At 58.5% G+C, this 57,167-nt stretch carries 52 protein-coding genes and 1 tRNA gene (1 of these 53 only partly in view); 25 read left to right on the top strand and 28 right to left on the bottom strand.

Annotated elements, in window-relative coordinates; all coding sequences use genetic code 11:
* Window positions 1-294 precede the first annotated feature (294 nt).
* The 5 genes from DT594_RS09425 (at window position 295) to DT594_RS09405 (ending at window position 5,164) form a co-directional block, all read left to right on the top strand.
* On the top strand, window positions 295-1,311 hold the full coding sequence (locus tag DT594_RS09425) for a hypothetical protein (protein ID WP_149332436.1): 1,017 nt from the start codon (window positions 295-297) through the stop codon (window positions 1,309-1,311).
* Window positions 1,312-1,365: 54 nt separating this feature from the next.
* The gene (locus DT594_RS09420) at window positions 1,366-1,974 is read left to right on the top strand and encodes a hypothetical protein (RefSeq protein WP_149332435.1); all 609 of its coding nucleotides are present in this window, start codon (window positions 1,366-1,368) and stop codon (window positions 1,972-1,974) included.
* 102 nt (window positions 1,975-2,076) lie between these two features.
* Window positions 2,077-2,871: an HNH endonuclease gene (locus tag DT594_RS09415; protein WP_149332434.1), complete on the top strand. Its 795-nt coding sequence runs from the start codon at window positions 2,077-2,079 to the stop codon at window positions 2,869-2,871.
* Between the two features lie 68 nt (window positions 2,872-2,939).
* Window positions 2,940-3,239, top strand: coding sequence for a hypothetical protein (locus DT594_RS09410; protein WP_149332433.1), 300 nt, complete (start codon window positions 2,940-2,942; stop codon window positions 3,237-3,239).
* Window positions 3,240-3,781: 542 nt separating this feature from the next.
* Complete coding sequence (locus DT594_RS09405) at window positions 3,782-5,164, top strand: C13 family peptidase (RefSeq protein WP_149332432.1); 1,383 nt, start codon at window positions 3,782-3,784, stop codon at window positions 5,162-5,164.
* A gap of 5 nt (window positions 5,165-5,169) precedes the next feature.
* Here DT594_RS09405 and DT594_RS09400 read toward each other — a convergent pair whose 3' ends face one another.
* Window positions 5,170-6,348, bottom strand: coding sequence for a magnesium transporter (locus tag DT594_RS09400; RefSeq protein ID WP_218574497.1), 1,179 nt, complete (start codon window positions 6,346-6,348; stop codon window positions 5,170-5,172).
* A gap of 243 nt (window positions 6,349-6,591) precedes the next feature.
* On the opposite strand from DT594_RS09400, the gene DT594_RS09395 reads away from it, so the two are divergent.
* The 6 genes from DT594_RS09395 to DT594_RS09370 all read left to right on the top strand — a co-directional run bounded on the left by DT594_RS09395 (window position 6,592) and on the right by DT594_RS09370 (window position 13,593).
* The gene (locus DT594_RS09395) at window positions 6,592-7,620 is read left to right on the top strand and encodes an ABC transporter substrate-binding protein (protein WP_149332430.1); all 1,029 of its coding nucleotides are present in this window, start codon (window positions 6,592-6,594) and stop codon (window positions 7,618-7,620) included.
* A complete protein-coding gene (locus DT594_RS09390) occupies window positions 7,617-9,521 on the top strand; it encodes a sensor histidine kinase (protein WP_149332429.1) in 1,905 nt (634 codons plus the stop codon). The genes DT594_RS09395 and DT594_RS09390 overlap by 4 nt, the downstream gene beginning before the upstream one ends.
* Before the next feature lie 26 nt (window positions 9,522-9,547).
* A complete protein-coding gene (locus DT594_RS09385; RefSeq protein ID WP_149332428.1) occupies window positions 9,548-9,958 on the top strand; it encodes a response regulator in 411 nt (136 codons plus the stop codon).
* A gap of 47 nt (window positions 9,959-10,005) precedes the next feature.
* Complete coding sequence (locus DT594_RS09380; RefSeq protein WP_178091491.1) at window positions 10,006-11,673, top strand: diguanylate cyclase domain-containing protein; 1,668 nt, start codon at window positions 10,006-10,008, stop codon at window positions 11,671-11,673.
* A 126-nt stretch (window positions 11,674-11,799) separates the two neighbouring features.
* Window positions 11,800-12,765 (top strand): zinc-binding metallopeptidase family protein, encoded by a 966-nt coding sequence (locus DT594_RS09375; protein ID WP_149332426.1) that lies wholly within the window; start codon window positions 11,800-11,802, stop codon window positions 12,763-12,765.
* A 168-nt stretch (window positions 12,766-12,933) separates the two neighbouring features.
* The gene (locus tag DT594_RS09370; protein WP_149332425.1) at window positions 12,934-13,593 is read left to right on the top strand and encodes a 7-cyano-7-deazaguanine/7-aminomethyl-7-deazaguanine transporter; all 660 of its coding nucleotides are present in this window, start codon (window positions 12,934-12,936) and stop codon (window positions 13,591-13,593) included.
* Between the two features lie 58 nt (window positions 13,594-13,651).
* Here DT594_RS09370 and DT594_RS09365 read toward each other — a convergent pair whose 3' ends face one another.
* Window positions 13,652-14,833 carry an acetyl-CoA C-acyltransferase gene (locus DT594_RS09365; protein ID WP_096345262.1) on the bottom strand — a complete coding sequence of 394 codons (1,182 nt, stop codon included), beginning with the start codon at window positions 14,831-14,833 and terminating at the stop codon, window positions 13,652-13,654.
* Window positions 14,834-15,047: 214 nt separating this feature from the next.
* On the opposite strand from DT594_RS09365, the gene DT594_RS09360 reads away from it, so the two are divergent.
* The 7 genes from DT594_RS09360 to DT594_RS09330 all read left to right on the top strand — a co-directional run bounded on the left by DT594_RS09360 (window position 15,048) and on the right by DT594_RS09330 (window position 25,627).
* Window positions 15,048-16,730 carry a fatty acid--CoA ligase gene (locus tag DT594_RS09360; RefSeq protein ID WP_149332424.1) on the top strand — a complete coding sequence of 561 codons (1,683 nt, stop codon included), beginning with the start codon at window positions 15,048-15,050 and terminating at the stop codon, window positions 16,728-16,730.
* Between the two features lie 344 nt (window positions 16,731-17,074).
* Window positions 17,075-18,394: a DUF1329 domain-containing protein gene (locus tag DT594_RS09355; protein ID WP_425460541.1), complete on the top strand. Its 1,320-nt coding sequence runs from the start codon at window positions 17,075-17,077 to the stop codon at window positions 18,392-18,394.
* 106 nt (window positions 18,395-18,500) lie between these two features.
* A complete protein-coding gene (locus DT594_RS09350) occupies window positions 18,501-21,236 on the top strand; it encodes a winged helix-turn-helix domain-containing protein (protein ID WP_178091490.1) in 2,736 nt (911 codons plus the stop codon).
* A gap of 80 nt (window positions 21,237-21,316) precedes the next feature.
* Window positions 21,317-22,867, top strand: coding sequence for an MFS transporter (locus tag DT594_RS09345; RefSeq protein ID WP_149332421.1), 1,551 nt, complete (start codon window positions 21,317-21,319; stop codon window positions 22,865-22,867).
* Window positions 22,868-22,943: 76 nt separating this feature from the next.
* Window positions 22,944-24,182, top strand: a complete 1,239-nt coding sequence (locus DT594_RS09340; protein ID WP_149332420.1) for a dicarboxylate/amino acid:cation symporter — start codon at window positions 22,944-22,946, stop codon at window positions 24,180-24,182.
* A gap of 31 nt (window positions 24,183-24,213) precedes the next feature.
* Window positions 24,214-24,855 (top strand): MBL fold metallo-hydrolase, encoded by a 642-nt coding sequence (locus DT594_RS09335; RefSeq protein WP_149332419.1) that lies wholly within the window; start codon window positions 24,214-24,216, stop codon window positions 24,853-24,855.
* 103 nt (window positions 24,856-24,958) lie between these two features.
* Window positions 24,959-25,627: a YiaD family glycine zipper/OmpA-like lipoprotein gene (locus DT594_RS09330; RefSeq protein WP_149332418.1), complete on the top strand. Its 669-nt coding sequence runs from the start codon at window positions 24,959-24,961 to the stop codon at window positions 25,625-25,627.
* A gap of 63 nt (window positions 25,628-25,690) precedes the next feature.
* Here DT594_RS09330 and DT594_RS09325 read toward each other — a convergent pair whose 3' ends face one another.
* Genes DT594_RS09325 through DT594_RS09315 form a run of 3 tightly spaced genes read right to left on the bottom strand, consistent with a single transcriptional unit; the run spans window position 25,691 to window position 29,987 of the window.
* Entirely contained in the window at window positions 25,691-26,596 is a 906-nt protein-coding gene (locus DT594_RS09325; RefSeq protein ID WP_149332417.1) for an acyltransferase, read from the bottom strand.
* 45 nt (window positions 26,597-26,641) lie between these two features.
* Window positions 26,642-28,774: a phosphate acetyltransferase gene (pta, locus tag DT594_RS09320; RefSeq protein WP_149332416.1), complete on the bottom strand. Its 2,133-nt coding sequence runs from the start codon at window positions 28,772-28,774 to the stop codon at window positions 26,642-26,644.
* A 25-nt stretch (window positions 28,775-28,799) separates the two neighbouring features.
* The gene (locus DT594_RS09315) at window positions 28,800-29,987 is read right to left on the bottom strand and encodes an acetate/propionate family kinase (protein ID WP_149332415.1); all 1,188 of its coding nucleotides are present in this window, start codon (window positions 29,985-29,987) and stop codon (window positions 28,800-28,802) included.
* A gap of 151 nt (window positions 29,988-30,138) precedes the next feature.
* Between DT594_RS09315 and DT594_RS09310 the strand changes: the two genes are divergently transcribed.
* From DT594_RS09310 to DT594_RS09300, 3 genes are all read left to right on the top strand, one after another.
* Window positions 30,139-30,624 carry an FKBP-type peptidyl-prolyl cis-trans isomerase gene (locus DT594_RS09310; protein WP_149332414.1) on the top strand — a complete coding sequence of 162 codons (486 nt, stop codon included), beginning with the start codon at window positions 30,139-30,141 and terminating at the stop codon, window positions 30,622-30,624.
* Window positions 30,625-30,774: 150 nt separating this feature from the next.
* On the top strand, window positions 30,775-31,386 hold the full coding sequence (locus DT594_RS09305; protein ID WP_425460532.1) for a TetR/AcrR family transcriptional regulator: 612 nt from the start codon (window positions 30,775-30,777) through the stop codon (window positions 31,384-31,386).
* A 75-nt stretch (window positions 31,387-31,461) separates the two neighbouring features.
* Entirely contained in the window at window positions 31,462-32,571 is a 1,110-nt protein-coding gene (locus tag DT594_RS09300; protein WP_149332413.1) for an NADH:flavin oxidoreductase, read from the top strand.
* Window positions 32,572-32,608: 37 nt separating this feature from the next.
* Here DT594_RS09300 and DT594_RS09295 read toward each other — a convergent pair whose 3' ends face one another.
* Window positions 32,609-33,811: a glycosyltransferase family 4 protein gene (locus DT594_RS09295; RefSeq protein ID WP_149332412.1), complete on the bottom strand. Its 1,203-nt coding sequence runs from the start codon at window positions 33,809-33,811 to the stop codon at window positions 32,609-32,611.
* Between the two features lie 53 nt (window positions 33,812-33,864).
* Window positions 33,865-34,608, bottom strand: a complete 744-nt coding sequence (cysZ, locus tag DT594_RS09290) for a sulfate transporter CysZ (protein ID WP_149332411.1) — start codon at window positions 34,606-34,608, stop codon at window positions 33,865-33,867.
* Between the two features lie 267 nt (window positions 34,609-34,875).
* Here cysZ and trxB point away from each other — a divergent pair, with 267 nt between their 5' ends.
* Window positions 34,876-35,823, top strand: a complete 948-nt coding sequence (gene trxB, locus DT594_RS09285; protein WP_149332410.1) for a thioredoxin-disulfide reductase — start codon at window positions 34,876-34,878, stop codon at window positions 35,821-35,823.
* Window positions 35,824-35,884: 61 nt separating this feature from the next.
* Here trxB and DT594_RS09280 read toward each other — a convergent pair whose 3' ends face one another.
* The 20 genes from DT594_RS09280 to DT594_RS09185 are packed head-to-tail and all read right to left on the bottom strand — an operon-like array spanning window position 35,885 to window position 53,236.
* Complete coding sequence (locus DT594_RS09280) at window positions 35,885-36,535, bottom strand: 4'-phosphopantetheinyl transferase family protein (protein WP_149332409.1); 651 nt, start codon at window positions 36,533-36,535, stop codon at window positions 35,885-35,887.
* Window positions 36,516-36,971 carry an excinuclease ATPase subunit gene (locus DT594_RS09275; protein WP_246164599.1) on the bottom strand — a complete coding sequence of 152 codons (456 nt, stop codon included), beginning with the start codon at window positions 36,969-36,971 and terminating at the stop codon, window positions 36,516-36,518. The genes DT594_RS09280 and DT594_RS09275 overlap by 20 nt, the downstream gene beginning before the upstream one ends.
* A gap of 42 nt (window positions 36,972-37,013) precedes the next feature.
* Entirely contained in the window at window positions 37,014-38,270 is a 1,257-nt protein-coding gene (locus tag DT594_RS09270; protein WP_149332408.1) for a beta-ketoacyl-ACP synthase, read from the bottom strand.
* A complete protein-coding gene (gene fabG, locus DT594_RS09265) occupies window positions 38,270-38,995 on the bottom strand; it encodes a 3-oxoacyl-ACP reductase FabG (RefSeq protein ID WP_149332407.1) in 726 nt (241 codons plus the stop codon). Before fabG ends, DT594_RS09270 begins: the two co-directional genes overlap by 1 nt.
* Entirely contained in the window at window positions 38,992-39,483 is a 492-nt protein-coding gene (locus DT594_RS09260) for a hotdog family protein (RefSeq protein ID WP_149332406.1), read from the bottom strand. Before DT594_RS09260 ends, fabG begins: the two co-directional genes overlap by 4 nt.
* On the bottom strand, window positions 39,480-40,670 hold the full coding sequence (locus DT594_RS09255; protein WP_149332405.1) for a beta-ketoacyl-[acyl-carrier-protein] synthase family protein: 1,191 nt from the start codon (window positions 40,668-40,670) through the stop codon (window positions 39,480-39,482). Before DT594_RS09255 ends, DT594_RS09260 begins: the two co-directional genes overlap by 4 nt.
* The gene (locus tag DT594_RS09250) at window positions 40,655-41,242 is read right to left on the bottom strand and encodes a DUF3261 domain-containing protein (RefSeq protein WP_149332404.1); all 588 of its coding nucleotides are present in this window, start codon (window positions 41,240-41,242) and stop codon (window positions 40,655-40,657) included. Before DT594_RS09250 ends, DT594_RS09255 begins: the two co-directional genes overlap by 16 nt.
* Entirely contained in the window at window positions 41,239-42,516 is a 1,278-nt protein-coding gene (locus tag DT594_RS09245) for an NAD(P)/FAD-dependent oxidoreductase (RefSeq protein WP_149332403.1), read from the bottom strand. Before DT594_RS09245 ends, DT594_RS09250 begins: the two co-directional genes overlap by 4 nt.
* A gap of 16 nt (window positions 42,517-42,532) precedes the next feature.
* A complete protein-coding gene (locus DT594_RS09240) occupies window positions 42,533-44,848 on the bottom strand; it encodes an MMPL family transporter (RefSeq protein ID WP_149332402.1) in 2,316 nt (771 codons plus the stop codon).
* Window positions 44,845-45,414 carry a LolA-related protein gene (locus tag DT594_RS09235; protein WP_149332401.1) on the bottom strand — a complete coding sequence of 190 codons (570 nt, stop codon included), beginning with the start codon at window positions 45,412-45,414 and terminating at the stop codon, window positions 44,845-44,847. The genes DT594_RS09240 and DT594_RS09235 overlap by 4 nt, the downstream gene beginning before the upstream one ends.
* On the bottom strand, window positions 45,411-45,851 hold the full coding sequence (locus DT594_RS09230) for an acyl-CoA thioesterase (protein ID WP_149332400.1): 441 nt from the start codon (window positions 45,849-45,851) through the stop codon (window positions 45,411-45,413). Before DT594_RS09230 ends, DT594_RS09235 begins: the two co-directional genes overlap by 4 nt.
* Entirely contained in the window at window positions 45,841-47,403 is a 1,563-nt protein-coding gene (locus DT594_RS09225; RefSeq protein WP_149332399.1) for an HAL/PAL/TAL family ammonia-lyase, read from the bottom strand. Before DT594_RS09225 ends, DT594_RS09230 begins: the two co-directional genes overlap by 11 nt.
* On the bottom strand, window positions 47,387-48,328 hold the full coding sequence (locus tag DT594_RS09220; RefSeq protein ID WP_149332398.1) for a lysophospholipid acyltransferase family protein: 942 nt from the start codon (window positions 48,326-48,328) through the stop codon (window positions 47,387-47,389). The genes DT594_RS09225 and DT594_RS09220 overlap by 17 nt, the downstream gene beginning before the upstream one ends.
* Window positions 48,325-49,071 carry a glycosyltransferase family 2 protein gene (locus tag DT594_RS09215; RefSeq protein WP_149332397.1) on the bottom strand — a complete coding sequence of 249 codons (747 nt, stop codon included), beginning with the start codon at window positions 49,069-49,071 and terminating at the stop codon, window positions 48,325-48,327. Before DT594_RS09215 ends, DT594_RS09220 begins: the two co-directional genes overlap by 4 nt.
* Window positions 49,068-50,750 carry an ApeI family dehydratase gene (locus DT594_RS09210; RefSeq protein WP_149332396.1) on the bottom strand — a complete coding sequence of 561 codons (1,683 nt, stop codon included), beginning with the start codon at window positions 50,748-50,750 and terminating at the stop codon, window positions 49,068-49,070. The genes DT594_RS09215 and DT594_RS09210 overlap by 4 nt, the downstream gene beginning before the upstream one ends.
* A complete protein-coding gene (locus tag DT594_RS09205) occupies window positions 50,747-51,283 on the bottom strand; it encodes a COG4648 family protein (RefSeq protein ID WP_178091489.1) in 537 nt (178 codons plus the stop codon). Before DT594_RS09205 ends, DT594_RS09210 begins: the two co-directional genes overlap by 4 nt.
* 2 nt (window positions 51,284-51,285) lie before the next feature.
* Window positions 51,286-51,549: an acyl carrier protein gene (locus DT594_RS09200; RefSeq protein WP_231703242.1), complete on the bottom strand. Its 264-nt coding sequence runs from the start codon at window positions 51,547-51,549 to the stop codon at window positions 51,286-51,288.
* On the bottom strand, window positions 51,539-51,808 hold the full coding sequence (locus DT594_RS09195; RefSeq protein WP_149332395.1) for a phosphopantetheine-binding protein: 270 nt from the start codon (window positions 51,806-51,808) through the stop codon (window positions 51,539-51,541). The genes DT594_RS09200 and DT594_RS09195 overlap by 11 nt, the downstream gene beginning before the upstream one ends.
* Window positions 51,744-52,568: a lysophospholipid acyltransferase family protein gene (locus DT594_RS09190; protein ID WP_149332394.1), complete on the bottom strand. Its 825-nt coding sequence runs from the start codon at window positions 52,566-52,568 to the stop codon at window positions 51,744-51,746. The genes DT594_RS09195 and DT594_RS09190 overlap by 65 nt, the downstream gene beginning before the upstream one ends.
* On the bottom strand, window positions 52,565-53,236 hold the full coding sequence (locus DT594_RS09185; protein ID WP_149332393.1) for a beta-ketoacyl synthase chain length factor: 672 nt from the start codon (window positions 53,234-53,236) through the stop codon (window positions 52,565-52,567). Before DT594_RS09185 ends, DT594_RS09190 begins: the two co-directional genes overlap by 4 nt.
* A gap of 360 nt (window positions 53,237-53,596) precedes the next feature.
* Between DT594_RS09185 and DT594_RS09180 the strand changes: the two genes are divergently transcribed.
* Window positions 53,597-53,917, top strand: coding sequence for a DUF2388 domain-containing protein (locus DT594_RS09180; RefSeq protein WP_149332392.1), 321 nt, complete (start codon window positions 53,597-53,599; stop codon window positions 53,915-53,917).
* Window positions 53,918-54,028: 111 nt separating this feature from the next.
* On the top strand, window positions 54,029-55,951 hold the full coding sequence (locus DT594_RS09175; protein WP_149332660.1) for a DUF7844 domain-containing protein: 1,923 nt from the start codon (window positions 54,029-54,031) through the stop codon (window positions 55,949-55,951).
* A gap of 99 nt (window positions 55,952-56,050) precedes the next feature.
* On the opposite strand, the gene DT594_RS09170 is transcribed toward DT594_RS09175, so the two are convergent.
* Window positions 56,051-56,137 (bottom strand) — tRNA-Leu (locus DT594_RS09170).
* 148 nt (window positions 56,138-56,285) lie between these two features.
* On the opposite strand from DT594_RS09170, the gene queA reads away from it, so the two are divergent.
* Window positions 56,286-57,167 carry the 5' portion of a tRNA preQ1(34) S-adenosylmethionine ribosyltransferase-isomerase QueA gene (gene queA, locus DT594_RS09165; protein ID WP_149332391.1) on the top strand. Its footprint extends 168 nt past the window's final position, so only the first 882 of its 1,050 coding nucleotides appear in the window; it begins with the start codon at window positions 56,286-56,288; its stop codon lies beyond the right edge, outside the window.

Below are 57,167 nucleotides of genomic sequence, written 5' to 3'. Positions count from 1 at the left end.
AACGACAGCGTGCAAGGGTGGGGCGGTAGCGTGCCAAAAGGGTCTCGCCTATGTTGGAGATGGAGTTTCAGCACGGCAGTGGTCGGAAAAGTGATCGCTGTAAACCATATCTGAGAGTGAGCCGATTCAAAGTCATTTTATTAAATAAAATCAAGTTGTTGGCGGAAGCCTGGAATATTTGGTTATGAGTCGTAGCGACCGTTTGGTCGATTGGGTTCAGAACGAATATCGATTGAAAAGTGCGGTCTCTAAAGGTGTTTTGCAGGATTTGAGTTTAGAGTTCGAAAATAAAAAATGATCACCGAAATATTGGACGGTGTGACTATTATAAAAATGTTATTCGGCAAGGGGAAGTTAGTGGATAAGCGGGAAGAGCGAGTAATCTTTGACATGATATACAGTGCTTCTCCTGAGCTGCAGGTTGAGGAGCTTGAGAGACCGGATTTTGTTGTATTCGGCCTGGATCGGTCAGTTGGAGTGGAAGTTACCGAGCTTTATCGTCATCCCGTAGACGCAAAGATGAGTAAAGTGCCTAATTATACTCTTGGCTTGCTCAATGAAACGCAAGCTATACACAGAAAAGATCGCGAATATATAAAAGTCGACCAAGTAGAATTAAAAGACGAAAATGGCCAAAGCCAGGGAAAGCCGATGGCCATCATTACGGAAATGCCTTCCATTAAGGAAAGGGTTGAGTTGCTAATGGAGGTAATTAAAAGTAAAGAGCAAAAGGCCAGAGGCTACAAAGAAAAATGTGACCTTGTAGACCTAGTGATTTTAGATGCGTCTTCACTATTTATGCATAATAGCTTCGACGAGTTCTTCAAGCCATTTTGGATTATGTGTGATAATGGTTTAATAAAGAATTCTTCTTTTCGAGAAATATTTTTGATTTCTAGTGAGTGCGATAATAGGTCGGTAGCTATACCATTGCGGGCAAACTTGTTTTTAGCGGACTGTTTTGCATTTGAGTCTTTTATTAACGACGCTAAATTAAAAGAAAAAGAAAGTCTCAAGCCGTTAGATGTACTCTTGGCATCGCTATATATGTCTGGCCACCAAGATATCCGCATTTCTGGAGGTACAGACAATTTCAGTCTACATTATGGTGCTTGGGAGCTCTTATACTCTGATGAAGGGAAGTGTATCCGGGATAGGACGTTAGTTTCTGAAGATTTTGAGTTCGAGTTGTTGAGAGAAATATATGGAAGGTTTTCAAATGAGGTCGTTTCTGAAGCCGAAAATTTCTTGGGAAAGAGAAAAGGCGTATATGCAGCAATTTCTTTGTCCTTCCCAGTCAGGGCTAAATAACAAGGCAATGCACGCGACAAGCGCGTGATTGCAGCGTCAAAGTCAGGAGCATTCATGAAGAAGGCTGATATTTTCATATTATGTGTGGAAAATGATTCCGTTCCAGAGGAGGCCCTTGCACAGTTCGAAGATGAGATAAGCGTTGACGGGCTTAGTGTTGTTATTGAAAAACGAAAACCCCTTGGGCCGATGGCGTGCTTGGAGTGGTTTGTTGTCCCCGCAGTGCTTGTGTATATAGCCAAAAGTTACTTAGATGGGTTTTTAGGTGAAATGGGGAGGGAGCATTTCCAGTCTCTTAAAAAAAGTCTGTCGGAACTTTCTAGCTCAGTAATGAAATCACCAAGAATTGAGCCAACCCTTATAGGGTCAGAAGGAAAATTAACCGGAAATAACCCATACTCTATTGCGTTTTCGATAATGGCCGACGCTGAAAGCGGCTATAAATTCAAACTGCTAGTTCCGAAAGCAACAAGTGAGTCTGGTTGCAAATTGATCACGAATAGATTTATGGAGTTTCTTGCTGATTACGGCTCAGGACTGCAGGATCTAGAGTCTATTGGCTGTGCTTGGCCTGGAACACACCCTCCAAGCAAAACCATTTTTGTGCATTACAACGTCGATAAAGATGCTATTGAGTGGTTAGATGATAGAAAATTTCGTTGACCCGCATTATAACAATCGGCTGTTGTCGCCCCTTCGGGGCCGCGACGACTTTTCCGCTGCTTCGCGGCTACAAGTCCGCCCCTAAGCCGGGCGTTAGAACTTATGTCGGAGTTCTGCTATCTCTGCGGAAAACCAATGGGGGACTCGCGTGCGAGCGGGGATCATGTGGTCCCGGTTGCGCTTATTGCTCGCAATCAACCTAAGGCGCGTGGCTTTGATTACGCCGGGAAGCTTCCGACGCACGAAGAGTGCAACAACCGATTCGGTCCAGAGACGTATATGGTTAATGCCCTAGAACTGCTCGAGTTTTTGGCGGGTAACAACGGCCACTCAACGTACCAGCACAGGACTCGCCCAGAGATACTGATCCAAGCTTGGGACGCGTCAAAGCTGCCGAACTTCACTGAGAGGGTCCTTTCGTTCTTCAAACTTATAGACGTTCGCGAGTCTGATGCTGCAGCGTGGTCAGAGCCTGAGTTCTTTCGCGATAAATCAAGAACCAACCCGACACGTGACGCGCTGCATGTCGCACTTTCCGTGCTGACAAAAAGTGCAGCGGCGCTGTTGATAAAACGCAAGATTCATACTGTCCCGCCCACTTGGCAGGTCTATGCCATACCCTACTCTGGAGCGACGGACGCCCTAGACTTCGACCATTTGCTGGGCGATACAAAGCCATTTGAGGCTGGGGTCAAGGTTTGGCTCCATCAATTAGACGGCGGACCTGACTGGCTGGTGCTCTATAGGGCTAAGTCTGTTCTTGTATACTTGATTTTCGTCTTTGGACATCACAATGCGCTCGCGACTCTCAAGGAGCATTTCCCTGAGGCGGACATCCACGAGTTCGTCGGCACTGCAATCAATGACCTTTTGACAGTTGGCTGGCATAAGGTCTGACAAACCATTCTAGCCGAAACCGCTTCACGATTCGGTTTAATTCAGGCGTTAGTCAGTCACGGAGTCTCATGAAAATTCCTAAATCGAAGAAGGCCAGAGTTCGCGAGCTAATCTCTACATGTAAAAAGTATCAAGGGGAATATCTGCCAAACACCCACGGCTCTGGCAGTTGGGCAACAACTTATTCGCGAGAGTTCATCTGTGCAGCCGCTGAGCTTTATTTGATACTCGAAAAATCAAGCTCACCATGGCCGATAGATGATCTATCGCAGCTATTTATGGAAAGCAAAATTCCATCATGCCGTGGCGCACAAATGACGCGGGTGAACGTCGAGTATCTCTACAAGCACCACTTAAAGTATGAGTAGAAAAGCTACTAACAGTCGGCTGTTGTCGCCCCTGCGGGGCTTGGACGGCCTCTCCTTTGCTTCGCGGCTACAAGCCCGCCCCCAAGCCGGGCGTTAACTGTACGGAGGCAGCGTGTAGGTAATTGGGGTCAGATGAACATTAATCCGATGAGCGTTATTTCGTCTGATTTTTTGCTGGTCGTCCTGGTTTTCCTGCACTGACCGATTGCCCACACAGTGCTTCTATTTCACGCTTGAACTTGTTGTTACCCAGGACTGAACCACTGAGGGTGGTGGCGCGAATCGAATCGACCAGCTCGTCTTGCAAAATTTCCTTGAATAATGCGCGATAGGCTGATTGGCGTTCCGCTGGGGTGCTACCTAGTTGTTGGTAAAAAGCATGGGACGACACCAGTCGTGAAGCTTTGCCAAAGGCGTTGGTTCGGTAGCTGCTCCATCGGTACTCGCCGGGGGCGGTTACCTGTCCTGTAGATAGTCCCCCACTGGCCCAAGAACGCCATACCCGCTAACCTCCCTGCACCAGCCCCGATCAAGATCACCATATGACGCTTACTCTGCTGCGCCCCCTACGACTAACCCTGTCATTGACTGCCGTCCTGCTGCTTGCTGCCTGCAACCCGGCGGAGATGTTGGCGCCGGATGCGCGGCTGCCGGACGGCAGTACCTATTCCGGGGAGATTCGCGACGGCCTTTTTCATGGTGACGGCGTTCAGCAATTTGCCAGTGGCATGATTTACCGCGGTCAATTCCATGAGGGTTACTGGCATGGTGAGGGTGTGCTGGAGTCGGCCATGGGTTGGCGTTACGAAGGCGAGTTCCAGAAGGGCCTGATGTCGGGGCAGGCCGTGCTGGACAATGACGGCACCCGCTATGAAGGTGCCTTTGTCAAAGGCAAGTTCAATGGTCCTGGCCGCTATGAAGTGGGTGATAGCGTCTATGTGGCCGAATTTGCCGAGGGTTTGCCGGTACGGGGTGAGCACATAACCGAATACGGCACCTATGCGGGGGAGTTTCTCGACTGGCAATACCACGGGGAGGGTACCTACACCCCGGCCAACGCCCCAGCGGATATGAAAAGCCTGAGCGGAACCTGGGAATACGGCATGCTGGCTGAGGGTAATGGTTATGCACAGCAGGAGCCCTCAGCCCGGCCGGCACCACTCACCGAGCAAATTCTGGTCGAGGATCGCGAGCGCCTGAACAGGCAGATTGAGGCCCTGGAGGCGGAGCGCCCTGGTGTGACGGATGTGTATTTTCTCGCGGTAGGGGGCGACGGTACGGAATCTGTTTTCATGCGAGACATTGAGGTCGCCAGAGCGGGCCTGCAGACGCAGTTTGATCTGGAGCGTCGCGCGATCATGCTGCTCAACCACCGGGACTACGAGACCTTGCCTCTGGCTACTCGCCCTTCCATCGCCACGGCGCTAAAGGCACTGGACGAGCAGATGAATCCGGAGGAAGACCTGCTGGTGGTGCACCTGGTCAGCCATGGTGGTGAAGACGGCGAGCTGTTGCTGAGCCAGCCAGGGGTAGAATTGCCCAACCTGTCACCCCAGGCCTTTGCGGACATGCTCGAACCGCTGAGCGCGCGTCGAAAAGTGCTGGTGGTCTCTGCGTGTTATTCCGGCCAGTGGCTAGACGAATTGGCGGACAGTGACACCTTGATCCTGACCTCCGCCCGTGCGGATCGCACGTCCTTTGGCTGTGGTGATGACTCGGAAATGACCTGGTTCAGCAAGGCGCTTTACAAGAGCGTGGGCCTGTCGCTGACTGAACCCGACGCCATGTTCGAGCAGGTCACCGAGCAGATACGCTTGTGGGAGGAAGAGATCGGGATGGAGGAAGAAAGCTGGTCATACCCCCAATTCCATCTCGGCGACAACCTGCGGCAGTGGTTGGAGCAGGACGCGTTCAGCAAGCAGTAAGGCGTTTACAGCACCAGTGAGGTAGCCAGAAACAGCATCAGCCCCATACCGATAATATCGGTAAAGGTAGTCAGGAATATGCTGCTCGCGGTGGCGGGGTCGGCGCCGAAGCGTTTGAGTAGCAATGGTACCGCGACACCGAAGATACCGCTGGTCATGCAGGCGCCGATCATCGCGATAAAAATAACGAAACCGAGCATGGCCGGGTTGGCGGAGTCTGTGAATAACGCATAAGCGAACATCGCCACCCCAGCAATCACGCCCACCGCAGCGCCATTGAGCGCCCCCAACAGGATTTCCTTGCGCAGCAGTTGACTGATTGGGTAGTCCTGAATTTTGCCCAAAGTTATACCGCGAAGGGTAATCGCCATTGCCTGACAGCCGGTGTTACCGCTCTGGCCGGCGAGCACGGGCAGGAAGGCGGCGAGGGCGACTATTTGCGCGATGGTGCCCTCGAACATGCCGACAACGAAGGCGGCAGCAAAGGCGGTGATCAGGTTCACCTGCAGCCACGGATGGCGCATGCGGAAGGCCGTCAGCACGGGCGTATTGATCTGCTCTTCCTTGTCCACGCCATACTGGGAGCCTGCCTGGGCGCTAAGCTCCGAGACGATGCGCTCATATAGCTTCCAGCCGCGCACCTCGCCCACCACACGCTGCTGATCATCCACTACCGGGTATATGCGGTAATGCCGATACAGCACTTCACTGACTGCGCTCTTGATCGATGTGTCCTCATGAAAGGCGAACGGTTCCAGCACCATGATGCTGGCCAGAACTTCGGAAGGCTTGGCTAGAATCAGGTCGCGCATGCCCACCAGCCCGACCAGGCGATCTTCCTCGGTGATAAAAATGTAGCTGATCTCGGAGACGTCAGCGCTCTTCACCATGAACGTCAAGGCCTCGGCGACGGTGTAGCTGGAGGGCAGGGTGGCCGTGGCGGGCGTCATCAATTCGCCGATGGTCTCCTCCATGCCGGACAACACTACGCGGGTGGCAGCCTCGCCCGGCGCTGCCGCTTCGCCGAGGTGAGAGGCTATCACCAGAGCCTGTTCGGCAGGCAGGCGCGAAAGAATAAACTGGATGTCATCCGCGGGCAGCCGGACCAGTTCCTCGGCAGCGTCCAGGGCGGTCAGTTTGCGGATATGCTCAATGCGCTCGGTCAATCCCATACTGTGTGACATTTCTCGGCCTGCCATAGCGGTCTGTTTCCAGACTATAACAGGCGGGCTATGGTGCGGCGACTCGTCCTCGTGGCTTTGCCGACAACGCAATGCTAGCCAACATCAGAGGTTAGATGGCATGGTACGCATGTCACCACACAAATCGATGTAACCACTCGTTAATACAGGATCTTTATCGCCTGACCGCCTCTATTTAAGCTTCCGGTATCTTGTTTTGTCGGTTGCCTGGAGCCTTAGCTAACAATGAATAACAAATATAAGTTAGGCGGCGTCGTACTGGTTTTCGCTGCCATAGCATGCACCGTTGCCGTGATGTTTTGGCCTTCGCCACCATCAACTGACCCACAACACCCTCCAATGCGCATTGGTGCCTATTATTGGCCGGGTACATATTGGATCGATATCGCGCATAGCAAGGGCTGGTTTGTTGAGGCCGGCCTGAATGTTGAAATCATTGATGCCAACCAGGACTACTACGGGGCGGTGACCGACATCCACGAAGGTAACCTGGATACGCTTACGGTTTGGCTGTTTGACGTGGTAAAGCGCCGTCAAATGGGCGAGAAGCTGGTGATGGTCCTGGCCACCGACGAATCTGTCGGGTCAGAAGCCCTGATTGGTGCGGGCTCCGTTGATTCTGTTGAGCAGCTCAAAGGCGGCCGAATTGGCGTCCCCTTTGAATCGGCCATGGTCTATGCGCTTGACGAAATACTCTCCCATTTTGGTATGACGCTGGATGACGTGGTTCTGGTCGATATGGTCCCTGAAACGGCTAGCGAGGTATTGGCTGCAGGCGAAGTCGATGCAGTCATGACATGGGAGCCTTATGCCACTCGGACGGAGAGGACAGGCGGAAACCGGCTTTACGACAGCTCACAAATGCCAGGGCTCATCATGGCGGGGATGATCTTTCGGGACGATTTTATTCAGGGTCGCCACGATGAAATCCTGCGCATGCTTCGGGTATGGCATCGGGCAACCCAGTACCTTCAATCACATCAGAAGGAAGCGTATCGCATCGTTGCTGAAGTGAACGGGGCGACCACCCAAGAGGTAGCCGACTTTGCGAAACACAGTCATATCATGAATCTTCAGGACAACGTCCAGGCCTTCACCTATGCCTCGGGCGTGGAGTCGCTCTTTGGTTCGGCGCGTAAAATCAACCGCTATCTGATCAGGAAGGACAGTGCGGTGGCTCCTCTGATTGAAGAAACGGATCTGGTGAAGGGCCGGTTCGTGAGGGCGCTGGTACGAGAGGAGGAGGACCTTTGAAACAGCAAAGATTCGCTCACAAGTTAGTGCTGGTTACCGGGTTGGCAAGTGCCCTGGTCTTGCTGCTGGTTGGCGGAATGGCTTTTTATGTGGGTGAGCAGAACATCAGAGATCAGTTGGCCGAGTATCAGGCCGACAGTGCGTTGACCAGGATGCAGGGCGTGGATCGTACCCTGTTCACCGCGTACCAGGGTATCAAGGTGTTGGCCAAGGACAGACGGCTGATTGATCTAGTGGGCGGTGATCTCGGGACCCTGGGCAACAGTCGAGAGAATGAGGTCTCCGACTATCTTGAGGAGATTAGCCTGTTAACCGGTCCATGGCGCGTGGTCAGCTTGCTGGATACTGAAGGCAATCTGCTGGTGTCGAACATGCCGAATGAAACCGGGGATTTAATTGGCGCGCATCCCGAGTATGAGTCGGCATTTCAGGCCGCCATGGAAAAAAGGCTCTACAGCTCGGATTTGCGCATGATCGGTGAGGAGAAAAATCGATCGATGATTTTCGCGGCGCCAATACACGATGGTGGCCTTGAAGGGGCACAAGTCGTTGGCGTCGTGATGGCGAGCTACGCATGGCCAGTGGTCGTTCAACTACTTGATGCCGTGTCACCGGAGGTTAACGTAACGCTGTTGCGCGATGACGGAACGGTTATCGGCACGAGCTCCGCGCAGAGCGATCGGGTTGGCTCCGAATACCTTAACTGGGAATCCGTGCAGTCGGGCATCTCCGGTTCGCGCAGCAGAGCTGTGGGTGACATTACAGACGAAGACGGCACCAATAGCTTGATCGTAGCGGCTCGCCAATCAGGGTACCTGGGGTATGCCGGGCATGGGTGGACGCTGGTGATGGAGGTGCCTTACAAGGTGCTGCTCGCGCCGATGTATACACTGGCTTGGCGAGTGGGTGTGACGGGCCTGGTCGGCGTCCTGTTGCTCTGCCTCGTACTCTATATCACCGGCATGTATCTGGCCCGCCCCATTACCCGTATGAGCCAGACTGTCAGGACGTTCTCCCGCGGGGACATGACCTCTCGGGTAGAGATCGCACCCGGAGGCAACGACGAAATCGCTGAGCTTGGCCGAGCCTTTAATGCGATGGCAGAAGACATTGATTTTTATGTTGAACAGGTCAAAGAGAACAGCAAAGAGGTTCAGGCTTTTGCCTATATTGTCTCTCATGATCTGCGCGCGCCTTTAGTCAATCTCAAGGGATTTTCAACTGAAATCGGTTATTCCATGGACGAGCTCAAGGCGCTGTTGGGCCCGGCCATTGCAACAATGAATCAACAACAGCAAGCTGAGGTCCTGGCAATACTGGATGAAGATATTCCCGAAGCGCTGCAGTTTATCGGCTCTTCGGTGGAAAGGATGGATGGCCAGATTCAGGCGGTGTTGAAGCTCTCTCGCTTGGGTCGCAAGGAACTTACCTGGGAGCAAGTTGATAGCGCTTTGGTTGTGAAACAGGTGCTTTCCTCGTTAAAACATCAGTTGGAAGACAAGCAGTTCGTGGTGAAAGTCAGAGATCTTCCCTCGGTGGAAGCGGACGCCTTCGCGCTGGAACAGATCTTTGGCAATTTGCTGGATAACGCCGTTAAGTACCAGGCGGACACACCAGGTCAACTCGAGATCTGGAGCACGGAAGCTCTGCAGGAGATCACATTTCACATCCGTGACAACGGACCGGGAATTGATGAAGCCAATATCCACAAGGTGTTCGAGCTCTTCCGACGGGTCGGTCGTGCCAACATCCCGGGCGAGGGTATGGGCCTTGCCTATGTAAAAACCTTGGTGCGTCGCCATGGCGGCCGTATCTGGTGTGAGTCGGTGCTGGGGAAGGGCAGTACCTTCAGTTTCAGTCTGGCGCAAAAGCCCAGTGCCCAGCCTCGTGAGCTAGCCTAAATCATACATATCAACAGGAGCACTATATGGAGCCTGTGACCATTGCGATCGTCGAGGACGATGACGGCCATGCGCATCTGATCCAGAAAAATCTGCGCCGCGGCAATATCAACAATCCCATTAGCCGCTTTGCCAACGGTCGGATCTTTCTGGATTACCTTTATTCGGAGGAGAGCAAAAAGAAACAGCACCTGGTGTTACTGGATCTGAATATGCCTGAGCTGGATGGCTATGAAGTGCTCAAGCGTATGAAAGAGGATGATCGCTATCGGCGCATCCCGGTTATTGTTCTGACCACCACGGATGATACGCGCGAGATCGAGCGCTGTTATGACGCTGGGTGCAACGTTTACATCACCAAGCCGGTGGAGTATCTCAAATTCTCGGAAGCGATCAGAGAACTCGGTCTTTTGCTGAATGTCATGGCTGTGCCCTGAGAAACAGCAACAGCAACTCACCAGTTCCGATCTATTTGGGGCAGATGATGAATAATTCGAAGACTCGCATTCTATGCATAGAAGATGACGCGGGCTTGGCGCGATTGTTGGAGAGACGCCTGAAGCGACATGGGTATGAGCTTGAATGGGCTGCCGATGGCATCGCCGGCCTGGAACGCATGGCGCAAGCATCCTTTGATGTCGTGGCAATAGATTATGAAATGCCAGGGCTTGATGGCCTGACAGTGCTTGAAAGGATGAAATCCCTGAATGGAGCGCCGCCTGCGATCATGATTTCCGGCGCCGGGGATATGGATACCGCTATTGCCGCCTTGAAGGCCGGTGCGGCTGACTACGTGGTAAAAACCGTTGATGGCAATTATATCGATCTGCTGCCCCGAACCATTGAACGGATACTGGAAACGGAGCGCCTGCAGGCCCTGACTTACGCGGCGCAATTGGCGCTTGAAGAAAAAACGAAGTTGCTTTCACTGACGCTGAGCAGCATTAGTCAGGGGCTGACCGTTTTTAACAACGACCTGCATCTGGTCACCTGGAATGAACTGTGGCTCAGCCTACTCGATGTTCCGCGTGATTTTGCGCAGGTAGGTGCGCCTCTGGATTCCTTTGAGCAGCTCCACGCTCATCTCGGCGACGGCTGTGAAGAAGCGCGTATGGTGCAGTCTATCCGGAAGGTGCGCGACAACGGTCCTCAGGTGGGGGAGTACCGCCTGCATACCGGTATTACTCTGGAGGTTCGCTCCAGTCCGATGCCCGATGGCGGTGTCGTCACCGTTTACACGGACATCACCGATCGCAAGCTTGCTGAAGAAGATCAGCGAGTAGCCGCGGCGGTCTTTCAGACAACTGCGGAGCCCATGCTGATTACCGATGCAAAGGTGCTAACGGAGCGTTGCAATCCTGCCTTCGAAACATTATTAGGCTATTCCGAAGAAGAGCTGGTAGGTCGTAACCCCGGATTTTTGGCCTCGGACAATCACGATCCTGCCTTCTTCAAAGAGCTTTGGAGGTGTCTGCACGCTGATGGGCATTGGCGCGGCACAATCTGGAATTGCCATAAGGACGGCCGATTGCTGGCACAACAGGTGACTATTTCGGCCATCGACAATGGGCGTAAGCAGATTGGGCACTACGTGGCGGTCTACTCGGACGTAACTGAGCAGGTCCGCCGTGAGATGGAAGTGCGTCATCAGGCCCATCACGACGCTCTCACCGGCTTGCCCAATCGTAGTCTGTTAATGGATCGCATTGACCAGGCGGCGGAGGCAGCGAAACGCGACCAAAAGGGTTTCGCATTGCTTTTTCTGGATCTCGATGGCTTTAAGCCGATCAACGATGACTTTGGCCACCATGCCGGTGACCGGTTGCTCAAGGAAATTGCTCGCCGATTGGTCGCGCGCTGCCGGGACAGTGACACAGTGGCACGTTACGGCGGTGATGAATTTGTCATCCTACTGCGCAATGCCGACGACATGAGTGCGGTGAGCGCGGTGGCCGAGTCATTGATTGAGCAGATCGGGTCACCGGTCACCATTGATGACGTCTTGCATAAAGTAGGGGCAAGCATAGGCATAGCGCTGTATCCGCAGCATGGGAATTCCACCAGCACGCTCCTGAAGAACGCGGATGAGGCGATGTATCAAGCCAAAGCAGCAGGCAGAAGTCGGCATAAAATTTATACCGCTTTGGCGTGAAAGGGCTAGATTCAACTGGATATTCCTGGCTTTACAGCTGCGATATCAATTTGAATTTGCCCATTAGCTTGTAGCTGCCGGAGTGGGGGTCCATGCTGGTCCCTCATGTTTTCTGGGTATTGCTTAATGCGTGTTTTCTCCAATCCGGTGGGTGCCGGCTCCCTCTGGTTCGACAATCTTGCAACAGCGCAGGGGATACCCGTTGCCTACGACCCTCAGGCGCGGGCATTCATACCGACGCCACCCTTCTGTGCAAACCGGGACGTGATCGGCTGTAACTGGATAGCGCCGGCTGAAGGTGAGTTTTGCCGGTCGTGCAGCATGACCGGTTTGGCGCCGGACACCTCCATTGCCAACGCTATTCCCAACTGGGCGAAAACCGAGGCTGCCAAACGCTGGGCCCTGGATAACCTCGGGCGCTGGCACTGGTTTCGGCCAGAGGATCCGGGCGCGCGGCCGGTATTTCATTTGCTCGCCGAGGGCGCAACGCCCGTGCCTATGGGGCACGCCGGCGGCGTCGTGACCATCAGTGTGGCCGAAGTCGATCCCGTGTTGGTGACCACCCGGCGTGAAGCGCTGGAAGAGCCCTATCGCACCATGATTGGCCATATGCGCCACGAGGTCGCCCATATGCTCTGGTGGCGGCTAAGTTTGCGCGAGGACTTTCTTGAAGCCTTTGAGGCCATGTTTGGTGATGTGATGATTGATTACCCCGGGGCACTGCAGCATCACTATGCCAACGGCCCGCCGGAGAACTGGAAAGAGCATTACCTGACCAGTTACGCCTCCTCACACCCGCATGAGGACTGGGCGGAGACGGCCGCCCATCTGCTGCATCTGACTGATATCGCGGACAGCTTCGTGGCCACAGGTCTCTCATCCCCGCAGATACCCGACGCCGGCTGGGATCCATACTCTGAGCCAGACGCCGAGCGGCTGATTCATATTGCCGCAACGCTCACCGTGGGTGTCAATCACGTCAATCGCGCTATGGGCCTGTCCGATATCTACCCCTTCGTGCTATCCGACCACGCGCGGCAAAAACTCGCGTTTGTGCATGGCTGGCTGCGCCGAGGTGCTTTGGGGCTCTGAGCGGTAGCCATTTCCGAATCCAGGCGGTTATCCGTGCTCTTGCCGATATCCGCCTGTCTGCCCAGGTACCTTTCTTCGCCACAAAACGCTAGAATGCCGGCCGCGCGCAGCCATGTCGGTTGCGGCAATGGGTTCCCTAACCCCATTTCACCCTAAAAAGGACATCACATGCCGTTGATATCTTCTTCGGTCAGCCGCTCTGTTGTAGCCGGCCTGATCGCGTTTCACATTCTTATCATTATCGTCAGCAACTATCTGGTGCAGCTGCCGATCACCTTGTTTGGCTGGCACACGACCTGGGGTGCGTTCAGTTTCCCGTTCATTTTTCTGGCTACCGATCTTACCGTGCGGCTGATGGGCAAGGGCGCGGCGCGGCGGGTGATTGCGCGGGTGATGCTGCCGGCGTTGGTGGCGTCCTACGTGGTCTCAGTACTCTTCCACGAGGCGCGCTTCGGTGGTCTGGCGGTCCTGGGTGAATTCAACCTGTTTGTGTTTCGCATCGCGGTGGCGAGCTTTCTGGCTTATGCGCTCGGGCAGTTGCTGGATGTGCAGGTGTTTGATCGCTTGCGGCAGATGCGCCAGTGGTGGATAGCGCCTGCGGCCTCGACAGTGCTGGGTAATCTGCTGGATACCTACCTGTTTTTCTCGGTGGCATTCTGGCGCAGTGATGATCCGTTTATGGCGGCCAACTGGGTGGAAATCGCGACGGTCGATTACCTGATAAAACTGGTGATCAGTCTGGTGCTGTTTGTGCCGCTGTACGGCATGCTGTTGAGCTGGCTGGTGAGGTTTTTTCAACCGCGCCCGCTTAGTAGCGGTTCGGTCTAAGGCGCTGTTGAGGGAATACAAAAAGGCAGGTTAGCGATAGCCTGCCTTTTTTATGCGCTTAGATCAGTTCGATAGCTACGGCTGTCGCTTCGCCGCCACCAATGCACAATGACGCCACACCGCGCTTGCCGCCGGTTTTCTGCAGGGCGTTGATCAGCGTAACGATAATCCGTGAGCCGGTGGAGCCGACCGGGTGGCCCTGGGCGCAGGCGCCGCCGTAGATGTTGACCTTGGCGTGGTCCAGGCCGTGTTCGCGCATGGCCAGCATGGTGACCATGGCAAAGGCTTCGTTGATTTCAAACAGATCGACGTCGTCCTTGTTCCAGCCGGTCTTGTTGAACAGGTTGGTCATGGCGCCGATGGGCGCGATGGTGAACTCGCTCGGATCCTGGCTCTGGGTCGCGTGGCCGACGATACGGGCCAGCGGCTTGAGGCCGCGCTTTTCGGCTTCAGCGGCGGTCATCAGTACCAGCGCGCTGGCGCCGTCGGAGATTGAACTGGCGTTAGCGGCGGTGATGCTGCCGTCTTTTCTGAACGCCGGCTTCAGGCCGGGGATCTTTTCCAGGTTGGCGTTGTGCGGCTGTTCGTCGTCCTTGACCAGAGTTTCGCCCTTGCGGGTGGTCACGGTGACCGGGACGATCTCGCTATCCAGCGCGCCACTTTCAATGGCTTTCTTTGCCCGGGTTAGCGACTCGATGGCGTAGGCGTCCATGTCCTCACGGTTGATGCCGTACTTGTCTGCGGTTTCCTGGGCGAAGGAGCCCATCAGCCGGCCGGTGCGGGCGTCTTCCAGGCCGTCAAGGAACATGTGGTCCTTGATCTCGCCATGGCCCATGCGCAGGCCGCTACGGGCTTTTTCCATCAGGTAAGGCGCGTTGGACATGCTCTCCATGCCGCCGGCGACCATCACCTGGTTGGTGCCGGCCTTGAGCAGGTCGTGAGCCAGCATCACGGCTTTCATGCCGGAGCCGCACAGCTTGTTGATCGTGGTGCAACCGGTCGCGGCGGGCAGGCCGGCGTTCAGGCTGGCCTGGCGGGCTGGGCCCTGCTTCAGGCCGGCGGGTAGTACGCAGCCCATGATCACTTCCTGCACATCTTCGGCGGCGATGCCGGCACGCTTGACCGCTTCGGCAATCGCCAGCGCGCCCAGATCCACAGCGGGTACGCTGGACAGGCTGCCCTGAAATCCGCCCATGGGCGTGCGTGCTCCGCTAACGATTACAATGCTGTTGTCGGACATGTTTGCTCCTGAAAATGACTGATGTTGGTTTGATGGTCATATAGCGACATTTTGCGCAATTATACGCTTAAAAAAGCGCTGCATCCCGAGTGTGATCCGGTTCATACTTTGGAGTGATAGGTCGCCCGACCCCTGCTTGGCTATAGTGCAGCGCAACGATAGGCCTTGATGCCTGCGACCAGACCATACAAGCCCAACAAACAGGTCATACATTATGCTCAATACCCGCGTGATCAAACCGACGCCCGGTGCTCATTCGACACCGCTGCTGATCAAGAACATCCTGCTCTCAGGCCAGCGCTATGAGCGCAGCCAGGAAATCGTCTACCGCGACATCAGCCGCTACGACTACGCTACCTTCAATCAGCGTATCTGCCGCCTGGCCAATGCCCTGAGCGCCGCCGGCGTGAAAGCCGGTGACACCGTGGCGGTGATGGACTGGGACAGCCATCGCTATCTCGAATGCATGTTCGCCATCCCGATGCTCGGCGCGGTACTGCACACCATCAACATTCGCCTGTCGCCCGATCAGATCCTCTACACCATGAACCACGCCGAAGATATCTTCGTGCTGGTCAATGCCGAGTTTGTGCCGATCTACAAGGCCATCGAGAACGATCTCACCACCGTCACCAATACCATTTTGCTGACCGATGGCGACGAGAAGACCGCCGATCTGCCGGGTCTGGTAGGTGAGTACGAAGAGCTGCTCGCCGCCGCCGAGCCGACCTATGAGTTCGCCGATTTTGACGAGAACTCGGTAGCCACCACCTTCTACACCACTGGTACCACTGGCAACCCCAAGGGCGTGTACTTCACCCATCGCCAACTGGTGCTGCACACCATGACCCAGGCGGCGCTGATGGGCGGTCTGGACAGCATGCGCCTGTTCGGCAACCGCGATGTGTATATGCCGATCACGCCGATGTTCCACGTGCATGCCTGGGGCATTCCTTATACCGCGACACTGCTGGGCACCAAGCAGGTCTACCCGGGTCGTTATGAGCCGGAAATGCTGTGCAAACTGATCAAGCAGGAGAAGGTCACCTTCTCCCACTGCGTACCCACCATTCTGCAAATGGTGCTCAATGCTGAGGGCGCGCAGGATTACGACTTCGGCGGCATGAAAATCATCATCGGCGGTAGCGCGTTGAACCGCAGCCTCTACGATGCAGCCAAGGCCAAGGGCATGAAACTGTCTGCCGCTTATGGCATGTCCGAGACCTGTCCGTTGATCTCCAGTGGTTACATCAACCTGGAAGTGGAGCAGGGCAGTGAAGACGAGCAGGCCGCTTACAGCATCAAGGCCGGTGTGCCGGTGCCACTCGCGGAAGCGCGCTTGATGGATCCCGAAGGCAACTTCCTAGAGCATGACGGCAAGACCCAGGGTGAACTGGTGCTGCGCTCACCCTGGCTGACCCAGGGTTACTACAAGGAGCCTGAAAAGAGCGACGAGCTCTGGGCCCACGGCTGGATGCATACCGGTGATGTGGCTTCCATCGATGAGATGGGCTTTATCGATATCCGCGACCGGATCAAGGACGTGATCAAGACCGGCGGTGAGTGGATTTCGTCGCTGGAGCTGGAGGATCTGATCAGCAAGTGCGCCGCCGTGAAGGAAGTCGCCGTGGTCGGTGTGCCTGACCCGCAGTGGGGCGAGCGTCCCTTCGCGCTGATCGTGCCGCATGCCGGCAAGGACATGGATGCGCGTATTCTGCGTGACCATCTCAAGCAATATGCCGACGAAGGGCGCATCAACAAGTGGGCCATCCCCACGCAGATCGCCTGTGTTACCGAAATACCCAAAACCAGCGTTGGCAAGCTGAACAAGAAGGTCATCCGCGGCGACATCGCACAATGGCAGGAGGCAGAAGCACCTTTCCTTTCAACGCTTTAATGCGCTTCAGCGGCAATTTGGCGCGGTAACACTTAGCGTCAAGCCGCTGGCGGGCTCAGTCGAGGGATGGCAATTCATGCCATCCCTCTGACTTTTCGGGCCTCCTTGTTGGTGTTTTTCCCCATTCCTGCGTGAGACAAAATCATACTTTGGACGGATCACCCCCGGGTGGCGCTTGGCTATAGTGCGCGGCTGTTCGTGGACGTGTGCTTAACTGTATTGTCATATGCAGGTTTTCTCGGCCCGAACGACCGATCACTGTGTCGGCATTTATTGCCGGCCTCAGCCAGTAGAGAAAGATTATGAAACTGAATTTGGTCTATAGCGCCCTGGTAGCTTCTGCCATGGCCTTCAGCGCCTCCAGCGTGGCCGCCACTGCAGAGCAGGCCGCCGAGCTGGGCAATAGCCTCACGCCCATTGGCGCCGAGAAAGCCGGCAATGCGTCCGGCACCATTCCCGAGTGGACCGGCGGTTTGGCCACTGACGCCGCGGCCATTGATGCCAAGGGCTTCAGCGCAAATCCTTACGCCGACGACAAGCCGTTGTTCGAGATCACCGCGGCCAACTACGAAGAGTATCAGGACAATCTGGCCCCCGGTCAGATCGCCATGTTCAAGCGCTATCCTGAAACCTTCAAGATGCCGGTCTACGAAAGCCGCCGCAGTGTTGCGCTACCGGACGCCATCTACGAAGCCGCCAAGCGCAACGCCACCAACTCCAAGCTGGTTCAGGGTGGTAACGGTGTGACCGGTTACGATAAGGCCATTGCCTTTCCGATCCCGTCCAACGGCCTGGAAGTGATCTGGAACCACATCACCCGCTACCGTGGTGACTCTTTGCAGCGCATCGTCACTCAGGCGACGCCGCAAACCAATGGTAACTACACCATCGTCCGTTTCGTTGAAGAATACGTGCTGCCCCAGGGGCTGACCGATTACAACGCCGACACCATGGGTAATATCCTCTACTACTTCAAGCAGCAGGTAACTGATCCAGGCCGTCTGGCTGGGAACGTACTGCTGGTGCACGAAACAGTTGACCAGGTTGCCACCCCGCGTATGGCGTGGATTTACAACGCCGGCCAACGCCGCGTACGTCGCGCTCCGCAAGTGTCCTATGACGGCCCGGGCACCGCAGCTGACGGCATGCGTACTTCCGATAACCTGGACATGTACAACGGCGCACCTGATCGTTACGACTGGGAACTGGTTGGCAAGAAAGAGCAGTACATTGCCTACAACAGCTATCGCATGGGTTCGCCCGACGTGAAGTACGATGACCTGATCCAGCCCGGCCACCTCAACCCCGAGCTGGCGCGCTATGAACTGCATCGCACCTGGGAAGTGGTTGCCACCGTCAAGGAAGGCGAGCGTCACATTTACGCCAAGCGTCACTTCTTCATTGACGAGGATTCCTGGCAGGCTGGCCACATCGATCATTACGATGGCCGTGGCGAGCTCTGGCGTGTAGCCGAGGCTCACGCTCTGCATCGCTACAAGGCGCAGGTTCCTGGCTTCGCCGCCGAGACCCTGTATGACCTGGTTGCCGGCCGTTACCTGGCCATGGGTATGAACAACGAGGAGTCTGGCGACTACAACTACGAGCACAAAGCCAGCTCCACCGACTTCACTCCCGCAGCTCTGCGTCAGTCCGGCGTTCGCTAAGACTGCATACGGCTAATGCCGATTGACCCCAGCCAGCTTGATGCTGGTTGGGGTCTGTTACAAATCGACAAGACAGCCTGAGGACCATGCCGATACACTTGGCGGCATGGCTACCTCGATCGCACCCATCCCCGGCAAGATATTTCGTCCGCCGCTTCCACCGGACCATTTGTCACGTCCTGCACTGGTAGCCCTTCTACAGCAAGCCGCCCAACGTCGGCTGATTCTCGTCTGCGCCCCCGCCGGTTTTGGCAAAACGACTTTAGCCATTGAGTATTCCGAACAGCTATCTGCGCCCTGGCGCTCTATCTGGCTGTCTCTGGATCCCCAGGATGGCGAGCAGGGGCAGCTACTGCGTAGTTTGATTCAGGGGTTGCGCACGCTCTACCCCTCGTTGGGCGGCAAGGAGCTTGAGCTTCTCGGCCAGCAGCAGAGTCATCAGCCGCTGGGTAGCGAACAATTGGTCACCTCGCTTCTGCAGGATCTGCGCCGTGTGCATAACGCCGATACGCCAGTGCTGCTGGTGCTGGATGATTACCACCTGATCTGCGGGCCACAGACCGACCGGCTGTGTGCGCTGCTGCTTGAGCAACTGCCCCAGGGCTTTCAGTTGTTGATCACTGGCCGACGGCGGCCGGATTGGCATCTGGCCCGTTTGCGGCTGGGCAACCAACTGCTGGAAATCGGCGAAAAGCACTTGCGTCTGAGTCGCGAGGCGGCGGCCGCCTTTCTCGACAGTGCTGGCCTGGCTGGCGCCGAACCACAATGGTTGCGGCACATTCTGCAACGCAACGAAGGCTGGATTGCCGGGCTGCGGTTATTGGCGATGACCGCGCAACAGGCGGACCATGCGCGCGGCGGTCGACACCATTTGCGTGATGCAACGGATACTCAGCCCGAACAGTTGATCGGCGAATATCTGCTGGAAGAGGTCATTCTGCATCAGCCGCCGGCAGTGCAGCAGTTCCTGCAGCAAATAGCCTGGTTTGATCGTTTCACCATCGAACTGTGCGACCACGTGCGGCAGGCGCAGGACAGCCAGCAGATCATCCACTACCTGACCCAGCATCAGGTGTTTCTGGTGCCGCTGGATCGCGAAGGCAAGTGGTACCGCTTTCATCATCTGTTCTCCGATGTGCTGCGCGAGCGCGGCGCGAGCGAACATCCGCGCGAGCGATTGCAGATGCATCTGCGCGCCTGCGACTGGTTCCGCCAACAGGGGCGGATTGCCGATGCGGTAGAGCAGGCGCTTGCCGCTGAGCGTCCGGATGAAGCGGCCAGCCTGGTACAACACTTGTCGCTGGATCGGTTATTGGCCGAGCAACATGTCGGCACGCTGCTGCGCTGGAAGGCGGAGTTACCCGGGGTCTTGCAGGGCAGCTCCGCGCGGTTGGTGATGGTGCACGCCTGGACTCTGGCGCTGGCCTGCCAGTTGGAGGAGGCGCAAGCGATGCTGCAACGGTTGCAACATTTTTTGCCGCAGCCGGATGCCTATCAGCAGCGCTGCCTGCTGGGCCAGGCATTGGCCCTCAAGGCGTTTCTGGCACGCTCTGCCGGGCATTTGGAAGAGGCCATGCTCTGTGCTCATCAGGCCCTGGCCTGCCTGGATGATCGCGAAGCGGGCAGCCGGGTGATGGCGATGCTGACCTTGGCCGATAGCGAGCTGTGCGCGCAGCACATAGATGCCGCGCGGCATTGGGCACGCTCGGCGCTTGAGTTGGCGCAACGGGTGACTGATCCGTTGCTCGAAGCGCAGGCGGTGCTGATGCGCGCACGCCTGATGCAGGCGCGTGGCCAGGTCGCCAGGGCGTTGCAAGCGGTTGCCGGTCAACGCCGGTTGCTGGCCGGCATGGTCCATCCGCAGGGTTTGCCGGTGCGCGCGCGGTTAACCGTGTATCACGGTTATCTGCTTGGCCTCTTGGGTGACAACGACGAGGCCATGGAACTGCTGCGCCAGGGCATTGAGGAAGCACGGGATTGTCGTGATGTGCACGTGCTGCCGGGTTACTGTCTTCTGGCCGGCATGCAAGCGCAGATGCGCGGCGGAGATGGACTCGCGTTCGAAACCCTGACCGAGGCCGAACGGCTGATGCACCAGTGGGATATTCCGCCGGTGTATTACCTGGGTTGGGGTACCGCGCTGAAAAGCGATCTGTGGATTACCTCCGGCCGTCACGACCTGGCCGAACATTGGCTGCCGCGTCTGCGTCAGACTTATTGCCTGGAAAATCCCGCCGCGCCGCCGATGTTTTTTCATGCCCTGCCGGTGTTGATTGAACGTGTGTATGCGCGGCTGCTCTGGTCACGCGGCGAGCAGGTGGCGGCCGAAAGCGTATTGCGCGCACTGTTAAGCCAATTGCAGCACGGCGGGCAGCATCTGCAGGCGCTGTCGGTGATGGCGCTGCTGGTGCGCATGCTGTATCGCCTGCAGCGGCCGATGGAAGCGGAAAAGATCCTGTTAGCCGCACTCGCGCTGGCGGTCGAAGACAATATCAGCGGACCCTTTCTGCCCCTGCTGCATCAGGCACCACCTGGCCTGGTGGATTCGTTAGCGCGCGCACCGGCATCGCGTCTGCGTGACCGGCTGCTGGGTACGCTGCCGACCATCGACCGGCCGGACGGGCAGACTATCGCCGCCACGCTGCAGGACTCACTCAGCACCCGCGAGCTGGACGTGCTGCGCTGTATCGCTCAAGGCTATTCCAATCAGCAGATCAGCGAGGCGCTGTTCATTTCGCTGCACACAGTGAAAAGCCACGCGCGGCGTATCAATAACAAGTTGGGTGTGGAGCGGCGCACTCAAGCCGTGGCACAAGCCAAGGTGCTGGGTCTGCTCGAGTAGCGCCGCGCCATGATTGCGCAACCTGGCTGCAAGCGTTATAAAGCAGCGCCTGATTCTGATTGAAGGCGTCTAGACAAGTCATGTTGGCCACCCATCTCACCTCCGAAGTCGTTGCTCCCCGTTCCGCCGGTCGCCGCGAGTGGTGGGGCCTGGCCGTGCTGGTTCTACCCACACTGTTACTGGCGCTGGACATGACCGTGCTGCATCTGGCGGCGCCGCATCTGAGCGCCGATTTGCAGCCCACCAGCTCGCAACTGCTGTGGATTCTGGATACCTACGGCTTCATGATTGCCGGTTTTCTGATCACTATGGGCACACTGGGCGACCGCATCGGCCGGCGTAAACTGCTGCTGATGGGCGCCGCGGCGTTTGGCGTGGCTTCCGTACTAGCAGCCTTTTCCACCTCGGCCAATATGCTGATTCTGACCCGCGCTTTACTGGGTATCTCCGGCGCCACGCTGATGCCCTCGACGCTGTCGCTGATCCGCGAGCTGTTCGAGGTGCCGTCAGAGCGCACCTTCGCGATTACCGTGTGGATGACCGGCTTTCTGGTCGGCAGCGCGCTGGGACCACTGGTGGGTGGCGCCTTGCTGGAGTTCTTCTGGTGGGGTTCGGTGTTTCTGTTGGGCGTACCGGTCATGCTGCTGTTGCTGGTCGCCGGGCCATTGCTGCTGCCCGAATGCAAAGATAGAAAAGCCGGGCGGCTGGATATCACCAGTGCGCTGCTCTGTATCTCGACCTTCCTGTCTCTGGTGTATGGCATCAAGGAGCTGGCACGCGATGGCATCAGCCTGGTGGTGTGCGTCGCGGTGCTCGCCGGGGTGTTGATCGGCTGGGTATTCATCCGTCGTCAGCGCGCTCTGACGGAGCCGATGTTCGATCTGCGGCTGTTCGCCAATCGTGCTTTCAGCACCTCGGTGGTCGCCATGATGCTGACCATCCTGGCGTTGTCAGGGACCTGGCTGATGGTCTTTCAATACCTGCAGGGTGTACTTGGGTTGTCTCCCTTATGGGCAGGCGTGCTGATGGTGCCCTCGGCGGTTATCCAGGTGCTGTTGTCGCTACTGGTGCCGCGCATGGCGCGGCGGATCAAGCCGTCGCATCTGGTCAGCGGCGGTTTGCTGCTCGCGGTGCTTGGCTTCGTGTGCATGATGCTGGTCAATGACATGGCCACCGTCTGGTGGTTGGTGGCCGGCACCATCATCATGGGCGTGGGCATCATGCCGATGATGATCCTGGGTACTGATCTGGTAATAGGTTCGGCGCCAGCCGAGAAAGCCGGAGCGGCTTCGGCAACCTCGGAAACTGCCACGGAGCTGGGTATGGCCATGGGCATTGCGGTGATCGGCAGCATCGGCGCTGCGGTATACCGTCGACAGATGACCGACAGCATTCCTGCCAGCGTACCGGTGGATCAGGCTGAGATCGCCATTGATACCATCGGTGGTGCGTTGGGCGTGATTGCCCGATTGCCGGCCGAGTCGGCGGCGGATCTGCTGCTGGCTGTGCAACAGGCCTTTAGCGCCGCCCTGCACACCAATGCCATCATTGGGGCATTGATCATGTTCTTGACCGCTGTATTAACGGCGCGCTTTCTGCGTCACTTGCCGGTGCTGAGCGCAACGCATTAAGCCATGCAGGCCAATTGATGTATTCTTGAAATTCCTTTGAAATGAATAATTCGCCAGACCCGCGGAGAGCGAGCCCATGCCCAGCCTGAATCGTCAGATACTGATTGCCGCCTGTTTGGGTGTTCTGATTGGCTGGGGGCTGGGCTTTTTGCCTGCCGAGCAAGGTGTGCGTTCGGGTGTGCTCTACGCCAGCACGCTGATTGGCAGCATCTTCATCGGCATGTTGAAGATGATTCTGGTGCCGCTAATCTTTACCTCCATTGTCGTCGGCGTCGCCAACCTGCAGGCCCATCATCAGGTCAATCGGGTGTGGATCACCACGCTGGTGTATTTCGTCATTACCCTGTCACTGGCGATGCTGGTCGCGCTGCTGGCGGCGAATATCTTCAAGCCCGGCGCCGATCTGCCCATCACCCTGTTTGCCGATGCGATGGACGCGTTCGAGGCCCGGCAACTGACCATGCCCGAGTTCTTCCTGCACTTTTTTGCCAACCTGTTTCAGAATCCCTTTGCCGCCTTCGCCAACGGCAGCATCCTTGCGATTGTGGTGTTCGCGCTGTTTATCGGCATTGCGCTGGTAGCGGGCGGAGAGCGCTATCAGGGCATATTGCGCCTGATGCAGGAGTTTCTCGAGTTGCTGCTGCAGGTGATCGGCTGGATCATGCGCCTGGCGCCGCTGGGGATTCTGGCACTACTGATCCGGCTGGTAGCGGAGCAGGACGCCTCGTTGTTGGTGACCATGCTCGGCTTTATCGTGCTGGTGTTCGCCACCACGCTGTTCCACGGCATCGTCATCCTTCCGGGCATCCTGTTCCTGGTTACCGGCAAGTCGCCGCTGTGGTTCTGGCGTGGCTCGCGCGAGGCGCTGATTACCGCCTTCGCCACCAGCTCCAGCGCCGCCACACTGCCAATTTCATTGCGCTGCGCTGAACAGAATCTGCAGGTGCGGCGCAGCATCGCCGGCTTTGTCCTGCCGCTCGGAGCGACCATGAATATGGATGGCACCGCGCTCTACGAAGCGGCAGCGGCACTGTTCGTCGCCAATCTGGTTGGCATCGAGTTGAGCTTCGCGCAGCAGATGGTGGTGTTCTTTACCGCGATGATCGCTTCCACCGGCGCTCCCGGCATCCCCAGTGCCGGCATGGTGACCATGGTCATGGTGTTGCAAGCGGTTGGCCTGCCCGCCGAAGCCATTGCCATACTGCTGCCAATTGATCGCCTACTCGACACCGTGCGCACTGCGATCAACGTCGAAGGCGATATCGTTGGTAGCCTGGTGGTAGACAAGCTGGTGCACCGGGGCGAGGAGAGTTGATGAAGGCGCTGAAAACAGGAACTGAAGGACTATGACAAACGCTGCCGCGCTGATCCGCGAAACCTTCCCCGTGGGCCCGTTGCAGTGCAACTGCACCATCATCGGCGACCCCGTGAGCAAGAAAGCCTTGGTGATTGATCCAGGCGGCGATCACCAGTTGATTCTTGATCGGCTGGACGCGCTGGGTTTGAAGGTAGTGAGCATCATTCATACGCATGCCCACCTCGATCACTTCCTGGCTTCCGGCGAGATGAAAAAGGCCACCGGCGCCACACTGCATTTGCACAAGGAAGACCAGTTCCTCTGGGATAACCTGGAAATGCAGTGCAAGTTGTTTGGCGTGCCCTATGTGCCGGTTCCGGCGCCGGATCACTGGTTGAGCGATGATGAGGAGCTGGCCTGCGGTTGTGGGGTGGCCTTGCATACGCCAGGCCATACGCCGGGGTCGATGAGCTTCTGGTTTCCGCAGGACAAGCTGCTGATTGCCGGTGACACGCTGTTTCGCGGCGGTATCGGCCGCACCGATTTGTGGGGTGGGGATTATCGGCAGATCGAGAAGTCTATCCGCGAGCGGCTTTACCGTCTGGACGAGGAGGCCGTAGTGGTGACCGGGCACGGCGCCGATACGCGGCTGGGCGATGAAATGCGCAGTAACCCGTTCATCCGCGCGTGAGTTCAGGAAATAAATGCCGGCTTTGTGGTCTGTATATCAGCGGGCCAGTTGATTGGCATGCTAACCTCTGGACACGAGTACTCAAAAAACAAAGGATTCATTCATGAAATTCAACGCCACGAAAACCCATGGTTTGATTGTTGCCGGCTTCTGCTCTGTCTTGCTGGTCGGGTGTACTACCAACCCCTACACCGGTGAGCGCGAAACAGGTAAGTCAGCCATCTATGGTCTGGGCGGTGCTGCTGCTGGCGCCGTGGTGGGCGCAGCGACTTCGAGCAAGAGTGACCGTACCAAAGGCGCACTGATTGGTGCGACCGTCGGCGGCGCTGCCGGAGCGGGTTATGGTTATTACGTTGATCAGCAGGAAGCTCGTCTGCGCCAGGAGTTGAGTGGTACAGGTGTGCAAGTGGTGCGCAACGGCGACAACCTGCAATTGGTTATGCCGGGCAATATCACTTTCGCCAGTAACTCATCCGACGTATCAAGCAGCTTCTACCCAACGCTGAACTCGCTGGTCAAGGTGTTCAAGGAGTTCGACAAGAACGGTATCGACATCGTTGGGCATACCGACAGCACTGGCGGTGCGGATCTGAACCGTCGTCTGTCTCAGGAGCGCGCTGGTAGCGTTGCTTCTTACCTGACCAATCAGGGTGTCTCAGGCGCTCGCATCAGCAGCCGTGGTGCTGGTCCGGATCAGCCTATCGCCAGCAATGATACCCAGGCCGGCCGGGCTCAGAACCGCCGCGTGGAAATCAACCTGCGTCCGCTGTAACCAGGTAATAGGCTCTACCGCGGAGTTCCTTGCGGTAGAGCCAGTACTGATTCAGTGATTGCTTTAGCATCCCGGCGGATAGTCGTGGTGCAATTTGTCCAGCAACAGATCCTTCTCTTCCCAAAGACGGTTTACCCAACGCTGAAAGTCGGCGCGGAAGACTTCGTCGTGGCGATAGTCGCCACCCAGCATCTCAGTTGGGATCGGCTTGATCTGACAGCGCACCACTACCTTCCTGATACGTCCGCTGAGCAAGTCCCAGAAAGTCGGGCTGCCGTCGGGGTAATGGATGGTGATATCCACCAGTGAACGTAGCTGCTCCCCCATCGCATCGAGTACAAAGGCGATGCCACCGGATTTGGGTTTGAGCAGATGCCGGTAGGGTGACTGTTGCTCGGCATGCTTGGCTGGCGTCAGTCGGGTGCCTTCGAGAAAATTGAATACCGCTACCGGGGTAGTCTTGAATTTTTCACAGGCCTTGCGCGTGGTTTCCACATCCTGCCCGGCCTTTTCCGGATGCCGTGCCAAATAGGCCTTGGTGTAGCGTTTCATGAACGGGAAATCCAGCGCCCACCAGCAGATGCCAATGATCGGCACCCAGATCAGTTCCTGCTTGAGAAAGAACTTGAGCATCGGCATGCGCCGATTGAAGTTGTGCTGCAATACCAGAATATCGACCCAGGTCTGATGGTTGCTGGTGACCAGATACCAGCCGTCGTAATCCAGCCGTTCGCGGCCCTGAATATCCCATTCGATGTTGCCGGTCAAAGCCATCCAGCCGCTGTTGCAGGCCATCCAGAATTCGGCGATGCGGATGATCTGCCGGGTGCAGAATACCTGCAGGCTTTTGATCGGCAGCAGTTTGATCAGCGATAGTGGAAACAACACGCTGAAACACAGGAGTGTATTGAGGATCAGCAGCAGCGCCGCGAGGGCGCCGCGTAGGCTATGAGGCAGAAAACTCAGCATTCTAAGGGCTCACTCAAAAGGCCAGTCTGTAGTGCTGGCTCGAATCTATTCATTCATCTCGGCCTGAATGGCGGTCAGAGCGATGGTGTAGACAATGTCATCCACCAGCGCGCCGCGAGACAGGTCATTTACCGGCTTGCGCAGGCCCTGCAACATCGGGCCGACACTGACCACGTTGGCGCTACGCTGCACGGCCTTGTAGGTCGTGTTGCCAGTATTCAGGTCGGGGAACACGAACACAGTGGCCTTGCCGGCCACCGGGCTGTCTGGCGCTTTTTGTGCGCCGACGCTGGCGATGGCGGCAGCATCATACTGAAGCGGACCGTCGATCAACAATGCCGGCTCGCGTTTTTTGGCTATCTGCGTGGCTTCGCGTACTTTCTCGACATCCAGGCCGGTTCCCGATTCGCCGGTCGAGTAACTGATCATCGCCACCCGCGCCGGAATGCCGAAGGCTTCTGCCGAGCGAGCACTTTGAATGGCGATCTCGGCCAGTTCTTCGGCGTTCGGGTCAGGATTCACCGCGCAGTCGCCGTAGACCAGTACCTGTTCGGGGAGCAGCATGAAAAAGATTGAAGACACCAGGTTGTAGCCGGGTGCTGTCTTGATCAGCTGAAAAGCAGGGCGAATGGTATTGGCTGTGGTGTGGATGGCGCCGGACACCAGGCCATCAACTTCATCCAGAGCAAGCATCATGGTGCCCAGTACCACGTTATCTTCCAGTTGCTGCAAGGCCATGGGTGCATTCAGACCCTTGCCCTTGCGCCTCTCGACCATCGGCAGCACGTACCGCTCGCGCACACTTTCCGGATCAATGATCTGCAGACCCTCGGGCAGGGTGATGTGCTGGGCGCGCGCTACTGCTTCTACTGACTCGCGTTTGGCCAGCAGGATGCACTGGGCAATGCCGCGGCGTTGGCAGATGGCAGCGGCCTGTACGGTGCGTGGTTCGTCGCCTTCCGGCAGCACGATGCGTTTTGCCGCTTGCTGGGCGCGGCGCATCAGTTGGTAGCGAAAGGCCGGGGGTGACATGCGCAGCTCGCGCGGGGTGTCACAGCGTTTGGCCAGCCAGGCATGGTCTATGTGTGATGCTGCGTACTCGGTTACCAGCTCGGCGCGCTCCTGATCATCCACCGGGATTTCACGATTCATGCGATCCAGGCGGGTGGCGGAGTTGAAGGTGTTGGTGGCCACGGCGAGCAGCGGCAGGCCGCCATCCAGTGCTGGCTGGCACAGCTGCATAACTCGGGCATCTGGAGTGAAATCGCTGGTCAGTAACAGCCCGGCCAGTGGCGTGCCGGCCAGCGCGGCAAGGCTGGCGGCGATGATCACGTCATCGCGATCGCCCGGCGTGACGATCAACGTGCCGGGCTTGAGGCGTTCAACAATATTCGGCACCGTACGCGCACAGAGAGCAATGTCCATCACGCGGCGGTGCTGCATGTCGCCGGGATGCAATATCGTCGCGTCGAGTAAGGCGGCGACGTCGGAGGTACGGGGCGCGTTCAATTCGTCCTGCCAGGGTACGCAGCCGATCAGACGAAACTCTTCGGTATTGAGGACGCTTGATTCCTGCTTCAGTGCCAGCGCGTACTCTTTCAGTGTGCGCTTGAGCGCATCGCGGTCCGATGGCGGATCTTCGCGCATTTCCAGATTGCGCACCTTGTTGACGATTACGCCAAGCACCTTGGGGTGGCGTGGCCCACCGAAGCCCTGGGCGTGGATCTCGATACGATCGGCCAAGCTGGCCATGTCCTGGTCATCCGGCGCGGTGACCAGGATCACATCGGCGTCCAGGCTGCGCGCCAGGTGCTGATTGATGCGGGCGGCGTAACTGGCCTGCCGGGTCGGCACCATGCCTTCGACAATCACCACATCGGCGTCTGCCGCGGTTTGCTGGAACAGGCTGATGATATCTTCGAGCACTTCGTCGAGCTGACCATTGGCCAGGCGATGTTCGACTTCAGGCAAGGTCAGCGGTGTCGGCGGAGTCAGGCCGAGCGTGCGGCTGATCAGTTCGCTGGACCGTTCTGGGCCGGTGTCACCCGGGTGTGGCTGGGCGATGGGTTTGAGAAAATGTACGCGCAGGCCGGTGCGCTGCAGCGCGCGAATCAGGCCCAGGCTGATTGAGGTCAGGCCGACGCCGAAGCCGGTAGGAGCAATAAAGAAGGTATGCATGTAACGTCCTGTCTGGTGGGGCGTGTCAGTGTGGGATCAAGGCCAGGCTCTCGTCCGCGATCTGGCGCTCTTCGTCGGTGGGTATCACCATGATAGCCGGTGAGTCGGAATGATTGATCATGCATGCCTGACCCCGCGGCGCCGATGTATTGCGCTCTGTGTCGAGTTTGAGCCCGAGCACGGTCATATGTTCCAGCGTTTTGCCGCGCACCAGGGCGGAGTTCTCGCCAATGCCGCCGGTAAAGATCAGGCCATCAAGACGCGGCAGTGCGGCGGCCAGTCCCATCAATGAGCGTGCCAGACGATAACAGAATACGTCGATCGCCAGCGCCGCGCCTGTATGGCCTTCACTGCGCGCCTGCTCCAGTTGGCGCATGTCATTGGTCAAACCGGAGAGGCCTAAAAGGCCGCTTTCGCGGTTAAGCATGGCTTCAATACGCGGCAGATCCCAGTTCAGGGTTCTGGCCAGATGGGCATGCAGGTTGGGATCGACATCGCCGCTGCGTGTGCCCATGACCAATCCCTCCAGCGGTGTAAGCCCCATGCTGGTGTCCTGGCTGCGCCCGTCGAGCACGGCGCAGCTGGAGCAGCCGTTGCCCAGGTGGGCGCTAAGCCAGGCGCCATTGTTCGGCTGCAGGCCGGCAAGTTTGCTGGCCTGGGCGCTGACATACTGATGGCTGGTGCCATGAAAGCCGTAACGGCGAATGCCATGCTCGGTATACAGCGCCTCGGGCAGAGCGTAGCGGTAGGCATGCGCGGGCATGCTCTGATGAAAGGCGGTGTCGAAGATCGCCATATGCGGGATCTGTCGGAACACACGCATGGCGGCTTCGATACCGGCCAGATTGGCCGGGTTATGCAGCGGCGCCAACGGGGCGTTGGCGCGGATGGCGTCGAGTACCTGCTGATCGATGATCTGCGCCCCGGTAAAGTGCTCACCGCCATGCACCACCCGATGGCCGACGGCACTGAGCGGCTGCCTAGCGTGGCGCTCGATCAGCGGCAGCAGTGCGGCCAGCGCGGTCGCGTGTTCGCCGTCCGCCAGCGCCAAGGTTTCCTTGTTATCTGCATTCTGCCAGGTCAGCGTGGCCTTGTTACTGCCCAGACGATCGGCCAGACCACTCAACAGCGCTGAGGAGTGAAGCTCGCTGCGCAAGGCGAATTTGATCGACGAACTGCCGCAATTGATCACCAGGACCAGTCGGTCTGACATTGATTGATAACTCCCTTCCAGCCAGCTTGAGTGCGCATTGTGGCACCGTTTCAGTCATCTTCACGGGTGGCCGTGCATCGGTCAACCCGTGCGTTATGGGGTCAATTGGCGTAAACTGGCGCGCTTCACGCAAAAAGACAGGTATCAGATTATGCAGATTGCTGCCAACAAAGCCGTATCGATTGAATACACCTTGACCAATGATGCAGGCGAAGTACTGGATTCTTCCGCTGGTGGTGGCCCGCTGGTTTACCTGCATGGCGCGGGCAATATTATCCCCGGTCTGGAGCAGGCGCTTGATGGCAAGCAGGTCGGCGATGAATTGAAAGTTTCCGTTGAGCCAGAAAACGCCTACGGCGAATTCAGTGCTGAACTGGTCGCTGTACTGGGTCGCAACATGTTCGAAGGCGTCGACGAGCTGGAAGTCGGCATGCAGTTTCACGCTTCCGGTCCTGACGGCGGCATGCAGATCGTCACTATTACTGCCGTAGAAGGTGACGAAGTGACTGTCGACGGTAACCACCCGCTCGCAGGCCAGCGCCTGACGTTTGAAGTTAAGGTCGCCGGCGTACGCGAAGCCACTGAAGATGAGCTTGCCCATGGTCATATCCATGGTGAAGGCGGCGTCGAGCACTAAGTTGCCGCGCTAGCTTCAAGCTCCAAAAAGACCGGGATATTCCCGGTTTTTTTATAACTGAATTCATCCCATGCACGGCCCGTGGCTTAGCGCGCATTATTTTCCGCCATCAATCAAATCAATAAAACCATATGGCGCTATAAATAAAACATGACCGGTCGTATAGTGATTGGCATGAACGCTATCCAGGATAAACGTGCACGCATTCTTGCGGCCGGAACTGAAGTCATGTTGCTCAAGGGTTATAACGGTACTGGGGTACAGGAAATTACCCAGAGCGCCGGTGTGCCCAAGGGCTCTTTCTATCATTACTTCGAGAGCAAGGAAGATTTTGCCATCCAGGCGCTGCATTACTATTACACCCCGCGTCTGGAGCGCTTTGCCGCTGCCTTGCAGGCCGAGGACGCTTCGCCGCGCGAGCGGGTGTTGCGCTTCTATCGCGACCTGGTCGGCTATTTTGCCAACCAGATCGAGCCGAGTCATCAGTGCTTCATCGGTAGCCTCTGCCATGAGAAAGCCGGTGACAGCCAGCCGATAGGTTATGCCGCCAGCGCCATCCTCAACCGCTCCAGCCAGGTATTGGCTGATTGTCTGGCGCAGGCCCGGGACGCCGGTGAACTGCCTGCTGACCAGGACCCCCAGGCCCTGGGCACTTTTATTGGTGCAGCGTGGGAAGGTGCGTTGCTGCGCATGAAAGTAGACCGGCAGATTGCCCCTTTGCGGGTTTTTATCGCTCAACTGGAAAGATTATTACGTCCCTGAACTGCCCAAACCCGAACAAGACGACCGGTCAACCATCTGTCGTATTAGACGATTAATTATATACGGAGTACTTGTATGTCCGCTGATACCAGCCCGCTTTTCGCCTCCTTTGAACTCGGCCCTTTGAGCCTGAGCAATCGCATCGTCATGGCGCCGATGACGCGCAACTTTTCGCCCAACGGCGTCCCTGGCGAACAGGTAGTGGAATACTACCGTCGCCGTGCTGAATCAGGTGTTGGCCTGATCATCACCGAGGGCACCACGGTAGGTCACAAGGCCGCCAATGGCTACCCGGATGTACCGGCGTTCCATGGCGAAGAAGCCCTGGCCGGCTGGAAGAAAGTAGTCGATGCCGTACACGCGGTGGGTGGCAAGATTGCTCCGCAATTGTGGCACGTAGGTAATGTGCGCCGCTTGGGCACGCCACCGGACGGCGATGTACCGGGTTACGGCCCGATGGAGAAGGTCAAGGACGGTAAAGAGCTGGTGCATGGCATGACCCACGACGATATCCAGGACGTGGTCAAGGCCTTCGCCCAGGCAGCCAAGGATGCCAAGGAAATCGGTTTTGATGCTATCGAGCTGCACGGCGCGCACGGCTACCTGATCGACCAGTTTTTCTGGGACGGCACCAACCAGCGTACCGACGAGTACGGCGGCAGCATGGAAAACCGCGCGCGCTTCGCGGTTGAGATCATCAGCGCCGTACGTGATGCGGTCGGCCCGGATTATCCGGTTATCTTCCGTTTCTCCCAGTGGAAACAGCAGGACTACAGTGCGCGTCTGGCACCCACGCCCGATCTGCTCGAAGCCTTCCTCAAGCCATTGGCTGATGCCGGCGTGGATATTTTCCATTGCTCACAGCGCCGTTTCTGGGAGCCGGAATTCGACGGTTCACCGCTTAATCTGGCGGGCTGGACACGCAACATCACCGGCAAGCCCTGCATTACCGTCGGTAGTGTGGGTCTGGATGGCGAGTTCCTGGAGTTCATGGTCAAGACCGACAAGGTCGCCGAAACCGCCAATATCGACGGTTTGCTTGAGCGCCTGGGTCAGGGCGAATTCGATCTGGTTGCCGTGGGTCGCGCTTTGATCGTTGATCCGCAGTGGGCCGACAAAGTGCGCGAAGGCCGCTTTGCCGACATTCTGCCGTTCAGCCGCGAAGCGTTGAAAACTCTTGCTTGAGCTGAAGGCTCTGGCTCAAGTTGAACTACTGCCAGCGCTACTTCCCCAGTAGTGCTGGCAAACCTGCGGGCTGCCTGGTGGCAGCCTTCAGCAAATACCCCTCGAAACGTTGTACCACGTCGCCCCAACCCAACTGGCTGGCGCGATGCCTGGCGTGCATACGTATGCTGCGCCGCCCCTCTGCATCTTTGATCAACCAGTCCAGGTTTTCCAGGAACAGACTTTCATGGCCCTCCGCCGCCAGGCAGCCACTGAACCTGTCTCTTATATGCTGGTGCGCGGCTGCCAGGTCGAAAGCGCATACCGCCAGGCCCGAGGCCATTGCCTCGGTGACGACATTGCCGAAGGTTTCGGTCACGCTGGGGAACACAAACAGATCGGCACTGGCATAGGCCTGTGTGAGCGGCTCGCCGACCAAGGCGCCGGTGAAAACAGCATCAGGCAACTGCCGCTGCAGGTCTGCTCGCGAAGGCCCGTCACCGACGATGACCAGGCGCAAGCGGGGTGAGCCGGGCACCTGGTTTTGCTGCAGCCGTTGCCAGGCCTGAACCAGTAAGCCCAGATTCTTTTCCGCCGCAAGGCGCCCCACATGCAACAACACCAGGTCAGTGTCAGCGACTTGCCAGCTGGCTCGCAATGCGCTGTTGCGGTGGCCAGGATGGAAGCGCTCGCAGTCCACACCGCGTCCTAGCAGCGCCAGATTCTGCATGCCGGCACGCATAAGCTCGCGTTGTTGGGCAGGGCTGGCGGTCAGCGTGAGCTGTGTCCGGCCGTGGAACCAGCGCAAATAGCTCATCATCGGTTTGTGAAACAGGCTCAAGCCGTAATGATCACTGTATTGCTGAAAGTTGGTATGAAAGCCGCTGATCACGGGGATACCCATGCGTCGTGCCACCCGCAGAGCTGACCAGCCCAGCGGACCCTCGGTGGCCAGGTAGATCGCGTCAGGTCTTTCGCGCCGCCATAAACGCTGCAATTTGACGCTGGCAGGTAAACCCCATTGCAGCTCGGGATAGCCAGGGATAGGTAGCCCGCGCACGCGCAGTTCGCTGAAGGCCCCGCGTAAGTCGCGGCCGATGGTTTCGCCGGTCTGGGCCGGGCGCACAAGCTGCACTGCGTGATGGCGCAGCAACAGGCCGTCGACAAGCCGGCCAAGGGTGTTGGCCACGCCATTGATTTGTGGTGAGTAGGTTTCAGTCACCAGCGCAAAGCGCTGGTTTGCCGCAATGTTATCGATCATGCCGATATTGTCATGTGAGCCAATGATGCCGGTGTGACAATAGCGTGACAGATTTATGGCAGCGGCTGGGGCCGCTCGCGAATCCACAGCAAGGTGGAGCCGGCCACGGCTGCAGGCATGACCAGCAGATTTACCAGCGGTATCAGCATGCCGAAGTACACCGGCAGGCCGAAGCTCAAGGCCAGGGTGCGCCTGCCGCGCATCCAGCGCAGCATATCGATAAAGCTGACTTGATCGTTATCCGCCTGGTAGTCAACGTACTGCACCGCCATCATCCATACGCCGAACAGCAGCAATAGGGGTGAGGAAACAAGATTGACCACTGGAATCAGCGTCAGCAACAGCAAGCCGATCAACCGCGGCAGGTAGTAGCTGATCTTGCGCAGTTCGCGGCCCAGGCTACGCGGCACTACCAGCAGAATTTCCTTGTACCCCGTGGGCGGACTGACCAGCCCACGTTCCTGCTCGGCCACCTTTTCCGCGAGGAACCCGTAGAAGGGTGAGGCAATCAGGTTGGCCACCACGCTGAAGCCGAAGAACAGCACAACCAGCACGACCAGGGCAAACAGTGGCCAGAGCAACCACTCGATAAAGGCCATCCACTCCGGCAGAGTGCCCATCAGGCGAGCCATCAGCAGATTGAACTGGGTTACGCCCCAACTGATCAAGGCGATGAATACGCCCAGGTTGAGAATGAGCGGTATCACCAGAAAACGCTTGAGCCCTGGCTGGCGTATTCTGTTCCAGCCCTCGCGCAGGTAATCAGGGCCGCGCATGGGGATGATGAGTTCTGGCATTGCTACTGTCCTTGAGTAAATGGATCGCTGCTAAGTCGGGTTTGCTCAGCATCGTCTGTGCATTATCACTATACCTGCCCTATAGGGGTAAACTATCCGGCTGATACAAGCTTTGGCATTTTCAAAGGCCCGTCGCTGCCCTAACATGCACGCAATCAAAAACCATGGTCCTGACTTGTTGTTTGGTCGTCAGGTTACCAGCCGTACCTGGCTGGCGGGTCGTTAGTTTAATTATTTGCACCGCCAGCGCGGTGTTCTGGAGGCAGTATGTCTGAAGTACGTCACACCCGGCTGATCATCCTGGGTTCCGGCCCGGCGGGCTACAGCGCCGCTGTTTATGCGGCACGTGCCAACCTGAAGCCGGTGCTGATCACGGGTATGCAGATGGGCGGTCAACTGACCACCACCACTGAAGTGGATAACTGGCCGGGCGATGTCGAAGGTCTGCAGGGTCCGGCGCTGATGGAGCGCATGCGTGAGCATGCCGAGCGTTTCGAGACCGAGATCATTTTCGACCATATCAACAAGGTCGATCTGAGCAAGCGTCCCTTCAGCCTCTGGGGTGACCAGGGTGAATATCAGTGCGACGCGCTGATCATCGCCACTGGCGCCTCTGCGCGCTACATCGGTCTGCCATCCGAAGAAGCCTTTATGGGCAAGGGTGTCTCCGCCTGCGCCACCTGTGACGGGTTTTTCTATCGCAACCAGGATGTCGCAGTAGTCGGTGGTGGTAACACCGCTGTTGAGGAGGCGCTGTACCTGGCCAATATCGCCAAGAAGGTCACGCTGGTGCACCGCCGCGAAACCTTCCGCGCAGAAAAGATTCTGATCGACAAGCTGATGGCCCGGGTTGCCGAAGGCAAGATCGAGCTCAAACTGAATGCGACGCTGGATGAAGTGCTCGGCGATGCCAGCGGTGTCACCGGCATGCGCCTGGCGCTGAATGCTGGTGGGACCGAGGACGTGAAGCTGGCGGGCGTGTTTATCGCCATCGGTCATACGCCGAATACCAGCCTGTTCGAAGGTCAGCTGAACATGAAAGATGGCTACCTGAAGATCCACAGCGGTACTGAAGGCAATGCCACTGCGACCAACGTGCCGGGCGTATTTGCCGCGGGCGATGTGGCTGACCACATTTACCGCCAGGCAATTACCTCAGCCGGTGCCGGCTGTATGGCCGCATTGGATGCCGAGCGGTATCTCGACGAGCAATAAGCGGCGGTTTGGTCAGCTGTGAATAAAGCCTCCTGCTATGGAGGCTTTTTTTATCGGCTACTCAGTCCAGAATAAAAACCCTGGTCGGCTGCAACCCGGGGAACAGCGTTGCAGGGTTGGGGTGGGGGCTCATTCGGCCCTCGCTGACTAAGGCCAGTGTCCATTGATCGCCCTGCCAGACTGCGCAATCCAACCTGCGCTCGGCGAGGGTATGTAAGCGCATGGCAAACAGGTTCTCTGCAGGATGCGGGGTGTGGCTGGCGTGTTTGAACAGCGATTCGTACAACGTCCAGCTCTGATAGAAAGCAGATACTCTCGAGTCGGCTTCACGTATGCGCTGCCTGACCCAGGGCTCCGGCAGTTGGTCGATCAGCGCGTCAAGCCGGGCAGTGCGGCGCGCTGCCGCGTATTCCAAATCAATCCCGAAACAGCGATCGGCCAAGCCGACTACTACCCGACCCTTTTTGTGGGTGATATTGGCGTACCATCCCGAATGCAGGCCAGGATGGGTGGGCTTGCCATGGCCGCGAGCGCTCCAGAGTGCAGGGGGGCAATGCATGCCCAGTTGCGTAGCGAGCTCGCTGAGAAGCTCGCGGGCGTAGCTGGAGTAGGCTGGTCCGTTGTGGCTGGCGGCATGCTCGTTGACCAGGTCGCCGCCAGCCAGTAACAGCCGTGGAGAGCTTTCCTGGAGTTTATTCAGCGAGGGTGACAACGTCGCCCCGTAGTGCGACTCCAGCCATGATCGCTCCGGCGTGACACTCGAATTCGGTGCGCGACACGTTCGGCTGCTGCTTGTAATAGCTTTCAATGTTGATAACCGCATTGCCGCCTTCCGTTCTGACGCGGTCCTGCAAAGACAGCAGCGCGGACAGCATCACCCAGTTGCAGGCGGCCTGATCGCTTTTGCCAAAGGCATTGGTTTTCTTGTTGGTAACAAAATTGCCGTGCTCCTCAAGCACCTTGCCGTGCGGGGCGTCGGCGAAGATGAACTTGATCGACGGGTCAAGCTTCTGTTTCGCATCAGGCGTATTCATGGCGGATTCCACCGACAGCATATGCACCGTGTCCCGCGCCTGTGCCGATGGCGCCAGCAACGCGATCAGCAGACCGCCGATAGCCAATGACAGCGTATTCATTCCTTTATGCATGATTATTCCCTTTTGTTGGTTTTCAGGTTGGCGGAGCGGAGTTCAATCCCAGCGACCAATAATGATTGAAGTATTGATACCGCCGAAAGCAAAATTATTGCTCATCACGTACGGGCAGTCGAGCTGCCGCGGTTCACCGATAATATAGTCCAGCGGCGCGCAGGCGGGGTCTGGGGACTCCAGATTGGCGCAGACATGAAAACGTCCGCTGCGCTGCATCTCGATCGCGGCCCAGGCTTCCAGCGCACCGCAGGCACCCAGGGTATGCCCGGTAAAACTCTTGAGTGCACTGATGGCTGCGTGTTGGCCAAACACGGCGTGGGTGGCTTGGCTCTCGGCAACGTCCCCCAGACTGGTAGCAGTGCCATGTGCGCTGATATAACCGATCTGCTCCGCACTCAGGTTGGCATCTGCCAGGGCAAGTCGAATAGCCTGCTCCATCATCGCCGCATCGGGTTGCGTCACATGCCGGCCGTCGCTGTTGGTACCAAACCCTAGAATTTCCGCGTGAATGGTCGCGCCGCGCGCCAGCGCATGCTCCAGCTCTTCAAGAATCAGCGTACCTGCACCTTCACCCACCACCAGACCATCTCGATCCTTGTCGAATGGCCGAGGCGAGGTGTGGGGTGCGTCATTGCGCGTGCTGGTAGCAAACAAGGTGTCAAATACCGCGGCTTCAGCGGCAGAAAGCTCCTCGCAGCCGCCGGCCACCATCGCTGTTTGTCGACCAAAACGGATCGCCTCGTAGGCATAGCCTATGCCCTGACTGCCCGAGGTGCAGGCGCTTGACGTGGTATGGATGCGGCCGCGCATGCCGAAAAACACGCCGATGTTCACCGCTGCGGTATGCGCCATCATGCGTATATAGGAATTGGCATTAAGACCGTCGGTGGATTTGTTCAGCAGCATATTGCCGAAGTCCGCCACTGCATCGGGTTCGCCGGCTGAAGCACCGTAGGCGATGCCCATATCGCCGCTGGTGAGCAACGGGCTGTCGAGCAATCCGGCGTCGATCAGCGCCAGTTCCGTAGCACGGGTGGCCATCTGGGCGCCGCGGCCCATGCTGCGCAACACCCGCCGGTTGTACTGCGCGGGCAAACTGAAATCACTGACCGGCGCGCCGAGCCGCGTGTGCAGGCCGTCGTATTCCGACCAGTCGGGCATATAGCGTATACCCGTTTCGGCGCGATCCAGTCGGCCCTGAATCGTCGCCCAATCATTGCCTATCGGGGAAAAGCCAGCCATACCGGTGACCACTACGCGGCGTCCAAGCCCGTCCTGGCGTCGAGTATCAGTCATCAGCACATGCCTCCGTTAACCGAAAAGACCTGCCGGGTAATGTAACCGGCATCCGCCGAACATAAAAAGGCGACGGTGGCGGCGACCTCTTCAGCGGAACCCAGGCGCTGCATGGGAATGGCCTTGAGCGCTTCGTCGATCACATGCTGCTCGACCATCTCGGTATCAATCAGCCCCGGGGCGACACAATTGACAGTGATTTTGCGTTTCGCCAGCTCTACTGCCAGGGCTTTCATCGCGCCAATCAGGCCCGCTTTCGAGGCGCTGTAATTGACTTGCCCACGATTGCCCATGATGCCGGACACCGAAGACATGACCACGATACGCCCTGGCTTGCGCCGCCGTATCATTGGCATGCACAGCGGCTTCAATACGTTGTAGAAACCATCGAGATTGGTGTGAATGACGCTGTCCCAATCGCTGTCGCTCAGGGCAGGAAAGGCGCCGTCGGCGGTGATGCCGGCATTGCATACCACACCATAATAGGCGCCGTGTGTTTCCACGTCGGCTTCCAGGGCTGCACAGGCGGCCTGGCGATCAGCGACGTCAAAGCAGAGTATGCGCGCCTGTCGGCCGAGGGCTTCTATCTCTGCTGCCACTGCTGCTGCAGCGTCCTTTTGCTGTCGGCAATGCAGGACGATATCAAACCCGTCACGTGCCAGGCGTAACGCAACGGCTCTACCGATGCCGCGGCTGGATCCCGTTACCAGTATGGTATTGCTCATGGTTGTTCTCCTTTTTGCATTGCTGCCAGCGCCTCTTCCGAATCAGGCTGGAACACACTGAGTACGGCGCTGGCCAACGGGTTTTCATGTTCATCCAGCAACTGGCAATGAAAGGCCGCCAGGCCGTTGGCGGCTCTGAAGTCCTGCTTGATATCGACCAATACCGGGCTCCCGAACGGGAAATATTCGCGGCTGCAGTCATAGCGCCTGCTGCCGAGCAGGAAACCAACCTGGGGAGGGCGATCTTCTGCCCGCTCCTGCACGCCGGCCCAGGCGGCAACGGCCTGGGCCATCCACTCCAGGCCTACCCATCCTGGGATGCCCCAGGCTGTGGCAAATACGTCCGCTTTGGTCGGCACTACCTGGGCGCGCAGACATTCCGCATCAACGCGCAAGATACTATCCAGCAGGCACATGCCGCGCTGATGCGGCACATAGGGGGCAATAGGGCAGGGCAGCGTCACATTGGCATGGTAGGTGGTGGTCATTCGCAGCGCTCCAGAAGCAGGGCGATGTTATTGCCGCCGAAGGCAAAGGAGTTGCTCATTGCCCGGTGATAACGGCGCGCAGGTTCAGCAGCGGCGGCGCCTACGTAGGTGAGCAGTGGTATTTCTGCATCGATGGGGCCGTCATGCACCTGCGGTGGCAGCTTGCCCGCGTGCAGCGACAGCCAGCAGAATCCTGCTTCCAGCGCGCCGCAGGCGCCCAGGGTGTGGCCGGTCAGTGCTTTGGTGGAACTGCAAGGCAAGGCGCCGCCGAACACCTGATCTACCGCCAGAGCTTCCATGGCGTCGTTCTGGCGTGTCGCGGTGCCGTGCAGGTTCAGGTAATCGATCTCGGCGGCCGGTACCTGCGCCATGTGCAGAGCCGCCTGCATGGCGGCGATGGCGCCTTCCCCGCCGGGATGCGGTGCCGAGATATGGTAGGCATCACTGGTTTCACCATAGCCGGCCAGTTGTATGCCACCGGTCTCTTTGGTAACCAGAAAAAGCGCGGCAGCTTCACCGAGGTTGATCCCGTCGCGGTCACGGGTGAAGGGTTGGCAGGGCTCGTCACTCAGCGCCTGCAGTGAAGCAAATCCGTTGACCGTCAGACCGCACAGGCTGTCCGCTCCGCCAGCAATCACCGCATCGCAGAGCCCGGCCGCGAGCATTCGATAGGCGCTGGCCAAGGCGCGGGCACTGGAGGTACAGGCGGTTGAAAGGGTATAGGCAGGTGCATCTGGTAGCTGCAGCCACTCAGCGACAAAACGGGCGGGCGAGCCGATCTCATGGCGTTGATAGCGGAAATCAGTCGGCCAGCTCTGGTCTTGCAGGCGTTGGCGCAGGGCTATTTCGGTTTCGCCGATCCCCGACGTGCTGGTGCCGAGAATCACGCCGATACGCGCCTGTGGCTGGCGCAGGCGGAAAGCCTCGAGCTCGGGCTGCAGTTGTTCAAGGGCTGCAGCGAGTAGCTGGTTGTTGCGCGAGCGGTGCTCTGCCGGCCAGCTGGCCGTGTCCGGCAGATCTGCCAGCAGCCGCCCCAGGGGTAGGGGGCGGCCAGGGGTAAAGCCATCGTCGTGGGTAAAGCCGCGGGTGCCGCTGAATAGCGCGCTGCTGATGCTGGCGAGATCGCTTCCCAGCGAACAGATCAGCGCGGGGGTTGATAGGCGGCATGGCGTCAAACGGGTGGACATAAAAGCTCTTTATTTTGACCGGCTAATTCAATCGGGATGATATACAGGCGATGACCTGTCTGAATGTCGTCGATAAGTTTGCATTGCTCAGACAGCTTGATACTGGCCACCCTTTGACCCCGATGATAAACGCTGTGTCCCGAATCGTCTCGCCGCACGGACCAGGCGCTGTGTTGGAACTGGTTTTCCAGCTCCGCCACGGGCCAGAGGGTCCAGGCCAGCCTGCTGGCAAGCCAGTGTGCGGAAAACGGCGGCTCGAAAAGCGCATCGGGCAAAAATCTTGCGCCGTCGCTGTCCATTACCAGCGTCAGTAGCCGCTGGCCTTGCGGGCTCAGCAGGGCCATGCGCAGCGAGTCATGGTCGTGCTGAATGACGCCGAGCAATTCCTGATTGTGCTTGGCTGATTCAATAATCAGCCGTTCCATGCGTTTTGGCTCCGGGGCGAGCCTCGTCAGGTCGGGCAAGGCCGCCTGCTCGGCTCTGCCGGCGCAACCGGCCAGCAGTATCAGCGCCAGGACACCAAGGGCGCAGGCCCGGCGGGCGAACCTTGGAAGAACTGCGGCCATGATCATGTGTCCGGTTGCTGCGCAGCGGGCACGGACGACTCGGTCACTGAGGCGGCCAGTGCGTCAAGCCGACGCTTGCTGGCGGCAACCAGGGGGTTGGCTAGATCCCAGGCGTAGCCGGCCAGTACCGAGCTGATCAGTTGGCGAATACGGGGCGGCTGGTTCGCGCTGAATATGATGCGCGGCAACCGCCCGTCGTACCAGGCTTCGACAAACTCGCGGAAGGTGGCGACCCCCCGACGTAGCGGTTGCTCGAATTCAGTCTGCCAATCCACGCTGTCGCCGTGCAGTTGGCGCTCCACCAGCGGGGCTGCGCGCAGAGCGGAATCAAGCGCAATGGTTACCCCCGAAGAGAAAACCGGATCGAGAAACTCGCCGGCATTGCCGAGCAACGCGAATCCGGGACCATGCAGGCTTGTGACGTCGGCAGAATAGCCCTCAAGCCTGCCGGTATCCCGTACCGGGGTCGCGCGGGCTAGCAGTGCGGCAAGGCGCGGCTCCTGACCGATAAAGTGCCAAAGCCGGCTTTCGTCATCTGCTCCTGCGGCTTGTAATGCTTCCTGGCTGGCGACGACGCCTACCGAGGCACGGCCGTTGCTGAACGGGATCAGCCAGTACCACACGCCCGCGTGCTGCGGATGCAGCCCGATAAGGATTTTCTCCCGGTCATAGTCGGAACAGTCAATCCGATCTTCAATGTGCGTGAACAGAGCGCATCTGGACTCCAGCGTCGATGCTTTGCTCAGCCCGGCCAGCCGCGACAGCACCCGGCCATAGCCACTGGCGTCGAGAACAAAGCGTGCCTGTAACTGGCGGCTGTGGCCCTGGGCATCGACCAGGGTAAGGCGGGGCGCCACCGGGTCGGCATGAAAATCTTCGACCCGCGTATCGAACTCGACACTGGCGCCAGCGGCAACGGCGCCCTCAATCAGGCGCTGATCGAAGTCGGCACGTTCCACCTGCCAGGTAGTGCCGGGTCCGGGGCTAAACTTGTCACGGAAATCGATAGCAGTGTCCGAGCCCCGCCAGGTAAAGGCGGCGCCATTTTTGACCTGAAAACCGCCCGCGGTTGCGGCTTCAAGCAGGCCGCAATTTTCCAGGTGCACCATGCATTGCGGCAGCAGGCTTTCGCCGATGGAGAAGCGAGGAAACTGCGTGCGCTCGATCACATGCACCCGCAGGCCTTTGCGTGCCAGCCATGCCGCGGCAGCGGCACCGGCAGGGCCAGCGCCGATGATGGCGACGTCCGTGTTTTCAATCTGCGCTGCGGGCTTGTCCATACTGGTGGCTTTCCTGTCAAAGGGTGGATGAATGTGCTGATGAACGATCGGGTAAATGCGCCAGCGTTCCGCCGGCCCTGGCGAAAGGTACCAACAGCCAGGTGCAGGTCAGGCCAATCAGGCAGGTAGTGCCCATCTGCGCCAAGGCTGGGGTACTGCTGAGTGCCAGTAATCCGAACGCCAGCAGGCTGGAGCTGCAGGACAAGGTTACCGCCAGCCAGGCTGCGCGGCTGTCTGCGTGCTCGACGCTGAAGATGCCAGCGTCCAGGCCAATGCCCAGTACCAGGAGTAAACCCAGCAGGTGGAATAGCGTGAGACCGGTAGACCCGGCAGCAAAAATGCCCAGGGTCAGAAGCACCGCGCCTACCGGCGGCAAGAGGACGCGCCAGGCTGCCGTGCGATAACGCCAGGCAAACACCAGGGTCAGGCCGAGGACCGCAGCGGCCAGCCAGAGCGCGATGGTGTTGCGCAGATGGCTGAACTGCTGGCTGAGCCGCTCCAGCGTATCCTGAAACACTACGCCATCCTGTTGCGCCAACTGTTGAATCTGGCCCAGCGCCGCCGAATCCATGTCGCCCAGCGCGATGATCGCCGCTGGTGTGGTCTCCGCCGTGGACGCAATCCACAACGCCTGATCACGCTGGCCCAGCGGCGACGCCAACCACTGTTCAATAGTCAGGGGGTGAGCTTGCTCGTTGGCCTGCATCATCTGTTCGGCCATGGCAGGCGCAAGCCCGGCCTGGCTGACAAACAGTGGCAATGCGCTCACGTAGCGTTGTTTGATCAGCTGAAGATTGTCCTGCTGGGTGGTGGCGGACGGGACCGCCTGGGCGATATGCCGGTAGTAGTCGAGTGTGCCGTTGGCGGCCAGATCGGCGAGCACGGTGTCCAGCTGTTCGAGTTTTTCCAGCACAGCGGTTTGATCCGGCGCACTGACCAGCAGGTAGCGCCGGCCACTGGGTCCGCCGACCATGGCCTGAACCTTTTGCTGTTCGTTGATCAACTCGACGGGTGAGGTATTGAGCTGCCGCAGGTCATTGCTACCCTTCAACCCGGTAAGTATCAGCGCTGCCGAGAGAAAAGCCAGCGCGGCCAGTATCTCCCACGGATAGCGCGCGCCGGCGGGCAACTGCAACAGAGCCAGGTTGTTGGCCAGGCGCAGGGTCGCGGGGTGATGCTGCACTGAGAGCCGGGGTAGCCAGAGCCGCACGGTGATCCAGGAGCCAAGCAATCCCAGGAGCGCAAAGGTCGCCATCTGCCGCAGACCCGGCAGTGGGGTCGCTAGCTGCACCAGGTAAGCCGCCAAGCTGGATAGCAGCCCCAGGGCAAGGGCCGGCCAGAGCCGCGACAAGGGTCGCTCGGGATTCAGGCTGCGCGCGCATTGCAGGTGCAATGCGTAGTCGATGGCGACGCCAATCAGGCTGGCGCCGAAAGCCAGCGTCAGCAGATTCAGCGTGCCAAAAATCAGCCAGGTTAAAGGCAACGCAAACAACAGCCCGCATGCCAGGGGCACCAGCAGGCTGAGTAATGTACGAACATGGCGGAACACCAGCCACAGTAGCGCGAGGATGCCCAGCAATGAGCCTAGGCCGATGCTGGATATTTCCTGGCGAGCCTGCGAGGCGCCGGCAGCGGCGTGAAAAACCAGCCCGGCACGTAGCAGCGGTGTGTCGGGATAGCTGGTCTGGAAGGCTTCCAGGCTAGCGCCGAGCCGTTGCTGCAACTGCAGATCATAAGGGCTGCCGGTCAGCAGGCCGAAGACCATCAACCACGACTTGCCGTTCTGGCGGAATGCAGGGAATTCACCGGTCAGTTGCAAAGGCCCCAATTGCTGATTGATCCAGGCGTCGAGCAAGCCGAATGGATCGTTTCGCAGCTCGCTCTCTAGCCCCGGGGTATACAGGCGGCTGATGGCCCGATCAGCCCAGGTTTGCGCATCAGCATCGGCCAGGGATTTGGCCAGCAGATGGTAGCGTTGCGCTGACAGTCCGGCATTGGGCGGCGCTAGTTGTTCCGCCGGGGCAGGCTGCAAAACTCGGTTGGTGCGCAGCTGTTGCAGCAACTGGCTGGCCTGGTCTGCGGAGGCGTCGCCACCCACCAGGATGATCAAACGGTTTTCGAACGCGCTGGTCAGTTGGCCCTCGGCCTGCTCGACCAATATCGTCTGGGGGCTATCCGGTAACAGACTGGTGATGCGCGTGTCCCAGGCTGAACCGGTAGTGATCTGAATGCCGAGCAAGAGAGCACAGGCCAGCAGAATACTGGCCCACAACCAGGCACCTGCGCGTTCTGCCGGGCTGGCCTGCAAGTCGCTCTGGGTGCTTTTGCTCATGGTGCCTGCGGCGCTGGGTCCGGCTCGCAGGTGGCCGGGGTCAGTTCGATATTCAGGCGATCGCCGTCAGCGAAGGCCATGGCGATGTGTTGGAGTTGCTGGCCACCTTTTACCTGAATCGAGGGCAGGGTCGCCGCCACGCGGCTATCCAGGGGTGTGAGCTTGGCAGCCCAGCTTGAAAGTTCACCATCGGTGACTATCTGGAAGTGGTCCTGCAAACGCTGCCAGTCGCCCTCAAGCAATGCGGTCATCACCGGTAGCAGCATCCGATAGCCGGGAGGGAGTTCGGCATTGTCCTGGCTCAGGAGGATCTCGGTGCGGACCGGTGTTTCCGTGCGCCAGATGAGCGCCTGGTCCAGACGCTGAAAGCTTCCGCTGCTGGGCAAATCCAGCTCGAAGTCGGCAAGCCAGCGGTTCTGCTGAAAAGTGCCGCACTCAGGGCTGTGTTGCGCCAGTTGCCGACTCAAAGCCGCGGCATCCGGTGCGGCCTGGGCCATCGTGGCGACCATGATGCTGCAGGCGAACAGGATCGCGGGGTGCGCGCAGCGATGGGTAAAAGTCGTCATGCGGCAGTGTCCTGCCAGGCCAGCAACCGGTCGATCAGAATCTGCGGCGAAGCCAGGCGCATTTCCATATCCTCGATGCCGACGGCGACCTGCACGCTCCAGGCACGGGTCAGGCGTTTGCGCGTGGCCGCGTCGCGAATGGTGTAATCGATCTTGAGGCGATGCTCCCACTCGACCAGTCTGGCTTCGATGATGATTTTCTGAGTAAACGCCAGCGGTGCGGCGTAACGCAGGCGCAAGTCGATCACCGGCCAGGCAAAGCCGGATGCGCGCATTTCCATATAGTTGTAATTGATCCGATCCAGCAGCGCGCAGCGGGCGATCTCGAGGTAGCGCACATAATGTCCGTGCCAAACGATCTGCATCATATCCACATCGTGGAAAGGGATGGTCATGTCGATTTCGCAAACGGGTAAGGGTCTTTGGTCAGGCGTCATAGAGGTTCCAGCAACGTTGGCGAATAAGATCACAGAGCAGACGCAACTCGCGCTCCAGGGCGCGGTCCTCGGCTAACGGAGGAAAATGCGTGCGGCACTGGTGCACAAAGGATTGTAAATCGGCAGGCGGCGGTGCGGTGTCCTGCAATTGGCTGCGCAGCTCCACGCCCTGACAGGCTGCGTGCAACGAGGCCGCGGCGACCTGCTCTACCAAAGTGAGCACGCGAAGCGCATCGCGGGCGGCGATGGTGCCCATGCTCACCTTGTCCTGATTGTGGCATTCGGTGGAGCGCGAAAACACGCTGGCCGGCATGGTCAGTTTGAGCGCTTCTGCGGTCCAGGCCGAGGCGCCGATCTGCACTGCCTTGTAACCATGGTTGAGCGCTGCGCGCTCGGGGCTTGCACCGCTGAGATTGCTTGGCAGACCGTGGTTGAAGCGCACGTCGACCAGTTGCGCCAGTTGGCGATCGAGCAGGTCGGCGATATTGGCACAGGCCTGCTTCATGCTGTCCATCGCGAAGGCGATATGGCCGCCATAGAAATGCCCTCCGTGCATGACTTTCTCTTGCTCGGCATCAATCAGCGGATTGTCGTTCGCGCTATTCAGTTCGGTTTCCAGAAACTGGCGCCACCAGGGCAGCGCGTCTTCCACTACGCCGATCACGTGGGGTGCGCAGCGGGTGGAATAGCGGTCCTGCAGCCGAGCGGAATTGCGAGGCGTGCTGGCTGCGTGCAGATCAGCGCGTATGCGCGCAGCCACACGGTTTTGCCCCGGGTGTGGCTTGGCAGCAAACAGATCCGCGTCGAAATGGTAGGGGTTGCCGTCCAGTGCATACACGGCCATGGCAGTAATCCGCGAGGCCAGTTGCGTCAGGTAGCTGCAGCGGGTGAAAGCCAGCACGCTCAGCGCCGTCATCACCGCAGTGCCGTTCATCAGCGCCAGGCCTTCCTTGGGCTTGAGGCGGTAAGGCGTTTGCCCTAACTCGGCGAACACCTCGGCAGTGGGCCGCCGCTCGCCGCCGACCAGCACTTCGCGTTCGCCACAGAGTACTGCGGCCAGATACGAAAGAGGCGTCAGGTCGCCGCTGGCGCCAACCGAGCCTTCCTCTGGAATTACTGGCATGACGTCGTGCTGCAACAGCCACACCAGGCGCTCGAGCAGTTCCACGCACACGCCGGAATAGCCGCGGCACAGCGATACCAGGCGCACCATCACCACGGCGCGTGCTGCCTCGTGCGAGAGTACTTCACCGAGCCCGCAGCCGTGAAAGGTGTACAACTGGCGCGGCAGGTCTTCCATGTTGGCGCTGGGTACAAGCCGGGTGCAGGAGTCGCCATAGCCGGTAGTCACGCCATAGATGACGCCATCTTCAGCCAGCAGTCTTTCGAGGAAGGCGCTGCCGCGCGTGATGCGTTCCAGGAAGGCTGGCGCGGATGACAGCACCACCTGGCAGCGGCCTTCGGCAACCGCTTGCACTTGCTCCAGGCTGACCTCTGAGCCGTCGAGAATCAACACGGCGCTTGTAGTCTGGGGATCAGGCAATATCGTCATTGGGGTGTCCACTATCTTTCAGCCAGAAGGGGTAGAAGTTAAACCATTGCAGCGGATGGCGGCGGACGGTGACCGCCAGCGTGTCGGCGTAGCGCTGCATCGCGCGGCCAATCCAGGCTTCGCGCTCTTTGCGCGGCAAGGCGCAGGTATCATCGAAAGGCGTGAAGTCGATCTGGAAGTGATTGCCGTCGCGCACACAACTCAGCAGGTACACCGGGCACTTGAGCAATGCGGCGAGCAGAAAGGGGCCTTCGGGGAAGAGTGCCTGATCGCCGAGAAAAGATAGCGCGCGCATCCGTTCGCCGGACACCGGGATACGATCGGCGGCAATCACGATGAATCCACCGCGGCTGATGCGTTCGGCCATCTCCTGCGCGGTAGCGGGGGTGATTTCCGTCACCTCAAGTATGTCGGGCCGCGCCTGACCGGTGACCTTTTCCAGCATCAGGTTGAATTTGCCGGCATTGCGCGTGTGCATCAGCACCGTCATATCCAGAGCGGGATGGTAGCGGGCCAGCGAGTTGGCGATATCCAGGTTGCCGTGATGGGCTACCAGAACGATGCCGCCACGCCCCTGCGCAATGCTGGAGCTAAAGCGGTCAAAGCCGTCACCACGCAGACGCTGCTTGGCAATTGCGCCGCTCCAGGCCTCGACCTTGTCCATCAGCGCACTACCAAAGCTGAGAAAATGCCGGTAGCTGCGCCACCAGCGTGCCGCAGGTTGGTGGGCCAGTTGCGGATCAAGGCGCACCAGGTAGCGTTGCGAAGCCTGTCGAGCGGTCCTCTGTGTGAGGAAATACCACAGAATGACCGGCCAGAGCACGATCTGGAAGGGCCACCGGCCTAGCCGCCGCTGCACAAAGACCATGATCTGCATGCCAACAATGGTGCCGCTCTCGCCGATTTTCGCCCAGTGTGTACTCATGCTGCGCTGCGCTTGAAACGCTGGTGCAGTAACCACGGCAAGCGCACCAGCATGCCGAAAAACAACCGCGCATGCATGGCGCTGATCAGTGCGTTATCGCGCCAGAGCTGAAAGTGGCTGACCCCGTCCAGCGGGTAATGTACGCGCACGGGAAGGTTGGCAACCGCCCCGCCGGCCCAGTGCCAGCGCACCAGTATTTCGGTGTCAAAGGCCATGCGGTTGCCACAGGGGGTTTTGGCCAGCAACTGATTGACGGCAGCCACGGGATAGAGTCGCGCGCCACACATGGAATCGCGGATATCCAGCGAGAGCGTGTTGATCCAGACCCAGATGTGAGTGGCGTAGCGACCATAAAAGCGAATCGGCGACACGCTCTGGTCATAACGCGGGTAGCCGATCACCAGCGCTCGGGGCGTACTGGCGAGTTGCTGAATGAACGCTGGCAGATCATCCGGGGCGTGCTGACCATCAGCGTCGATCTGCAACGCATGAGTAAACCCCAGTCGGCCAGCTTCCGCCAACCCGGCGCGTACTGCCGCGCCCTTGCCTTGGTTACAGGGCAGACGCAGCAGATGGCACTGCTGGCTGGCCAACTGGTCGAGCACCGCGGCACAACGACTGTCGCTGCCATCGTCGATCAGCAGGATGGGTAGCTGCAGAGAACGCATTTGCTCGACGACCGCCGTGATGCTGTCCGGGTGGTTATAGACCGGAATAAGGACGCATATCTTCAATGCGTTCAAGGCTGCACATCCAGCGCGGCGAGTCGGATACGACCGCCGGCATGCTGCCCTTCCGCGGACTTGTACACAAAGCCAATGCCGTTTTCACGCCTGGTTAGCTCCAGGTGGAAGCGCATACCGGAGCGCAGTGGCCGCTGAAATTTCAATTGGTCAATGCCGTGAAAGCCTGCACGCTCGCCAAATGCCTGCTGGGCCAACAGCATTGCCCATTGGACCAGGACCACGCCGGGCACCAGGGGGAATCGATCAAAATGCCCGTCGAGGTAGATCAGCTTCTCGGGTACCTCAAGCGTGAGCATCCGCACATCCTGGCTGATCATGGTTTCCGCCAGCCAGCGCGGGCTCTTGTGATCATCTATGTCGTTGAACAATCGCTGGATCAGCCCGCGGTCCAGTTTACCCTGTGCATTGCTGGGTAGCTCTTCCACAAACCGCCAGTAGCGGGGCAGGGTCACGGTTTCGAAGTGCGCCGCCAGAGCTGTGCGCACCTGTTGAATCAGCTGGCGTCGAGCTTCATGGTCCTGCGGCGCCTTTGCCGAGACCTTGATAACCGCGCCAAGTCGACCGTCAGGGCGGCCGAGTTCGACGCAGCGCGCTGCTTGAATGCCGTTCACGGATTGCAGCACGCTTTCCATTTGGTCCAGGGACAGGCGTTTGCCAGCCACTTTCACCAGCCGATCTTCCCGGCCCATCAGCATAAAGCCCTTGTCAGTCAGCGAGACCCTGTCCGGGTGTCGCCACCAGGTGTGCGGTGACTCAAGAAAGGGTGAGGTGAGTGCCAGACAGCCGTCATCGACGCGAACGTTGACGCCGGGCAGAGGCGTCCATTGCAGCTCGGACTGTTGACGCCGCCAGGCAATGCCGCCGGTTTCGGTGCTGCCATAAATTTCGATCACCGGCGCTTTCAGCAGCTGTTCGGCATGCGCGGCGTGCTCCTGCGCCAGCGGTGCGCCGGATGACAGTATGCGCGACAGCCTGCCTGGCTCTGGCCATGGCGTGTGAGCGGGCAGACGCGATAGCTGGGGTGGCGAGCTGACCAGGGTCACCTGCAATTGCGCTGCGCCGGCTTCGGCCAGCCGTTGGGCCAATACCTCGGGGAAATGGCAGTCCTTGCTGCAAAATGGCCGCCCGCTGCACAGTGGATGCAACACCCCGGTGAGCAATCCATAAATATGCTGGTGACTGACCTGGGAGATCACCCCGGCTGATTCGTCCAGCGGCCACAGCTGGGCGTGCACGCGGAGCTCTTCATCCAGTTGCTGGAATGTTTTTGCCAGCGCCAGCGGCTCACCGCTGCTGCCTGAAGTAAACAGCACCAATGCCCTGCGCTGATTGTCCAGGTGACTGGGCACTTGCGGCAGATGTTGCGCGATAGCCGGCCCGGGGGAATGCGGAATACGTCCATCTATGCTGCTGTGTATTCGCGCCAGTGTTTCCGGCCGATCATCGGCTGATAACACCGCTACCCGGCCGGTTTCCCAGAGCGCGAGCAAAGCACTGCTGAAGGTCAGCGGGTCACGCTCGCATAAAAGCCAAGCGCCCCCTGGCTGGTCTGCCAGCCAGTTCCGCCAGCGATCTGTTGCTGCCGCCAGAGCATCACTGTGCACCCAGTGATCCGGCAGGGTCGTTGTGGTTTTTGCTCGGCGCCAGGGCAAGGCGCTGAGTGGCAGGAAGCTCATACTGCTATCCTGCGTACGCGCCGCCGAATCAGCCACTCTCCGGCAAACATCAGGCCCATCAGCACATAGCTGATCAGGCCGTTATACAGCGCCCAGGTAGCCAGGTCCGCATACAGGACCGTCCAAGTGGCAATGCCGCCATTGATGACGAAGAAGCCGCACCAGGCCCAGGTCACCTTCCGGGTGTAGCGCACGCCCTCGGCAGACAGATCCGGCTCCCGCAATCGAGCCAGTTGCTCGATCATGGGTTGCCCCTTCAGCAAGCTGGCGAAGAACAGGCAAAACATCAGGGTATTGACCGCGACCGGATAAGCGCGCATGCCAAACTCGGCGCGGCTGAACAGGCCCAGGACTATCAGCGCCGCTGCCGCGACCAGTGCAAGATAGCGCGCCTGGGGTACCCGCCAGACCAACAGCAGGGCGCCGACGATCAGCAGCGGCCAGCTGCCGACTGAGTCGTGCAGCAGGTAGATCGCCAGCGGCCACGCCAGAATGGCCAGCCCGCCCAGCGCTTTTTTCAAACCTGCGTGCATGACTACTGCTGCATCAGTCGGGCGACGGCATTGACCACGTCATCTACCGTGCGCACGGCTTTGAAATCGTCCGGATTGATGCGCCGACCGGTAAACCGCTTGAGCTCGACGACCATATCCACGGCGTCGATGCTGTCGATATCCAGGTCTTCGTACAGGCGTGCGTCGGGACGGATGGCGCTGGGGTCGATCTCAAACAGCTCGACCAGGGTGCCGCGCAGGAAATCGAATATGGATTGGTTGGAATAGCTTGCTTCAGTTGACACGGCGGGCCTCCACGAGTGCAGTGAGTGCATTCAGGCTGGCAAAGTGGCTGCGGGTATCTTCGGCTTCCGCATCCAGTTTGATGCCATAGCGCTTTTGCAGGGCCAGGCCTAACTCCAGTGCATCTATCGAATCAAGGCCAAGCCCTTCACCGAACAGTGGGGCTTGCGGATCAATATCGTCCGGGGTGACGTCCTCAAGCTCCAGAGTGTCGATAATCATGTGCTTTATTTCCAGCGACAGGTCTTGTGTCTCGCTCATGGCGGAACTGCTCCAGTTCTTTGTTGAAATAATCGTTAAGCCAGCGGGTCAGTTCTACGGCCTGCTGTCTGGGCGGCTTTTGTTCATCCTGCTCAACGCGAAGATCTTCCATCACCTTCAGCTTTATATGGATCTGTTTTTCCGGGATGTGATACCAGGGTTCGCCCTTGGTCAGGGTAACCGGCTCACAGAGAATCAGCACCGGCGTAATTGACGTGCCTGTGCGCAGAGCGATATTGGCGCCGCCGCGGCGGCAGTGTACCTGGCCCCCGGGCGCGGTACGGGTGCCTTCGGGAAACAGGATCAGCGAGTTGCCCCGAGCCATGCTCGCCTTCGCCGCCGCTAGCACCGTCTCGGGGTCTTTATTGGTGATATAGCCGGCTGCCTTGATCGGGCCGCGGGTAAAGGGGTTGTGCGCCAGGGCACCATTGACGATGCAATCTGCGTGTCGGGTATAGGCTACAAGGAAAATCACATCGATGAGGGACGGATGATTGGCCAGGATCAGCAGTCCTGGTCGCTGCAGCAAATCGATGTTTTCCATCTCATATCTGAGCACGCCCACACTGCGCATCAAGCCGATAAAGGCGCGGAAGGCCAGCTGGATCAAGCGTCGCATCCAGCGACGTCGCAATTCGGTAGCAGGTACCAGCACAAACAGTAGCGGCGCGATGACCACACCAATTATCACGCCCCCCAGCCCGAAGGTGGTGAAGGAAAGGGCAGTGCCTGCTCCGCGTCGCCACTGATCTAACGTCACTTTGTCTCCAAACGCCAGCATTGCCGGGCTGTCAGCAATGCGTCAGGTGTACCTAGCCAAGCGATGATGTCGAGTGGCGTGGGTCGGGATGGCTGGGTGCCGGGGCTGCAAATCAGGCGCTGGCCGCGGCTTGCTGTTAACCGCAGGCCTACGACGCCAGGGCATTCGCCAGACTCGGCAAAGTCAGCATACTCGGAGGGCATCTCGCCTTCGGAAAATACCACAATCACTCTGCTATGGCCGGTTGCAAGGTATCCGAGAGCTTCGCACATCAAGGCTTCAAACTCGTCTCCCGTAGCGCCCAGCGCTTGTATCGGACTGTGATGTTTACGCGCTATGGAATAGACGCCCATCACCGCATTGTGCACCGACATGGAAAAGCGTGCGGGTGAGAGCGCTTCCCCTTCAGCCAGGGAGGTCAGCATCTCCAGCGAACCTGTAACATCACCGTGGCGAGATGCGTAAATAATCGGACAATCGCCAGCATCGTCGAGTAGTGCCAGGATCTCACAGACTGCTCTGCCGGCTTTGTCCAGGCGGCGTCTGAGCATGGCAGGCAACAGAGGAGTCCCGCTTCGCGCTTCCAGGTTGTGCGCTGGGTCTGCTGGCAGGTACTGTTCGGAGGCGCTCCAGCCTACCCAGTCCTCAAGATGAAGAAATTGGCTCATCCGTGATACTACTTCTGGTGGCGGCAAAAGGTCGCCAAGTTTAACTGGTTCAGGTTCGCGATGGCCAGTCGGCCGTTATTACATTTTGTCATAATCTTCCGGGCAGATTGAGTGGGTCATTTACCGCGCATAAATCTGCCTTGTAACTCAGAACTTTAAGGTGCAAGCAAAGTCAGATTCAATAACCGGGGGCAGGCTGTGGGTTGTTATCGAAGCCTGCTTGCCGGACCAGATATTTGGGCAACGTCAAATTGATCGCCGGTGGCATGGTATGCAGGCTAGACTGGTGGCGAGTAAACCGATAAACAATCGGTGAGTTGGTCCGTAATAAGCGGGCTTGATCTTTATTAAGGAGTTTTCATGAAAATTCGTTCTGTAGTTCTTGCTGCTGGTTTGATCGGTTTTTCTGCGGTGGCCTCCGCCTCCAGCTTTGTTGGCACGACCAACGCGATAGGCTCCATCCTGGCCAATACGGCTAACGCCTTAGGTGACAGCACTGCCTCCACTTTCGGTTCAGACAAGGTCGTATTGCAGGCTCGTGAAGATGCAGCCAGCTTCGTTGGTAGCAACGGTGATCTGCGCGGCGTCAATCTGGAAGCGGCGCTGGGCCATATTCGCCACCAGATGCCAGAGCTGCAAGCCAGCGATATGCAACTGGCCGAGGCCATTCTTGCATTGTGATTACAGCCCTAGACGCCCAGTCTGATCAGGGCGCCAGCTCCATTGTTCTGTGATACACGCCCCGCCCTCTGGCGGGGAGTTGCCTTGTGGGTCATTGCGACTAGCCTGGCGATGTTGCTATGGGCCCCTGTCGCCCATTCGGCGCTGACTGTGCACTTGGATAAGGCTGAATTGAGCGCTGAGCAGCTCCAGGCGGCCCGGCAGCTGCTTGACGCCGCGCTGAAGGCATTACCACCTCAGTTGGTGGCACAGCTGGACCGCAAGATTAATGTGCGCTGGTCGTCTGGTCTGCCAGAGAGCGTCATGGGTCGAGCGGGTTTTGACGGTCAAATATTGCTCAATCAGCGTTGGCTCGATGCACTCGTGCAGGCGGATGATCAGGCGCTGCCAGCGGGCCGTCAGCACGACACGCTGGAGCGAGAACTGCAGGCGACACTGATACACGAGCTCGCGCACTTTTATGATCGCGGGCAGTTCTGGGATGAAGAAGAGCGTAGGCAAGCGCGCTTTTGCGGCCAGCAGCACAGCAGTCTTGGCCCGGTTGGGTTACCCGTAGCCTGTCAGGGCAACTCTCAGCGGCAATTTACCCTCAGTGACGACCCCAGGCTGCTTGAGCTAGCCGGCTGGCCTGCGCGTATCGGTGGTCGAGGAAAAGTGGAGCGGCAGAACGATCAGTACCTGCGCACGCCGGATGCCTATGAGCTGAGCAATCCGCGCGAGTTTGTTGCGGTCAATCTTGAATATTTTCTGCTTGATCCCGAATATCGCTGCCGGCGGCCGGCGTTGCATGATTTTTTCACCGAACACTTTGGCTGGGCGCCCGGCGATTCAGCGGACTGTGCTCCAGGCTTGTCTTATGTCAATGGCGGCATGGATCTCAATCGGCCGGCTTTGGGGCAGCTCGATCCAGAGCGCATCTACCAGGTGCATTACCTGCTGGCCGAACCGGATGGCGCCTTGGTCAGCCGCTGGGGGCACAGCATGCTGCGGGTGGTCATGTGCGCGCCCGGGCGAGAGCTGGGGCCTGAATGCCTGATGGATCTGGAACATCATCTGGTCCTGTCTTTCCGTGCTTTCGTTGATGACGTTCAGTTATCCAGTTGGGATGGTCTGACAGGGGCTTATCCGTCGCGGTTGTTCATGCTGCCATTGAGTCAGGTAGTGGATGAATACACCAAGGTGGAGTTGCGGTCGTTGCAATCTCTGCCCCTGCGCTTGACCCGTGAGCAGCAGATCAGCCTGGTTCAGCGTGCCGCCGAGATGCACTGGGGTTACGACGGCACCTATTACTTCGTCAGCAACAACTGCGCCGTTGAGACGCTGAAGTTGTTACGTAGCGGCACCGATCGGCTTGATATTCGCCGCATGGAAACAGTCACCCCTACCGGGCTGCGGGCGCTGCTCCAACATGCAGGTCTGTTGGACGGCTCAGTCGTGCAGGATCAGGCTGAAGCCCTGCGTCAGGGCTATTACTTTGATTCCTACCGTGAACGTTATCAATTGATGTTCAGCTTGGCGCGCGAACGCTTGGATCTGCCGCAGCAACAGGTTGAGGATTGGCTTGGGTTAGCCCCGCAGGAGCGGCAGTCCTGGTTTAATCGTGCGAACTATCGCACTGCTGCGGCCCTCCTGCTGCTGGAGCAAGCGGCGCTGAGGCGCCAGATATTGTTGATCAAGCACGAGTTGAAGGACCGCTATGTGTCCGGCCGGCGCATGGACGATGCCGCTTTAAACGAGACCGGGGAGCTTATGAGCGAGTTGCTGCGAGAAAGTGGCTTTCTCAGTCGTCCCGCAGAATTGTTAAACACCGGCTATGGTCTGCCGCAGCACCAGGAAAGGCAGGAGTTGAAGCAGATCACTGACGAGCGTCAGCAGGGGTTGCACGGGCTGGCGGTTTTGTTGGATGAGCGTGCTCTTGAGATGATCAGTGTTGAGCACCGCAGCGCGGTAGAAGCCAACCAGCAAAATATCACTCAATTGGGCGCGCGGTTGCGCCAATTGCATCATGAGTCTGGCGGGCTGGTGTTGCCTTAATGCGAGTACCCCGGTTTTAGCGCGGGCAATAAAAAACCCGCTCAAGGCGGGCTTTTCGGGGTGTTATGGGTCTTGCTGATACCACCTGAAAAGATCAGATGGTGCCTCGAGGGAGAATCGAACTCCCACTCTGTCACCAGAAACGGATTTTGAATCCGCCGCGTCTACCAATTCCGCCATCGAGGCCTGTGCTTTCCAACAGACGGCGCGGAGTATACGAATCCCCAGGCTGTTCGGTCAATGCTGCTGAGTGAATAAGAGCGCTTTCTTTGGCTCGACCCGCGCATTTCCGCTACCATATGCCACCTTTTTACCTTCCGGAACCGCCGCCTGCATGCGTGTCAGTGATTTCCAGTTTGAATTACCCGACCGGCTGATTGCCCGTCATCCCCTGGCCGAGCGCCGGGCCAGCCGGCTGTTGTGCCTGGATGGCCCCAGCGGCTCGCTTGAGCACCGGCACTTTGCCGATCTGCTGGATTATCTGCGGCCGGGCGATCTGATGGTGTTCAACAACACTCGGGTCATCCCCGCGCGGTTGTTCGGGCGCAAGGAAAGCGGCGGGCAGTTGGAGATTCTGGTCGAACGCGTACTGGATGGCCGCCGTGTACTGGCGCATGTGCGTAGCAGCAAATCGCCCAAACCCGGTAGCCGGATTGTCCTGGACGACGGCACGCTGGCGACCATGCTGGCGCGTCACGACGCGCTGTTTGAGCTGGAGTTCGCCGAGGACGTGCTGCCGTTACTGGAACGCATCGGCCATATGCCGCTGCCGCCCTATATCGATCGCGCCGACGAGGCGTCCGACCGTGAGCGTTATCAGACTGTTTATGCCGCCCGAGCCGGTGCGGTAGCTGCGCCCACGGCGGGGTTACATTTTGATCAGGCGTTACTGCAGGCGATTGCCGATCAGGGCGTGGAGACCGCGCAGGTCACTTTGCACGTTGGCGCTGGCACTTTTCAGCCGGTGCGGGTCGAGCGTATTGAAGATCATCACATGCACAGCGAGTGGCTGGAGGTCGGTCAATCCGTGGTCGACGCGGTGCGCGCCTGCAAGGCACGTGGCGGCAGAGTAGTGGCTGTGGGTACTACCAGCGTACGCTCGCTGGAGACAGCCGCACGCTCGGGTGAAATCGAGCCTTTTGCCGGCGATACCAATATCTTCATCTATCCTGGGCGGCCCTTTCATGTGGTCGATGCACTGGTAACCAATTTTCAC

This window comes from Halopseudomonas laoshanensis, from assembly GCF_008365385.1.
GTDB lineage: Bacteria > Pseudomonadota > Gammaproteobacteria > Pseudomonadales > Pseudomonadaceae > Halopseudomonas > Halopseudomonas laoshanensis.
This window is presented reverse-complemented; position numbering and strand designations above follow the sequence as displayed.

Excerpts from the sequence above, each read along its gene's own strand:
- DT594_RS09425 (WP_149332436.1), top strand. The coding sequence starts at position 295 with ATGATCACCGAAATATTGGACGGTGTGACTATTATAAAAATGTTATTC.
- DT594_RS09420 (WP_149332435.1), top strand. The coding sequence starts at position 1,366 with ATGAAGAAGGCTGATATTTTCATATTATGTGTGGAAAATGATTCCGTT.
- DT594_RS09415 (WP_149332434.1), top strand. The coding sequence starts at position 2,077 with ATGTCGGAGTTCTGCTATCTCTGCGGAAAACCAATGGGGGACTCGCGT.
- DT594_RS09410 (WP_149332433.1), top strand. The coding sequence starts at position 2,940 with ATGAAAATTCCTAAATCGAAGAAGGCCAGAGTTCGCGAGCTAATCTCT.
- DT594_RS09405 (WP_149332432.1), top strand. The coding sequence starts at position 3,782 with ATGACGCTTACTCTGCTGCGCCCCCTACGACTAACCCTGTCATTGACT.
- DT594_RS09400 (WP_218574497.1), bottom strand. The coding sequence starts at position 6,348 with ATGTCACACAGTATGGGATTGACCGAGCGCATTGAGCATATCCGCAAA.
- DT594_RS09395 (WP_149332430.1), top strand. The coding sequence starts at position 6,592 with ATGAATAACAAATATAAGTTAGGCGGCGTCGTACTGGTTTTCGCTGCC.
- DT594_RS09385 (WP_149332428.1), top strand. The coding sequence starts at position 9,548 with ATGGAGCCTGTGACCATTGCGATCGTCGAGGACGATGACGGCCATGCG.
- DT594_RS09380 (WP_178091491.1), top strand. The coding sequence starts at position 10,006 with ATGAATAATTCGAAGACTCGCATTCTATGCATAGAAGATGACGCGGGC.
- DT594_RS09375 (WP_149332426.1), top strand. The coding sequence starts at position 11,800 with ATGCGTGTTTTCTCCAATCCGGTGGGTGCCGGCTCCCTCTGGTTCGAC.
- DT594_RS09370 (WP_149332425.1), top strand. The coding sequence starts at position 12,934 with ATGCCGTTGATATCTTCTTCGGTCAGCCGCTCTGTTGTAGCCGGCCTG.
- DT594_RS09365 (WP_096345262.1), bottom strand. The coding sequence starts at position 14,833 with ATGTCCGACAACAGCATTGTAATCGTTAGCGGAGCACGCACGCCCATG.
- DT594_RS09360 (WP_149332424.1), top strand. The coding sequence starts at position 15,048 with ATGCTCAATACCCGCGTGATCAAACCGACGCCCGGTGCTCATTCGACA.
- DT594_RS09355 (WP_425460541.1), top strand. The coding sequence starts at position 17,075 with ATGGCCTTCAGCGCCTCCAGCGTGGCCGCCACTGCAGAGCAGGCCGCC.
- DT594_RS09350 (WP_178091490.1), top strand. The coding sequence starts at position 18,501 with ATGGCTACCTCGATCGCACCCATCCCCGGCAAGATATTTCGTCCGCCG.
- DT594_RS09345 (WP_149332421.1), top strand. The coding sequence starts at position 21,317 with ATGTTGGCCACCCATCTCACCTCCGAAGTCGTTGCTCCCCGTTCCGCC.
- DT594_RS09340 (WP_149332420.1), top strand. The coding sequence starts at position 22,944 with ATGCCCAGCCTGAATCGTCAGATACTGATTGCCGCCTGTTTGGGTGTT.
- DT594_RS09335 (WP_149332419.1), top strand. The coding sequence starts at position 24,214 with ATGACAAACGCTGCCGCGCTGATCCGCGAAACCTTCCCCGTGGGCCCG.
- DT594_RS09330 (WP_149332418.1), top strand. The coding sequence starts at position 24,959 with ATGAAATTCAACGCCACGAAAACCCATGGTTTGATTGTTGCCGGCTTC.
- DT594_RS09325 (WP_149332417.1), bottom strand. The coding sequence starts at position 26,596 with ATGCTGAGTTTTCTGCCTCATAGCCTACGCGGCGCCCTCGCGGCGCTG.
- pta (WP_149332416.1), bottom strand. The coding sequence starts at position 28,774 with ATGCATACCTTCTTTATTGCTCCTACCGGCTTCGGCGTCGGCCTGACC.
- DT594_RS09315 (WP_149332415.1), bottom strand. The coding sequence starts at position 29,987 with ATGTCAGACCGACTGGTCCTGGTGATCAATTGCGGCAGTTCGTCGATC.
- DT594_RS09310 (WP_149332414.1), top strand. The coding sequence starts at position 30,139 with ATGCAGATTGCTGCCAACAAAGCCGTATCGATTGAATACACCTTGACC.
- DT594_RS09305 (WP_425460532.1), top strand. The coding sequence starts at position 30,775 with ATGACCGGTCGTATAGTGATTGGCATGAACGCTATCCAGGATAAACGT.
- DT594_RS09300 (WP_149332413.1), top strand. The coding sequence starts at position 31,462 with ATGTCCGCTGATACCAGCCCGCTTTTCGCCTCCTTTGAACTCGGCCCT.
- DT594_RS09295 (WP_149332412.1), bottom strand. The coding sequence starts at position 33,811 with ATGATCGATAACATTGCGGCAAACCAGCGCTTTGCGCTGGTGACTGAA.
- cysZ (WP_149332411.1), bottom strand. The coding sequence starts at position 34,608 with ATGCCAGAACTCATCATCCCCATGCGCGGCCCTGATTACCTGCGCGAG.
- trxB (WP_149332410.1), top strand. The coding sequence starts at position 34,876 with ATGTCTGAAGTACGTCACACCCGGCTGATCATCCTGGGTTCCGGCCCG.
- DT594_RS09275 (WP_246164599.1), bottom strand. The coding sequence starts at position 36,971 with ATGCATAAAGGAATGAATACGCTGTCATTGGCTATCGGCGGTCTGCTG.
- DT594_RS09270 (WP_149332408.1), bottom strand. The coding sequence starts at position 38,270 with ATGACTGATACTCGACGCCAGGACGGGCTTGGACGCCGCGTAGTGGTC.
- fabG (WP_149332407.1), bottom strand. The coding sequence starts at position 38,995 with ATGAGCAATACCATACTGGTAACGGGATCCAGCCGCGGCATCGGTAGA.
- DT594_RS09260 (WP_149332406.1), bottom strand. The coding sequence starts at position 39,483 with ATGACCACCACCTACCATGCCAATGTGACGCTGCCCTGCCCTATTGCC.
- DT594_RS09255 (WP_149332405.1), bottom strand. The coding sequence starts at position 40,670 with ATGTCCACCCGTTTGACGCCATGCCGCCTATCAACCCCCGCGCTGATC.
- DT594_RS09250 (WP_149332404.1), bottom strand. The coding sequence starts at position 41,242 with ATGATCATGGCCGCAGTTCTTCCAAGGTTCGCCCGCCGGGCCTGCGCC.
- DT594_RS09245 (WP_149332403.1), bottom strand. The coding sequence starts at position 42,516 with ATGGACAAGCCCGCAGCGCAGATTGAAAACACGGACGTCGCCATCATC.
- DT594_RS09240 (WP_149332402.1), bottom strand. The coding sequence starts at position 44,848 with ATGAGCAAAAGCACCCAGAGCGACTTGCAGGCCAGCCCGGCAGAACGC.
- DT594_RS09235 (WP_149332401.1), bottom strand. The coding sequence starts at position 45,414 with ATGACGACTTTTACCCATCGCTGCGCGCACCCCGCGATCCTGTTCGCC.
- DT594_RS09230 (WP_149332400.1), bottom strand. The coding sequence starts at position 45,851 with ATGACGCCTGACCAAAGACCCTTACCCGTTTGCGAAATCGACATGACC.
- DT594_RS09225 (WP_149332399.1), bottom strand. The coding sequence starts at position 47,403 with ATGACGATATTGCCTGATCCCCAGACTACAAGCGCCGTGTTGATTCTC.
- DT594_RS09220 (WP_149332398.1), bottom strand. The coding sequence starts at position 48,328 with ATGAGTACACACTGGGCGAAAATCGGCGAGAGCGGCACCATTGTTGGC.
- DT594_RS09210 (WP_149332396.1), bottom strand. The coding sequence starts at position 50,750 with ATGAGCTTCCTGCCACTCAGCGCCTTGCCCTGGCGCCGAGCAAAAACC.
- DT594_RS09205 (WP_178091489.1), bottom strand. The coding sequence starts at position 51,283 with ATGCACGCAGGTTTGAAAAAAGCGCTGGGCGGGCTGGCCATTCTGGCG.
- DT594_RS09195 (WP_149332395.1), bottom strand. The coding sequence starts at position 51,808 with ATGAGCGAGACACAAGACCTGTCGCTGGAAATAAAGCACATGATTATC.
- DT594_RS09185 (WP_149332393.1), bottom strand. The coding sequence starts at position 53,236 with ATGAGCCAATTTCTTCATCTTGAGGACTGGGTAGGCTGGAGCGCCTCC.
- DT594_RS09180 (WP_149332392.1), top strand. The coding sequence starts at position 53,597 with ATGAAAATTCGTTCTGTAGTTCTTGCTGCTGGTTTGATCGGTTTTTCT.
- DT594_RS09175 (WP_149332660.1), top strand. The coding sequence starts at position 54,029 with ATGTTGCTATGGGCCCCTGTCGCCCATTCGGCGCTGACTGTGCACTTG.